Genomic DNA, 56,511 nt, shown 5'->3' with positions numbered 1-56,511 from the left:
TCCCGGCCCTACGCGGACAAGATGCTCCAGGTGATCCACCATCTGGCGCAAGCGACGCCCGAGTACCGTCATTCCTTCATGGCCACGGAACGCCCGCGCAAGCGCGTCGGTTATATCGTGGTTTCCTCCGATCGCGGCCTGTGCGGCGGCCTCAACAGCAATCTGTTCCGCCGTCTGAGTGCCGAGATCAAGGAGCAGCAGGCCGCTGGCATCGAGCCGGTCTTCTGCGCCATCGGCAGCAAGGCGCTGGGGTTCTTCAAGCGCTTCGGCGGCAAGGTGCTGGCGCAGGCGACCCATCTTGGTGACACCCCGCACATCGAGGATCTGATCGGCACCGTCAAGGTGATGCTCGACGCCTTCGAGGCTGGCGAGATCGACGCGATCCATGTCGCCAGCAACGAGTTCGTCAACACCATGACGCAGCGCCCGGAGATCCGCCAGCTGGTGCCCATCGCCCCCGCCGAGAAGCAGGAGGAGGCGTTGCCCTACCACTGGGACTATATCTACGAGCCGGATGCGCACACCGTCCTCGACGCCCTGCTCACCCGCTACATCGAGTCGCTGGTCTATCAGAGCGTGGTCGAGAACGTCGCCTGCGAGCAGGCCGCGCGAATGGTCGCGATGAAGGCCGCCTCGGACAACGCCGGCAACCTGATCGACGAACTCCAGCTCGTCTACAACAAGGCGCGCCAGGCCGCTATCACCCAGGAAATCTCCGAGATCGTGAGCGGCGCCGCGGCGGTTTGACCCACCGCCGGCTGACCCCGGCGACCCCGGCGACCCCGGCCAGGATCAGACCCAGACAGAATCGCTAGACGCCGCAAGGCAGAAGAGGAAAAGACTATGAGTTCCGGTAACGTGGTGGAAATCATCGGCGCGGTGGTGGACGTACAGTTCCCGCGCGGCGAGATGCCCAAGGTCTATGAAGCACTGAAGATCGAGTCCGTCGGCCTCACCCTCGAGGTGCAGCAGCAGCTCGGCGACGGCGTCGTCCGCACCATCGCCATGGGCTCGACCGACGGCCTGCAGCGTGGCCTCGAGGTCGCCGCCACCGGCGCCCCGATCCAGGTCCCGGTGGGCCAGAAGACCCTCGGTCGCATCATGGACGTGCTCGGCAACGCCATCGACGAGCAGGGCGACATCGGCGCCGAGGAAAGCTGGTCGATCCACCGTCCCGCGCCCAAGCTCGAGGACCAGTCGACCACCACCGAGATCCTCGAGACCGGCATCAAGGTCGTCGACCTGATCATGCCGATCGCCAAGGGCGGCAAGGTCGGCCTGTTCGGCGGCGCCGGCGTCGGCAAGACCGTCACCCTGATGGAGCTCATCCGTAACATCGCCGCCGAGCACTCCGGCTTCTCGGTGTTCGCTGGTGTCGGCGAGCGTACCCGTGAGGGTAACGACTTCTATCACGAGATGAAGGAGTCGAACGTCCTCGACAAGGTGGCCCTGGTCTACGGCCAGATGAACGAGCCGCCCGGCAACCGTCTGCGCGTCGCCCTGACCGGCCTGACCATGGCCGAGTACTTCCGCGACGAAGGCCGTGACGTGCTGCTGTTCGTCGACAACATCTACCGTTACACCCTCGCCGGTACCGAGGTCTCGGCACTGCTCGGGCGCATGCCCTCGGCGGTGGGTTATCAGCCGACCCTGGCCTCGGAGATGGGCGCCCTGCAGGAGCGCATCACCTCCACCAAGACCGGCTCGATCACCTCCTTCCAGGCCGTCTACGTCCCCGCCGACGACCTCACCGACCCGTCGCCGGCGACCACCTTCGCGCACCTCGACGCCACCCTGGTGCTGTCGCGTCAGATCGCCGAGCTGGGCATCTACCCCGCCGTCGACCCGCTCGACTCGACCAGCCGTATCCTCGACCCCAACGTCGTCGGCCAGGAGCACTACGAGACCGCGCGTGCGGTGCAGGGCACCCTGCAGCGCTACAAGGAGCTCAAGGACATCATCGCCATCCTCGGCATGGACGAGCTCTCCGACGAGGACAAGCTGACCGTGGCCCGCGCCCGTAAGATCCAGCGCTTCCTGTCGCAGCCGTTCTTCGTCGCCGAGGTCTTCACCGGCGCGCCCGGCAAGTTCGTCTCGGTCAAGGACACCATCGCCGGCTTCAAGGCCATCGTCAACGGCGAGTACGACCACCTGCCCGAGCAGGCCTTCTACATGGTCGGCAGCATCGAGGAAGCGGTGGCCAAGGCCGAAAAGATGGCCAACTAACGGAGACCACCCATGGCAATGACGATCCACGTCGATATCGTGAGCGCAGAGGGCGCCATCCACTCCGGGCAGGCGACCATGGTGTACGCCAGCGCGGAAGTGGGTGAGGTGGGCATCGCGCCCCGCCACACCGCCTTCATCAGCCGTCTCAAGCCCGGCGACGTCCGAGTGGAGAACGAGCAGGGCGAGCAGGAGCACTTCTACGTCTCCGGCGGCATGCTCGAGGTCCAGCCGAACGTGGTCACGGTCCTTGCCGACACCGCGGTCCGGGCCGCGAACCTCGACGAGGCGGCGGCCCAGGACGCCAAGCGTCGCGCCGAGGAGGCACTGGCCGGACAACAGGCCGGGTTCGAGTACGCCAAGGCCCAGGCCGAGCTGGCCGAGGCGATCGCCCAGCTGCGTGCGATCGAGAAGCTGCGCAAGACCAAGCGCGGCTGATTCGCTCGCGCCACGTCCGGCGCGCTGCACGAGGAAAACGCCCCGTCCGCAAGGTCGGGGCGTTTTTTTATCGGCCAAGGGGCCTTATTCTCGCCAACGGTGCGCTTGACGCTGACGAAACGCCCGGCGCATGCTCCCTGCGAGCCATATGGCGATGACACCCAAAGACGACGCGCACACAGCAGTGCTCGCGACACGTGCCCCAGACGGCTAGGATAGCCACCGAGCGCGATGCCCGTGACCGCTCCCGGCGGAGCATCCTCTCCAGGGATGATGGGCGTCTCTCCCTATCGACAACTCCAGCAAGGATCACTCAGGCATGAAGTTAGGCGTCGTGATACTGGCCGCCGGGCTCGGCAAGCGGATGCGTTCGAGACTCCCCAAGGTCCTCCATCCACTGGCCGGCAAGCCACTGCTCGCGCACGTCCTCGAGGCGGCGGAGACGATCGAGCCGACACGAATCGTGGTCGTTCACGGCCATGCCGGCGATCAGGTGCGTGCGGCCCTCGATGGCCATTCCTGCACCTGGGTCGAGCAGACCGAGCAGCGCGGCACCGCGCACGCAGTGATGCAGGCGATGCCCGCACTCGCCGATCTCGACCGCGTGCTGGTGCTCTATGGCGATGTGCCGCTGATCTCGCCGGCCACCCTCGAGCGACTGATCGCTGCGGCCGACGGCAGCCCGCTGGCGCTGCTCACCGCCGAACTCCCCGACCCCACCGGCTATGGCCGAATCCTGCGCGATGCCGAGGGACGCATCGAGCGCATCGTCGAGGAGCGCGACGCCGACGAACAGCAGCGCCGCATCCGCGAGTCGAACACCGGCTTCCTGATCGCCGATCGCGCCCGTCTCGACGACTGGCTCTCGCGCATCGACGACGACAACGCCCAGGGCGAGTACTACCTCACCGACGTCACCGCACTGGCCGCGGCCGACGGCGTGGACGTGGCCAGTGCCCGTCCCGACAGCCTCACCGAGGTCTCCGGGGTCAACGACCGCGTCCAGCTCGCCGCACTCGAACGCGCCTGGCAGCGCCAGCAGGCCGAGCGACTGATGCGCGCCGGCGTCACCCTGCAGGACCCGGCGCGCTTCGACCTGCGCGGCCGGCTCACCGCCGCGAGCGACTGCACCATCGACGTCAATGTCGTCATCGAGGGTGAGGTCGAGATCGCCGCGGGGGTCCACATCGGCCCCAACTGCGTGCTGCGCGACTGCACCATCGGCGCCAACACCGAGATCCTCGCCAACTGCGTGATCGAGGGCGCCCGGGTCGGCGCCGACGCCCGCATCGGTCCCTTCGCGCGGCTGCGTCCGGGCAGCGAACTGGGCGATGCCACCCATGTCGGCAACTTCGTCGAGACCAAGAACACCCGCCTCGGCGCCGGCAGCAAGGCCAATCATCTGACCTATCTGGGGGACGCCACCATCGGCGCCGGGGTCAACATCGGCGCCGGCACCATCACCTGCAATTACGACGGCGCCAACAAGTCGCGTACCGAGATCGGTGACCGCGCCTTCATCGGCTCGAACAGCGCGCTGGTGGCGCCGGTGAGCATCGGCGAGGGGGCCACCATCGGCGCCGGATCGGTGATCACCCGTACCGCGCCGGCCGAGCAGCTCACCCTCTCGCGTGCCCGCCAGCACAGCGTCAACGGCTGGCAGCGCCCCCAGAAACAGCCGAAACCCTAAGGAGTTCCAGTCTATGTGCGGCATCGTCGGCGCCATCGCCCAACGCCCGGTCGCGGCCATCCTGCTCGAGGGGCTGAAGCGACTCGAATACCGCGGCTACGACTCCGCGGGTATCGCCATCCTCGAGGGCCCGGGGCAGCTCAACCGCTCCCGCACCCTCGGCAAGGTCGCGCGTCTCGCCGAGGAGGTCGACGCACACCCACTGCCCGGGCTGCTCGGCATCGCCCACACCCGCTGGGCGACCCACGGCGAACCGGCCGCCCACAACGCCCACCCGCACGTCTGTCGCGACCGCTGCGCGATCGTGCACAACGGCATCATCGAGAACCACGAGCAGCTGCGCGCCGCCCAGCGCGAGGCCGGTCACCGCTTCACCTCCGAGACCGACACCGAGGTGGTGGTGCATGCGATCTATGACCAGCTCGCCGCCGGTCACGGACTGCTCGAAGCGGTGCGCAACACCACCGCCGAGCTGCAGGGCGCCTATGCCCTGGGGGTGATCGACACCCAGGACCCCGAGCGCCTGATCGCCGCGCGCGAGGGCAGCCCGCTGGTGATCGGGATCGGCTTCGGCGAGCACTTCATCGCCTCGGACGTGTTCGCCCTGCTGCCGGTCACCCACCGCTTCATCTTCCTCGAGGAAGGGGATATCGCCGAGCTCACCCGCGAGCGGGTGCGCATCTGGGACCGCGACGGGCGCGAGGTCGAGCGTCCGATCAAGACCTCCAGCCTGGCGCTCGACGCCGCCGAGCGCGGCGAGTACCGCCACTACATGCTCAAGGAGATCTTCGAACAACCACAGGCGATCGCCGATACCCTCGACGACCGTCTCAGCGGCAACCGACTGCGCCCCGAGTGCTTCGGCAACGAGGCCGAGGCGCTGTTCACCGAGGTCAAGGCGGTCACCATCGTCGCCTGCGGCACCAGCTATCATGCCGCACAGGTCGCCCGCTACTGGATCGAGGCCCTCGCCGGGCTGCCGTGCAGCGTCGAGGTCGCCAGCGAGTACCGCTACCGCCAGCATGTGGTCCCCGAACAGGCGCTGTTCGTCACCCTCTCGCAGTCGGGCGAGACCGCCGATACCCTGGCCGCGCTGCGCCAGGCCAGGCAGAGCGGCTATCGCGCCACCCTGGCGATCTGCAACGTCCCCGAGAGTTCGCTGGTGCGCGAGTCCGATCTGGTGCTGCTCACCCATGCCGGTCCAGAGATCGGGGTGGCCTCGACCAAGGCCTTCACCACCCAGCTCGTCGCCCTGCTGTTGCTGACCCTGGCGCTCGGGCGCGGACGTGGCATCGACGAGGCCGAGGAGGCACGGCTGGTCGGGCTGTTGCGCTCGCTGCCGCTCAAGATCGAGGAGGTGCTGCGACTCGACGAGCAGATCGCGATGCTCGCCGAGTCCTTCGTCGACAAGCACCACACCCTCTTCCTCGGGCGCGGCGAACAGTACCCGATCGCCATGGAGGGCGCGCTCAAGCTCAAGGAGATCTCCTATATCCATGCCGAGGCCTACCCCGCCGGCGAACTCAAGCACGGCCCACTGGCGCTGATCGACGAGCAGATGCCGGTGGTCGCGGTGGCGCCCAACAACGCCCTGCTCGAGAAGCTCAAGTCCAACCTCGAGGAGGTCCGGGCGCGCGGCGGCCAGCTCTATGTCTTCGCCGACTTCCAGGTCCCGCTCGACGAGACCGATGGGGTTAATGTCATCCGTCTGCCCGAGACCGACGACCTGCTCGACCCGCTGGTCTTCACCATCCCGCTGCAGTTGCTCGCCTATCATGTCGCCGTGCTCAAGGGCACCGACGTCGATCAACCGCGCAACCTGGCCAAGTCGGTGACCGTCGAGTAGACATGTCCCCTTCGCCGCTGTGATCGAGTTGACAGCGGCAAGATCACGTCGGCATATACTCTGCGTAAGAAGGAACAGACCCGGGAGGAGGGGACCGGGTCTGCAGGCCGCGAACTTGAGCCACAGCCGACCGCCTTATCGTCCCCGTCGCTCGGGCGCGCGCGACCGGACGCGCTGCGCCGTCCCTGCCTTCTGGAACCAACCATGGCCGACAGATCCTCATCGAACGTCGTCCCGCTCGCCGGTCGCGGCCTCCCGCCAGAGGCCCCGGCATCGGCCGATCCAGCCACCCTGCTCGCGGCCTGTCGCGACCGCCTCGCGCACGGTCTCGCCACCGTCTTCGCCCAGCATCTCGACAGCGCCAACGACGACTTCCTCGGCATGGCCGATCGCGCCACCAGCCTCGAGCAGCAACAACTCTATTTCGCCGCCATGGACTTCCTCACCGGCCATGGCCAGCTGCTGCTGCAACAGTTCCGCAGCACCTATGTCGCGCAGTTCGAAGCGGCGGTCGCGGCCCTGCGCGGCACCACCGTGGAAGGCGGGCGCGCGAACCAGGAGCCGCGCGAGCTGAGCCTGATCGACACCGACGACTTCGAGCGCGACCTGGCAATCGCCAAGCTCTCGGCCCGCGCCGCGTGCAACTGCGCGCAGCAGCTCACCGCGCTCGATCGACGCTTTGCCGCACTGCTGCAACTCTCGCGTATCGCTCAGGACGACAACCCGCTGCACCCGCGCGCGCTCTTCACCACGATGCTCGACGCGCTCGGCGCACTCGACGTCGGCGAACAGCTCGGACTGATCCTGCTGCAGGAGTTCGAGCGCCAGACCTCGGCCGAGCTGCCGGGCATCTATGCCGACCTCAACCGCTTTCTCGCCGAGGCCGGCATCCTCCCCAACATCCCGCTCGCCGGCCCCCAGCGCGCACTACGCAGCCAACCACTCGACGCCGCTGACGCTCACCCACCGCTCGATGAGCACCGGCAGACTGCCGCATCGGCGCCGCACCAGGGCGAGCACGGCAACAGCGACGTCTTCGAACAGCTCGCCCAGGCGCTGCAGGCAGCCGCCACCCAGCGCCCAGCGGCCACCGGCCAGTTCCACCAGGGCATGCCACCGACGCCCCGGGCGGCACCATCACAACCGCGCCAGCAGACGCTCGACATCGCCGAGCTGATCCAGGCCCTCACCGGGCTGCAACGCGGCGGCGGCGACGTCCGTCAGCTGCCGGGACTCGGCGCATCCCCCATCGACCCGGCGCAGAACGACGCACTGCAACGAATCCGCGCCACCCCAATGGCCGACTGGTCGCACCCGGTCGACGCGCTCACCATCGACATCGTCTCGATGCTGTTCGACGCCATGTTCAAGGACCCCGAACTCTCGGCGGCGATCCGCGCCGAGCTGGCCAAGCTGCAGATCCCGGTGCTCAAGGTCGCGCTGATCGACAAGCACTTCTTCTCCGAGCGACGCCACCCCGCACGCCGACTGCTCGATCTCATCGCCAGCTCCGGCCTCGGCCGCAGCGAGGAAGACGAACCGCGTCTGATCGAGCGGATCCGTACCATCGTCGATGGCGTGGTCGATGGCTTCGATGACGACGTCGAGGTCTTCGCCCGCCAGCTCCAGGCGTTCGAGCAGTTCCTCGACGAGGAAGAGACGCGGGCCCGTGGCAAGGCGAGCAAGGTGCTCGGCGAGCTGGCCCGACGCGATCGGCGCGAGGTCGCCGAGCGACGTGTCGAGGCCGTCATCACCGAGCACGCCCACCCGGAGGCCCCGGCACTGATCAGCGACTTCGTCGGCGAGCATTGGCGACAGGTGTTGGTCGACGTGTTCATCGACACCGGCGAGGACGGCGAGGACTGGCGGGAAGCGGTGCAGCTGATGGACGACCTGCTGTGGTCGGTCGAGCCCAAGCTCACCCAGGAGGAGCGCGACCGTCTGCTCACCCTGCTCCCGGACCTCATCACCCGGCTGCGCAAGGGGCTCGAGCGTATCGACCAGGAGACCTCCTGGGACAGCTTCTTCGGTCAGCTGATCCGGCTGCACATGGCGGCCCTGCATCGCGAGGGCGTGAACGACTCGCCGCCAGCGCAGGACAACGTCGAGGACACGACCACCGCCCCGGCATCGGCATCGGCATCGGCATCGGCATCGGCATCGGCATCGGCATCGGCATCGGCATCGGCATCGGCATCGGCATCGGCATCGGCATCCGATGATGCCGACGACGCAGAGACCGATCACCATCTGCGTCTCGCGCGCGCCCTCGAGGTCGGCGCCTGGGTCGAGTTCAAGAGCGTGCGCGGGACCCGCAAGACGCTGCGACTGAGTTGGGTCAGTGAGTATCGTGGCGTCTATCTGTTCACCAACCGTCAGGGTGACAACGCCCTCACGCTCGCCACCACCAGCCTCGCCAATCATCTGCGCCAGGGCAGCGCCCGACTGCTCAGCCAGGACCCGCTCACCGAGCGTGCGGTCAGTCAGGTCCTGGAGCGCCGTACCGACCCCGAAACCTGACCCGGACCACGACGCCGTCGTCGCGCCTCACCGACGACGGCACGGCCGCCGCTACCGCCAGTCGCACCCGATCAGACGACCGACGAGTCGGGGGGGCGAGGCCCCTCCCGATCCCCGCCCCGAACCATCCGCACCAACCCCTCGATCTCCTCATCGAGCCGGAGCCGGGCACGGAACCCCAGCTCGCGCTCGAGCGTGGCCGAGGAGAACCAGGCATCGCCGACGAGCTTGTCGAGCCCTTCCAGGGTCAGGGGCATGCGCCGACCGAGCAGACGCTCGCCGAGCGTGCCGACCCCGGCGGCGGCGCGCAGCGCCCACAGCGGCACCGTCCAGCGCGGCACCGGACGGTCGAGCGCGCGACAGATGCGCTCGTAGATCCAGCGCGTGGAATAGGCGCCGCCATCGGTCACGCAATAGGTGCGCCCGGCGCTCGCCGGGTGGGCGACGGCGAGCAGCACCGCAGCCACCGCATCCTCGACGTGCACCGCCGAGCGGTGGTTGTCGATCCGTGGCCAGGGCGGGAAGCGATGGGCGGCGACGGCGGCGATCATCCGCGCCAGATTGCCCTCCCCCGCCAACCCGTAGACCATCGGCAGGCGCAACACGCAGCCGGGGATGCCGAGCGCCGCGGCGCTCGCCAGCAACTCGCCCTCGGCGACCAGCTTGGCGCGACCATAGCCGGTCTCGGGCGCGGGTTCGACCTCGTCGGGGCCGGCCGGATGGCCGCGCGCCCCGGTCGCATCCCCCATCGCCTTGACCGTGCTGAGATAGAGCATCCGCCGCAGCGACCCGGCGCTGCGCGCCTCGGCCATCAGTGCGCGCGTGCCCTCGGCGGTCACCGTCCAGTGTCCCGGGGCCTCGTAGATGTCGGGCTCGTCGGCGGCCGGGGCATAGCTGGCGAGATGGATCAGGGTCTCGACCCCGGCACAGACCCCGGCGAGGGTCTCGGGACGGGCGAGATCGGCGCGACGCGTCTCCACCCCCCGCCCCGGCCACAGCCGCTCGACCACCGCCGGTGCGCGGCTGACCACCGCCACCCGCTGACCGTGCGCGAGCAGCGCCTCGACCAGCACCCGACCGACCCGGCCGGTAGCGCCGGTGACCAGCACCAGTCCGAGTGCATCCGCGCGCAGACTCATGTCGCCCGCCCCCGTCGCAGCCACTGACGCGCGACCAGCAGCCCCAGGTGCAGACGGATACCGAGGATCACCAGCCAGCTGAACGGACGCGGATAGCGCCGGTACTGGAACTTGCGATAGAAGCGCTCCATGCCGCGATGCTTGTGGCGCTCGACGGCCAGCGGATCACCACCGCTGCAGGCGCCCTTGTGATGCACCACCTCGACCCCGGGCACCAGCAGCACCCGCCAGCCGGCCTCAGCAAAGCGCACGAACCAGTCGAGGTCCTCGCAGTGCAGGAAATAACCCTCGTCGAGCGGGCCGACCTGTGCGAGCGCGGCGCGGCGCACGAACATGAACGAGCCCGAGGTCGCCTCGACCGTCACCGGCTCGCGCGGCGGCGGCAGATGACGCTGATCGAGTCCGGCGCCACCGAGCCGCTCCAGTCCGAGCAGACGGCGCAGCGCGATCCAGGGATCGGGGATGGCGCGCCGACAGGCGACCTGCTCGGCGCCGTCCGGATCGCGCACCATGCACCCGGCGATCCCCGCCTCGGGATGGGCCTCGAGCGCCTCGACCATACGCCCGAGGGTATCGGGGGCGACGATGCAGTCGGGGTTGAGGAACAGCAGCCAGGGCGCGCCGGCCAGCGGCAGCGCGCGGTTGTTGCCCGCAGCGAAGCCGAGGTTGGCGCCGTTCTCGACGATCCGCAGCCGCGCATCGGCACCGACCCGCGCGCGCAACCGGGTGAGGCTGTCGTCGACCGAGCCGTTGTCGCTGACGATCACCTCGACGGCGAGCGTCGAGCCGAGCACCGCCGTCACGCACTCGGCGAGCAACGCCCCGGCGTTGTAGTTGACGACGATGACGCTGACCAGCGGCATGGCGCTCATCGGCTCACCTCCTCGTCGAGCGCGACCCGCACCGCGCGCTCGGCGGCGGCGAAACCGAAGTGGCGCTCCATCACCGCCAGCCCGCCGTCGGAAAGGCGCTGCCAGAGCGCGTCGTCGACACAGACCCGGGCGATGGCGTCAGCCAGCGCGCGGGCGTCCTCGCCGAGCAGCACCGACTCGCCGTCGACCAGATGCATGCCCTCGGCGGCCACCGCGGTGGCCACCACCGGCAGCCCGTGGGCGAGGCTCTGATTGATCTTGCCCTTGACCCCGGCGCCGTAGCGCAGCGGCGCCACCGACGCCCGCGAGCTGGCGAACAGTGGCGCGACATCGGGGACATAGCCGAGGATCTCGATGTCCGGCGCGGCGAGTGCGCGCACCTCCGGCGGCGGCTCGGCGCCGACCACCCGCAGCACCACCCCGGGCAGGCGCTCGCGCAGCAGCGGCATCAGCTCGCGACCGAGGAAGAGCACCGCATCGGTGTTCGGCGGATGGGCGAAGGCGCCGATGAACAGCAGGCCGTGACGCTCGGCGGCGGGACGCGCCGAGCCGAAGATGCGATGGATGTTGGAGACCAAATGCACCTCGACATCGGGCGCCTCGGTGGCAAGCAGCGCGCGCTCGGCCTCGCTCACCACCCAGGTCTGGTCGGCGCGACGCATCAGCGCCAGCTCCTGATCGCGACGCCGCGCGGCGATCCGGCGGGTGGCCGCGTCGCCGCGCAACTCGGCGAGCCGGCTCTCGCGCAGGAAGTGCAGATCGACGGTGTCGAAGACGATCCGCGCCCGCGCGCAGTGACGCCGCGCGGCCTCCATCAGCGCCGCGGCGGCATCGGCGCGGCTGAGCACCACCAGATCGTAGCGCGCGCCTTGGGTGGCCAGATGACGCGCGACCGAGGGCACGTGCGGACGATAGAGCACCTCCACCCCGCGCTGCTGGAGCGCGCCGACATAGGGCTCGGGCGCCTCCAGGTTGGCCGCGGCAAAGGTCACCTGATAGCCGAGCCCGCGCAGGATGGCGAACAGGTTGACCATGCGCAGCGAGCCCGACTCGCGATCCGGCGTCACCATGTAGTTGTCGACCACCAGGGCACGGCGCGCCAGGGCGCGGTCCTTGACCCGGTCGAGCGCCGCGTCGCGCGCGCCGAACCCGGCGAGCGTCTCGCCCCAGCGCGCGCGGAAGGTCTCGGCGTGGATGCGCTGATAGCGCTTGAGCCCGGTGCTCGCCTCGGGGTCGCGCCCGGCGCTCACCCCCTCGAAGTGCACCACCCAGGCCGCCGGCTGGTAGTAGACCCGGAGCCCGGCGGCGCGCACCCGCATCGCCAGATCGGTGTCCTCGTAATAGGCCGGGGCGAAGGTGCGGTCGAAACCGTCGAGACGCTCGAACAGCGCGCGCGGGATCGCCAGCGCCGCGCCCGAGCAGTAGTCGACGGGGCGCACATAGCCGTACTCGGGACGATGCGGATCGTCGAGATGACCATGGTTCCACGCCGAGCCGTCGGCGAAGAGGATGCCGCCGGCCTCCTGCTGACGACCGTCGGGATAGACCAGCCGGGCACCGACCATGCCCGCGTCCGGATATTCATCGAAGGTCGCCAGCAGGGCGTCGAGCCAGCCCGGCTGCACCTGGGTGTCGTTGTTGAGGAACACCAGCAGCTCGCCGCGCGCAGCCTCGGCGCCACGGTTGCAGGTACCGACGAAACCGAGGTTCTCGGGGTTGCGGATCAGCCGCACCCCGGGATAGGCGGCGAGCCGCGCGGCGCTGTCGTCGGGCGAGCAATCGTCGACCACCACCACCTCGAAGCGCGCCGTGTCGCCGCAGCGCGCGAGCGCGGCCAGACAATGATGGGTGTAGCCGAACTGACCGTGGATCGGGATCACCACCGACACCCGTGGGTGCTCGGGCGCGGGCAGCGCGATCGGCTCGAAAGGTTCGTCGAAGGCGAGCAGGACGGGTGGATCGGGGATGCGCAACGGCGTGGTGCGCAGCCGCCGCGCGAGCTTGCGCGCGAGCACCCGGGGGCCTTCGGTACGCAGCACGTGCAGCGCGCGCGGACCGTAGCGACGAACCAGATCGAGCAGGCGGATAAGCCCCTGCGGCATCGCCATGGTCGCCATCACCAGGCCAGCGCCGCGCGGGCGAGCGCGTCGAGCAACTCGGCGACCTCGCGCATCACCGGGCTTGCGGCCTGCAGCTCGGCGGGGACCGCGCGATAGGCGGCATGGACGGTGGCGGGGTCGCCCGGCAGGGTATAGAGACTGACCACGAAGGGGCAGTTGACGATCCGCGTCGGGTCCTCGCGCATCATCTCGCGCGAGAGCACGGCGCTGCAGAACTCGACCGAGCGCGCCTCACCGTAGACCGGCTCGGTGAAACCGAGGTCCGCGCCAGTGCGGGCGAACATCTCGCCCAGATCGAGGACGTTGTTGATATAGAGACCGCGTTCGAGGATCGCCGCCTGCAGCCCGTCGAGCGCGGCCTCGAGGCTGGTCTCGGCCTGGTGGACGACGGCGCCGCCCGCGGCCAGCGGCGAAGACAGTGGGGCGCAGAGCAGCGCCAGCGCGCAGAGCGCGCGAGTGATCCGTGACATCGGACGCGACCTCCGGTCGATGAAGCCCAGTTGACGAGCCGCATCTTAGCAGCCGCGCCCACCGGGCACAGCGCCGGCCCCGCGGCGACGGGGCCGGTCGCGTCCGACGACCGGGATCAGTACTGGTTCATCGGGCGGAAGCCGGGCGGCGAGGGCCAGTCACCAGGGGACGGGGTCTGCCGCGGCGGCTGGGCGCCGCGCTGACGCGCCTCGAGCTCCTCGACCCGACGCTTGAGCGCCTCGATCTCCTCGGCGGTGGCATCGGGCGCACCAGCCGCCGCAGGCGCGACCGGTGACGCCGGCGTGGTCCCCGGCACGCCGGGATAGGCCGGGGGCGGCGCATAGGGCATGCCGTAACCACCATAGGGCGCGCCATATCCCGGACCGCCATAGGGACCATAGGGCGGCGCATAGGGGCCGTAGGGACCGTCGTAATAGTCATCGTCGTAGCGGTCACCGCCCATCCAGCGGCTGGGGTTCATCATGTCGCCGAAGTTGAACGCCGACACCGCCGGCACCTGCGCCAGCAGGGCGAGCAACGCGATCGCGCGCGCGGAACGTCTGGTGAACATTGGGACTGACACGGAGGTTCCTCCTCGTGGCTTGACGGGGTCCGGGACCGGGCAAGGTGTCGACGGGATCAGCCGTGACTCTGCGCGGCTTGATGGAAGTGACCGTGGCCGTGATGCTCGCCCTCCTGGGCATCGCCGTGCAACAAGGCGCCGTCGGGCTGGATCAGCGGGTGGATGGTGCGCCCGAGCGCACGTCTGGTGTCCTGCGCCTGCAGCTCGTCGCGCAGCCAGAGCAGCCAGGGTTCGAGCTCGCCGGGTCGACGGGTCGAGACCACGTCGAAGGGCGCCACGCTTGCCAGCGCGCGCAGATGACGCTCGGCGCGCTCGGGGTCGAAGTCCTCGAGCACCGGCAGCAGATCGCCCTTGGTGCAGAGCACCAGATCGGCGGCGCGGAAGATCACCGGGTACTTGGCCGGCTTGTCGTCGCCCTCGGGCACCGACAGCAGGGTGACGTTGCGGTGCTGGCCGAGGTCGAAGCTCGCCGGGCAGACCAGGTTGCCGACGTTCTCGATGAACAGCAGGTCGATGCCGTCGAGATCGATCTGATGCAGCGCCTGATGGACCATGTGGGCATCGAGATGACAGGCGCTGCCGGTGGCGATCTGTACCGCCTGCACGCCCTTGGCGCGGATGCGCTCGGCATCGTTCTCGGTCTCGAGATCGCCCTCGATCACCGCGATCCGGCAACTCGGCCCGAGCACCTCGATGGTCGCCTCGAGCAGGCGGGTCTTGCCCGCGCCCGGCGAGGACATCAGGTTGATCGCCAGCACGCCGTGACGGTCGAAGTGCTCACGGTTGTGACGGGCCTGATGATCGTTCTCCGTGAGCAGGTTGCGCAGCACGCTGACCGCCGCGCGACCGTCCTCGGTCCGGGCGTGACGTCCGCCATCGCGCACCAGGTGCTCGTTGCCGGGGGTGATGTTGCAGCCACAGGTATCGCACATGACGAGATCTCCGCTAGGGATGCGCTGTTGGGACGATGGCGCGACGTCTTGGCAGCGGTCGCGCGAACCCTGTCCGGGTCATCCATCCACCGGATGCTGGCGCCAACGTCTCCTGAATCCAAGCCTTGGCGTGAGTGTATGTCATCGCGACCGTCACCGGTTAGTCAGAATCCGGTCATGACGCCGGGGCGTCGGGGATCGACAGTTCCAGGTTGGCCAGCAACATCTCGTCGCCGCTGATCAGACGGGTGCGATAACCGTCGCACGCCGCACACAGCAACCGGTTGGGCTCGACCGTGCTCTCCGCGCCACAGTCGAGACAGCGCACCCGCACCGGCGCGGACTCGATCGCCAGGGTCGCGCACTCGGCGCGGGTCCCGGCGGCGGCCAGCGGATAGGCGCGCTCGAGCAAGTCGGGCTCGACCCCGGAGAGCGGCCCGATACGCAACAGGATGCGCTCGACCCGGGTGGCGCCGTGCTCGTCGGCGATCCGCTCGACCTGATCGAGCAGCGCCTGACAGATGGAGAGTTCATGCATCCCGCAACCTCCGCGCGTCGCGGCGGGATCAGCCCCCGCCCTCGAAATAGGTGTAGCCGTAGAGCCCGGCCTTGAGCTCGACGAACAGCCGCTCGCGGGTATCGCGATCGAGTCCGGCGGCATCGAGCTTGCGCCGGTAGTGGGCGAGCAGGGTCCGCGGCTCGAAGTGCACGTAGCTCAACAGCTCGTCGGTGGAGTCGCCACGCTCGGCCTCGCACAGCCGATAGCCAGACGGGGCCTCGGGGTCGAGCTCGACGTTGACCGCATCGGTGTCGCCGAACAGGTTGTGGATGTCGCCGAGGATCTCCTGATAGGCGCCGACCATGAAGAACCCGAGCAGATAGGGCGCGCCCTCGGCGGCGTCGGCATGGATCGGCAGACTGGTCTCCACCCCGCCCTCGTCGACATAGTGCTCGATACAGCCGTCGGAGTCGCAGGTGAGATCGTGGACCAGGGCGCGCGCCTCGGGCAACTCGTCGAGACGCTGGATCGGGGCGATGGGGAAGAGCTGATCGAGCGCCCAGACGTCGGGCATCGACTGGAACAGCGAGAAGTTGCAGAACAGCTTGTCGGCGAGCAGCGCGTTGACGGTATCGGCCAACTCGCGGTGACGCCGCACCGCCGGATCGAGCCGCGCCGCCAGGCGTCGACAGACGGCGAAGAACAGCTCCTCGGCACGGGCACGGGTGGCGAGATCGACGGCATCGTCGGCAAAGCCCGCGCGCAGCGCCTCGAGCAGCTCGCGCGACTCGGCATAGATCTCCTGGGGGGCACCGCGCCCGGCCTCGCGCAGCTGCTCGGCGAGCGCATCGAGCAGCGGCTGGCCCTCCTCGGCGCGCGGCTCGACGCCGAGCCCGGCGGCGCGCTCGCGATCGATGACGTTGGTGATCAGCACCGCATGGTGGGCGGTCAGCGCCCGTCCCGACTCGCTCAGCAGGTCGGGCTCGGGCTGGGAGGCGCGACGACACTCGGCGGCCACTGTCTCGACCACCGCGCGGGCATAGCCGGCAAAGCCGTAGTTGACCGAGCAGTAGTTGCGGGTGCGGGTGCCCTCGTAGTCGACCCCCAGCCCGCCGCCGACATCGAGACAGCCGACCGGCGCGCCCAATCGACGCAGCTCGACATAGAAGCGCGTCAGCTCGGCGACGCCGGCGCGGATGTCCTGGACGCTGGGGATCTGCGAGCCGAGATGGGCATGCAGCAGCCGCAGCCAGTCGAGCCGACCGGCCTCGCGCAACGCCTCGACCAGCGCCAGCACCTGATTGGCCGAGAGCCCGAACTTGGCCTTCTCGCCACCGCTGCTCTGCCAGTTGCCGGCGGCCGCCGCGGCCAACCGCACCCGCACCCCGAGCAGCGGTTCGACGCCGAGGCGCTCGGCCTCGTCGAGGATCAGCGCCAGCTCCGAGGGCTTCTCGATCACCAGGTGCACGCGCAGCCCGAGCCGCTGCCCGATCAACGCCAGACGGATGTACTCGCGATCCTTGTAGCCGTTGCAGACCACCAGCCCGCCGGGGGGCGAGAGCGCCAGCACCGCCATCAGCTCGGGCTTGCTGCCGGCCTCAAGCCCTGCCTGGCCGGAGCGCAGGATCTCGCGCACCACCCCGGCCTGCTGATTGACCTTGATCGGATAGACCGGCTGGTAGCCGCCCCGGTAACCGCAGGCGGCACCGGCCGCGGCGAAGGCCGCGGCGAGCGCGGCGACACGATGGCGGAGGATATCGGTGAAGCGCACCAGCACCGGCAGCGACAGCCCCTCGGCGTCGAGCTGCGCGGCGAGCGCGGCGAGATCGATCTCGACCGCGCCCTCGGGATCGGGACGGGCACACAGGTGCCCCGCCCCGTTGATGGTGAAATAGCCCTCGCCCCAACGGTCGATGGCATAGATCTCGTTGCAGCGTCGGGCCGCTTGATCCACCGCGCCTGTCTCCTCGCTCCAGAATGATGATGGCCGACCGCCGGGCCGGAGCCCGGCGGTCGCGGCCCCGATCAGGGCCAGATGCCGCGCTGCAGGGTCGCCCTGGCGAGTCGATCGAGCGCCTCGACCAGGGCGGCGGTGCGCAGATCGCCGCACAGCCCCTGCTCGGCGCAATCCTGGGGGAAGCCGCGCCAGCGCGCAACCACCCGGTCGGTGGCATCGAACATGCGGGTACGCAGCCGGTTGTTGACCTCCTCGAGCGACCAGCTGTGATGCTCGATGTTCTGCACCCACTCGTAATAGCTCACGGTCACGCCACCGGCGTTGGCGAGGATGTCGGGCAGCACCACGATGCCGCGCGCGGCGAGCACGTCATCGGCCTCCGGGGTGATCGGGCGATTGGCGCCCTCGACCACCAGCCGCGCCGCCACTCGCTCGGCGTTGCCGCTGTGGATCTGACCGCCGAGCGCCGCCGGCACCAGGATGTCGCACTCGAGCGCGAGCAGATCGTCGTTGGTGATGGTGCGACTACCGGGCAGACCGACCACGGTGCCGTGGGTATCCTTGTGGGTGTCGAGCAGATCGAGGTCGAGCGCGGCACCGTTCTCGGCGAGGATCGCGCCGCCGGAGTCGCTCACCGCGCAGACCTGCGCGCCCATCTCCTGGAACAACCGTGCGGCGATGCGACCGACGTTACCGAAGCCCTGGATCACCACCCGCGCGCCCTGCAGGCTGTCGAGCCCGGGCACACCGCCGAGCGCGATCAGCCGCTCGGCGGTGTAGACGCAGCCGCGGCTGGTCGCCTCGGTGCGACCGGCCGAGCCGCCGAGCTCACGCGGCTTGCCGGTGACCACCGGCAGGTTGTTCTCGCCGGGGTGGAGCTGGTCGTAGGTGTCGTAGATCCAGGCCATGGTCTGGGCGTCGGTATAGACGTCCGGGGCCGGGACATCGGTATAGGGGCCGATGTTGTCGCCGAGCTCGGAGATGAAGCGTCGGGTGATGCGTCGGAGTTCACCCTCGCTGAGTTCCTTGGGATCGCAGGCCACACCGCCCTTGGCACCACCGAAGGGCAGGTGCAGCAGCGCGCACTTCCAGCTCATCAGCGCCGCGAGCACCTTCACCTCGCCCGGACTCACCGCCGGGTGATAGCGGATGCCCCCCTTGCCGGGGCCGAACATGCGGCTGTGCAGCACCCGGTAGCCCTCGAAGTGGCGGATGTGTCCGTCGTCCATCTCCACCGGGACGCTGACGTTGATGGTGCGCCGCGGCAGGCGCAGATAGTCCACCAGCCCCGGCGGCACCTCACTGAGGTGGGTGCGGGCACGATGAAACTGCTCGGTGAGGATGCGCTCGGGATCGAGTTCATCGGCGAGCGGGGTGGACTGCGAGGATTGGGTGTCGGTCATGACGGCTCCAGCGATAACCGCCGAGCCCTACCACAGGGGCGTGCTCGGCACGGGGACAGGACCGCCCCGGACACCCGACCAGCCCCCCGAGGGGGCTGGTCGACGGTGGCCGTGGGGTCGGCCACCGACAAGGTTCCTCGGAAATATCCCCGCTTGCAACACGGAAAACGGCCAGGCCGCTCAGTCGCGCGGCGTGATCGTCTGCAGTCGCCAGATGTCGTGATTGTAATCGCCGATGGTGCGATCGGAAGAAAAGCGGCCACTGTGTGCACTGTTGAGGATACTCATCCGCCACCACCGCTCGGGATCGCGATAGGCCGCCGCGGCCTGCTCCTGGGTGTCGACATAGCTGCGGAAGTCAGCCGCGGTCATCCAGGGGTCGTGCGGGTTGCGGATCGACAGGGTGATGGCGTCGAAGATCCCCGGTTCGAAGCGGTTGAAGTAACCCGATTCGATCAGCGCCATCACCTCGCGCAGCGCCGGATCGGCGGCGATGATGCCGTTGGGATCGTAATGGGCGCGGGCCGCGACGACCTCCTCGGCGGTGAGTCCGAAGAGGAAGAAGTTGTCGGCACCGACCTGCTCGCGGATCTCGATGTTGGCGCCATCGAGGGTGCCGATGGTCACCGCGCCGTTCATCATGAACTTCATGTTGCCGGTGCCCGAGGCCTCCTTGCCCGCCGTCGAGATCTGCTCGGAGAGATCGGTGCCCGGGGCGATCACCTCCATCAGCGAGACCCGGTAGTCGGGCACGAAGGCCACCCGCAACAGGCCGGCGGTATCGGGATCGGCGTTGACCACGGCGGCGACGTTGTTGATGAACTTGATGATCTGCTTGGCCATCACGTAGCCGGGCGCGGCCTTGCCGCCGAGCAGCACGCAGCGCGGGGTCCAGTCCTGGGTGTCGCCCTGCTTGATGCGGTTGTAGAGATGGACGACGTGCAGCACGTTGAGCAACTGGCGCTTGTACTCGTGGATGCGCTTGACCTGGACGTCGAACATCGCCTCGAGCGGGAAGTCGACGTGACAGATCTGCGCCACCACCTCGGCCAGACGACGCTTGTTCTCCTGCTTGATCTCGCGCCAGCGCGCGCGGAAGGCGGCATCCTCGGCCAGCGGTGCGAGCCCCTCGAGACGCTCCAGATCGCACATCCAGTCACCGCCGAGCTCGGCGTCGAGCAACCGTGCCAGCCCCGGGTTGCACATCGCCAGCCAGCGGCGCGGCGTGACGCCGTTGGTCTTGTTGTTGAACTTGTCCGGCCAGAGCTCGTAGAAGTCGTGGAACAGCCCCTGTCTGAGCAGTTCGGAGTGCAGCGCCGCCACCCCGTTGACCGAGAAGCTGCCGACGATCGCCAGATAGGCCATGCGCACCTGCGGCTCGTGCCCCTCCTCGATCAGCGACATCCGCCGCAGCCGCTCGTTGTCGCCCGGCCAGTGCCGCTCGACCTCCATCAGGAAACGGGCGTTGATCTCGTAGATGATCTCGAGGATGCGCGGCAGCAGCTGCTCGAACAGTCGTACCGGCCAGCGCTCCAGCGCCTCCGGTAGCAGGGTGTGGTTGGTGTAGGCCATGGTCTCGCGGGTGATGCCCCAGGCGGTGTCCCAGGAGAGCTGGTGCTCGTCGACCAGCTGGCGCATCAGCTCGGCGACCGAGACCGCCGGATGGGTGTCGTTGAGCTGGAAGCAATTGAACTCGGCAAAGCGCGAGAAGTCCTCGCCGTGCAGCCGCACCCAGTCGCGCAACACGTCCTTGATGCTGGCGCTGGCGAGGAAGAACTGCTGGCGCAGGCGCAGTTCCTTGCCGTTCTCGCTGGCATCGTTGGGATAGAGCACCATGGTGATGTGCTCGGCCTGGTTCTTCTGCGCCACCGCCTCGGTGTAGCTGCCGGCGTTGAACTCGTCGAGATTGAAGTCGTCGGTGGCCGCCGCCTTCCACAGCCGCAGGGTGTTGACCGTATCGTTGCGATAACCGGGCACCGGGAGGTCATAGGGCACGGCGAGCACGTCGCAGGTATCGACCCAGCGCACCGCCTCGCGACCTTGATGATCGAGATAGCGCTCGGTGCGCCCGCCGAACTGTACCCGCTGGGTGAACTCGGGGCGCTCCAGCTCCCAGGGGTTGCCGTCGCGCAGCCAGTGATCGGGCTCCTCGACCTGGGCGCCGTGCTCGATCACCTGACGGAACATGCCGTATTCGTAGCGCAGCCCGTAGCCGCGCACCGGCAGCTGCAGAGTGGCGCAGGAGTCGAGGAAGCAGGCCGCCAACCGCCCCAGACCACCGTTGCCGAGCCCGGGGTCGGGCTCGTTCTCGGCCAGCTCCTCGAGCTGGACGCCGAGATCGTGCAGTCCCTTGGTGAGCGCATCCTCGAGCCCGAGGTTGAGCATGGCGTTGGACAGCGCCCGCCCCATCAGGAACTCCAGCGAGAGATAGTAGACGCGGCGGCACTTGTCGCCGTCATAGGCCTGGCGGGTACGCTTCCAGCGCTCCATCAGCCGGTCGCGCAAGGTGATGGCGAGCGCCGCGTAGGGGTAGTAGGCCGCCAGCGAGTCACTGTCGCGTCCCAGGGTATAGCCGTAATAGCGTTGGAAGTCCCGGGCGAGCCCTGCGGCATCCATCGGCAGAGAGGGCAGGTCGAAGAGGTGCTCGCTGAGCGGGTTCTGCAAGAGTGTCTTGTAGGGGGACATGGCGCACATGGGTCCTCAGTCGTGTTTGAAGATCGGCCGTCGGGCAGACCGCGACGCGGCGGCTACCGAACACGACCCGGATCGCGATCGGATCCTCTGAGCAATAGCGTCAGCAAGGCGCGGGCCAGAATGCACGGTCCCACACGCGACTCACCGCAGATCATCATAGCCGCCGGTCGGGTCTGGTTGATGAAGTCGCGACCCGCAGCGCGGCGACCGGCACTCAGTAATACAGTGTGACCAGCCGCCAGCCCGGGCGCTGCAGGCGCAGTCGGAGGTACACCGTCTCGGCGCCGGCGGACACGAGACGCGCGCCGAACTCACGGGGCGCGACGAACCAGGCCCCGGCGAGCTGATCGGTCAGCGCCTCGCCCGGCGGTGTCGCGGCCTGCAACCGCTCGCACACCCAGTCGCGGGTCACCAGCTCGTCGAGCGCGCCGGGACCGTTGCGCCGAATCCCCGCCTCCAGCCACTGGATGAAGGCGTCGGAGAGCTCGCCGATCACGCTCTCGTGCTCCTTGTTGAGCCGGTGGGCGATCTCGGCGCGGATCGCCGGCAGATCGACCAATCCGTCGAGTGCCGAGCAATCGCCTTCGGCCAGGGCGCGATCGATCCGCCACAGGGTCGCATAGGGCCAGACGCAATAGAGCGACAGCAAGGCCAGCAGCGCCAGCAGCAGCGGTCTCAGGGCCGCCCCCAGGCGGCGCCAGCGGGCGGCCGACCAGTGGGCGCGAAAACGGAAGGGATCGGGAAACAGCGGCATCATCGCGCGAGTCCGGCGCTCAACAGGTCTCCTGGAACTGCTCGAGTGCCTCGCAGACATCGAGCCACTCACTCTCGGTCGCCACCAGCTCGGCCTCGAGCCGGCGGTGTTCCTCCATCAGCTCGAGCAACCGCGGCTTGGCCGACTCCTCGTAGAGCGCGGGGTCGGCGAGCGTCTGGTCGAGCGTCTCGCGCCGCGTCGCCAGCTGCTCGAGCGCGGCCTCGAGACGCCGCTCGCGCTGGCGCAGCGGCGCCATCGCCTTGCGCTGCTCGGCGGCCTGACGGCGCTGCTCGCGCCGCTCGTTGCCGGCACGCGCCTGGGCCGACTCATCGGCGCCGGTGCCAGCGGCCACCCGTCCGGCGAGCCAGGCGGGATAGTCGTCGAGATCGCCGGCGAAGGGCGCAACCTGGCCGTCGTCGACCAGCAGCAGGGTATCGGTGGTCACCCGCAGCAGGTGACGATCGTGCGAGACCACCACCAGCGCGCCCTCGAAGCCCTGCAGCGCCTCGCTCAGGGCGTGGCGCATCTCCAGGTCGAGATGGTTGGTCGGCTCGTCGAGCAGCAACAGATTGGGACGCTGGTAGATGATCAGCGCCAGCGCCAGGCGCGCCTTCTCGCCGCCGGAGAAGGGCGCCACCGGATCGAGCGCGCGATCGCCCGAAAAACCGAAGCCGCCGAGAAAATCGCGCAACTGCTGCTCGGTGGCCTCGGGGTCGAGTCGGCGCAGGTGCGCGAGCGGGCTGTCCTCGGCCTGCAGCGCCTCGAGCTGGTGCTGGGCGAAATAGCCGACACGCAGCTCCTGGGCGCACTCGCAACGCCCGGCGAGCGGCGCCAGCTCGCCGGCGAGCACCTTGATCAGGGTCGACTTGCCGGCGCCGTTGCGCCCGAGCAGGCCGATGCGGTCGCCCGGCTCGAACCCCAGCCCGACCCCGTCGAGGATCACCCGATCGGCATAACCCGCGCGCAGCGCATCGAGCCGCAACAGCGGGCGCGGCAGGTGTTCCGGGACGGCGAAGGCGAAGCGGAAGGGCGAGTCGACATGGGCCGGGGCGATCAGCTCCATGCGCTCGAGCGCCTTCAGCCGACTCTGCGCCTGACGTGCCTTGGTGGCCTTGGCGCGGAAGCGATCGACGAAGCCGCGCATGTGCGCGATCTCGCGCTGCTGGCGCTCGTGGGCGGCCTGCTGCTGGGCGAGACGCTCGGCGCGCTGACGCTCGTAGGCCGAGTAGTTGCCGGTATAGAGGGTCAGGCGGCGCTGTTCGAGGGCGAGCACCTGACCGACCACCGCATCGAGGAAATCGCGATCGTGCGAGATCAGCACCAGGGTGCCGGGATAGGCCCGCAGCCAGCCCTCCAGCCAGATCACCGCATCGAGGTCGAGATGGTTGGTCGGCTCGTCGAGCAGCAGCAGGTCGGAGCGACACATCAGGGTGCGCGCCAACGCCAGGCGCATGCGCCAGCCGCCGGAGTAGCTGTTGACCGGGCGGCGCTCGTCGCCGGGGGCGAAGCCCAGACCGTGGAGCAACCGCGCCGCGCGGCTCTCGGCGCCATAGCCGTCGATCGCCTCCAGCCGCCCCAGCCACTCGGCGTGGCGCAGCCCGTCGCCGTCGGCCTCGGCGCGGGCCAGCTCGCGCTCGATCTCGCGCAGCTCGCGGTCGCCGTCGAGGACGAATTCGATCGCCGCGCGCTCGGTGTCCGGGGTGTGCTGGGCGACATGGGCGATCACCCAGTCGGGCGGCAGCGAGACGGCGCCGGCGTCGGCGCCGAGTTCGCCGAGCAACAGCGCGAACAGGCTCGACTTGCCACAGCCGTTGGCGCCGACCAGCCCCACCCGCTGACCGGGATAGACGGTGACGTCGGCGCCCTCCAGCAACAGGTTGGGGCCACGGCGCAGGCTGAGCTCTTGAAGTTGCAGCATGATGATCCGGTATCGGTTGCGAACACTGTGGTGCGCGGGCGAGAGACCCGCGCGATGCGTCTTCAGGGCCGCTCGGCGGCGCGATCGAGACGGCGATAGCCGATCGCCTCGCCGAGATGGGCCGGGGCGATCCGCGTCGCGCCCTCCAGGTCGGCGATGGTGCGCGCCACCTTGAGCACCCGGTGATAGGCGCGCGCCGAGAGCCCCAGCCTGGCCATCGCCTGCTCCATCATCCGTACCCCCGCGGCCTCGAGCGCGCAGTCGCGCTCGAGGCCAGCGGTGTCGAGCGCGGCGTTGGCGCACCCGGCGCGGTGCTGCTGGCGCTCACGCGCCGCGCACACCCGCGCGCGCACCGTCGCCGAGTCCTCGGCCTGCGGGGCCGAGGGCGCGAGCAACGCGCCGAGTTCGACCCGCGGCACCTCGAGCTGCAGGTCGATGCGATCGATCAGCGGTCCCGAGATCCGCGCGCGATAGCGCGCGACCTGCTCGCGACTGCAGTGACAGCGCCCGCCCGGGTCGCCGAGATAACCGCAGGGGCAGGGGTTCATCGCCGCCACCAGCTGGAAACGCGCCGGGAAGCGCGCCTGACGCGCCGCCCGCGAGATGTCGATATGACCCGACTCCAGCGGCTCGCGCAGCACCTCCAGCACCCGCCGGTCGAACTCCGGCAGCTCGTCGAGGAACAGCACCCCGTGGTGCGCCAGCGAGATCTCGCCCGGACGCGGATTGCCCCCGCCGCCGACCAGGGCCACCGCCGAGGCGGTGTGGTGGGGGGCGCGGAACGGTCGCTCGCGCCAGCGTGCCGGATCGAACGGCGTACTGGCACTCACCGAGCGGATCGCCGCGCTCTCCAGCGCCTCGTCCTCGCTCAACGGCGGCAACAGCCCCGGCAGCCGGCTCGCCAGCATCGACTTGCCGCTGCCCGGCGGGCCGATCAGCAGCAGGCTGTGGCCGCCGGCGGCGGCGACCTCGAGCGCCCGCTTGGCCTGCGCCTGACCGCGCACCTCGCGGAGGTCGGCGACAGTCGGCGCGGTGACGACCTCGCTCCCCTGCGGGTGCGGCCTCAGCGCACGCACCCCGGCGAGGTGCTCACAGACCTCGCCGAGATGCTCGGCCGGCAGCAGCTCGAGCCCGCCGACCAGCGCCGCCTCCTCGGCATTGGCGCGCGGCAGGATCAGGGTGCGCCCGGCCGCGCGCGCAGCCAGCGCCGCGGGGATCACCCCGCTGACCGGACGCAGCGCGCCGGAGAGCGCCAGCTCGCCGAGACACTCGCAGTCATCGAGTTCGGCGGCACCGAGCTGTCCCGAGGCGCCGAGGATGCCGAGCGCGATCGGCAGGTCGAAGCGCCCGCCCTCCTTGGGCAGGTCGGCGGGGGCGAGGTTGATGGTCAGACGACCGTCGGGAAAGCGGAAGCGGGCATTGAGCAGCGCCCCGCGCACCCGCTCCTTGCTCTCACGCACCGCCGCCTCGGGGAGCCCCACCAACGACAGCGCCGGCAGCCCGGAGGAGAGATGGACCTCGACGGCCACCGCCGGGGCCGAGATGCCCACGCAGGCGCGGCTGTGCAGGGTGCAGAGCGCCAACGCCGGGTCGCGACCGGGGTCAGTCGGCGTTCGACTGACGCGCGCCGAGCGCCTGCTCGAGCGCCGCGACCTGGGCCTCGAGCGCCACGACCTTCTCGCGGGTGCGGGCGAGCACCGCCGACTGCACGTCGAACTCCTCGCGGGTCACCAGATCGAGCCGCGAGAGGCCGGACTCGAGCGAGGCCTTGACGTTGCGATTGATGTCTTCCTGCAACACCTGCAGCCCCTTGGGCATGTTCGCGGCGAACCGCTGGACCAGATCGTCGAGTTGCTTGGGATCTAACATGATCGATTCCTTCGGCGCGAACCCACCGGCCCGCGCGCTGTGGATGAGGTTGGACGAGGCCGTCGCCCGCTTCCGCGGGACGGCGACAAGAACCGCGCTGAGGCGCCCTTGGGCCCACATTATAGGTGTGTCGCACGGTGCCGTCTGCGCCGATCGACGGTGCTGTGCCGCCTTCTTTTGGTGCGCTAATCTGACCGCCGACACCCTACCGGCACCAATCCGGTGCACTCTTCTGTTGCCACTTTGGCACATGATGCCGAAAAGCGTCTCCAACACGCCCCAAACGGCAACTGGCACGCGATGTGCTGATGTCCACTGAACGTTTTCGCGTCCCGGCTCAACCCACACAGCCGACTGCGGCGCACATGGACGACAACCGCCACGACCCAACGCAAGCAAACAGAGGTATCAGTCAATGCAGCAAGCACGCATCGGCGCCATCCTGACCGCCACCGCACTGAGCGCGGCATTCATGCCCTGGCAGGGCGCGAGCGCCGAGGGCCCGCACTCGGTGAGCGCCAACATCGGCGTGGTCAGCAACTACATCTGGCGCGGCCAGAGCCAGACCGATGATCAGGCCGCCGTCCAGGGCGGACTCGACTACGCCCACGAGAGCGGCTTCTACGCCGGCACCTGGGCCTCCAACGTCGACTTCGGCGACAACACCAGCTACGAGCTCGACGCCTATCTCGGCTTCGCCGGCAACATCACCGACGAGCTCGGCTACGACCTCGGCGCCATCTACTACGCCTATCCCGACGGTCGCGACAGCGACTTCGCCGAACTCGCCGCCAGCCTCAGCTACCGCTGGCTCACCGCCGGCATCGCCTACACCGTCTACGGCCAGGCCGACGGCGCCCCGGGGGTCAACAACGACGAGGCGCTCTACATCCAGGGCGATCTCTACTACCACGCCAGCCTCGACTTCACCCTGCCCTTCGACCTCGGTCTGACCGTCTACGGCGGCTACACCGATTTCGAGTACAACGACGGCGGCAACGACTACGCCCACTGGGGCGCCTCGATCAGCCGCGAGGCCGGCGACTTCGGCACCTTCAGCCTGAACTACGACCAGGTCGGTCGCGACACCTACGACGACGACCCCAAGGTCTGGGTGGGCTGGAACAAGGAGTTCTGAGCGACATCACGCGCGCCCGCCCCCAACCCCGGACCGGAGCAGGGATTCCGGTCCTCACAGGAGTTCATTCGCGATGAAACTTGTTGCAGCCGTCATCAAACCCTTCAAGCTCGACGACGTGCGCGAGGCGCTCGGCGACATCGGGGTCTCCGGCATCACCGTGATCGAGGTCAAGGGCTTCGGTCGTCAGAAGGGCCACACCGAGCTCTACCGCGGCGCCGAATACGTGGTCGACTTCCTCCCCAAGATCAAGCTCGAGATCGCCGTCGACGACGGCATGGTCGACAAGGTGGTCGAGGCGATCAGCACCGCCGCCCGCACCGGCAAGATCGGCGACGGCAAGATCTTCGTGTTCAACCTCGACCAGGTCACCCGTATCCGTACCGGCGAGACCGGTCCGGACGCGCTTTGAGCCAGGCAGTGCTAGGAGATGTAACGGTGAATCCGATGCGACATTCGACGACCCTGCGCGCGCCCCTGCTGGTCGCGCTGCTGCTCTCGCCCCTGCTCGTCTGGGGCCAGGACGACGCCGCGCTGAGCGCCGGCGACACCGCCTGGATGCTGACCGCCACCGCGCTGGTGCTGTTCATGACCCTGCCCGGCCTGTCGCTGTTCTACGCCGGTCTGGTGCGCGCCAAGAACGTGCTCTCGGTGCTGATGCAGTGCTTCGCCATCGCCTGTCTGATGAGCCTCTTGTGGGCGGTCTACGGCTACAGCCTGGCGTTCACCGACGGCGGTGCCAACAACGCCTGGATCGGCGGCTTCGAGCGGCTGTTTCTCGCCGGTCTGCAGGTCGACACCCTCTCCGGGAGCATCCCCGAGTCGCTGTTCATGACCTTCCAGATGACCTTCGCCATCATCACCCCGGCGCTGATGGTCGGCGCCTTCGCCGAACGGATGAAGTTCTCGGCGATGCTGATCTTCATGGCGCTGTGGCTGACCCTGGTCTACATCCCCATCGCCCACTGGGTGTGGGGCGGCGGCTGGATCGGCGAGATGGGCGCGCTCGACTTCGCCGGCGGCACCGTGGTGCACATCAATGCCGGTATCGCCGCGCTGGTCGCCGCCATCGTGCTCGGCAAGCGCAAGGGCTACCCGACCACGGCGATGCCGCCGCACAATCTCGGGCTGACGGTGATGGGCGCGGCGATGCTGTGGGTCGGCTGGTTCGGCTTCAACGCCGGCTCCGAACTCGCCGCCGACTCCACCGCGGCGATGGCGCTCACCGTCACCCAGCTGGCCACCGCCACCGCGGCGCTGACCTGGATGTTCGCCGAGTGGATCAGTCACGGCAAACCCTCGGTGCTCGGCATCGCCACCGGCGCGGTCGCCGGTCTGGTGGCCATCACCCCGGCCTCGGGCACCGCCGGCCCGATGGGCGCGATCGTCATCGGCTTCGCCGGCGCGATCTTCGCCTTCATCGCCTCGACCAAGGTCAAGCACTGGCTCGGCTATGACGACTCGCTCGACGTCTGGGGCGTGCACGGCGTCGCCGGTATCGTCGGCGCCCTGCTCACCGGCGTGTTCGCCGCCCCGGCGCTCGGCGGCGCGGGCCTGGCCGACGGCGTCGACGGCATCGGCGCCCAGGTGTGGATCCAGTTCGTCTCGGTGATCGCCACCCTGGTCTACGGCGGCATCGTCAGCCTGCTGCTGCTGCTCGGACTCAAGGCCACCATCGGGCTGCGCGTCGACGAGGAGCAGGAGACCGAGGGGCTCGACCTCTCGCTGCACGACGAGCGCGGCTATATCCTCTGACCCCGCCACCACGGCGAGCGGCTCCGGCCGCTCGCCCCGCTCCCCGCGCGGCGCCCGAGCGCCGCGCCCAGTCCGATTCGGAGGTCCCACCCGTGGAATCCACCACGCAGCTCGTCTATGCCCTGGACACCTTCTACTTCCTCGTCACCGGCGCCCTGGTGATGTGGATGGCCGCCGGCTTCGCCATGCTCGAGGCCGGGCTGGTCCGCGCCAAGAACACCGCCGAGATCCTCACCAAGAACATCGCCCTGTTCGCCATCGCCAGCACCACCTACATGCTGATCGGCTACGACCTCATGTACCCGACGGCGGGCAACGGCTTCGTCCCCGGTCTCGACTGGGGCTTTCTCTTCGGCGGTGACCACGACGCCGCGACCATCACCGCCGAGGGCCTCAACCACGCCCGCATGTCCGACTTCTTCTTCCAGGTGGTGTTCGTCGCCACCGCCATGTCGATCGTCTCGGGCGCGGTGGCCGAGCGCATGAAGCTGTGGTCCTTCCTGCTCTTTGCCACCGTGATGACCGCCGTGATCTATCCCATCCAGGGCTACTGGAAGTGGGGCGGCGGCTGGCTCGAGGCGGTCGGCTTCAACGACTTCGCCGGCTCCGGCCTAGTGCACCTGTGCGGCGCCGCGGCCGCGCTCGCCGGGGTGCTGCTGCTCGGCGCGCGCCGCGGCAAGTACGGCAAGGACGGCTCGATCAACGCCATCCCCGGCGCCAACCTGCCGCTGGCCACCCTCGGCACCTTCGTGCTCTGGCTCGGCTGGTTCGGCTTCAACGGCGGCTCCCAACTCGCCCTCACCGGGTTCGACAACACCAACGCGGTGGCGGCGATCTTCGTCAACACCAACATGGCCGCCGCCGGCGGCACCCTGCTCGGTCTGATCACCGCCCGGCTGCTGTTCGGCAAGGCCGATCTCACCATGGCGCTCAACGGCGCGCTGGCCGGGCTGGTGGCGATCACCGCCGAGCCGCTCACCCCCTCGCCGCTGTTCGCCACCCTGATCGGTGGTGTCGGCGGCGTGCTGGTGGTGTTCTCCATCGTCACCCTCGACCGACTGCGCATCGACGACCCGGTCGGCGCCATCTCGGTGCACGGCGTGGTCGGCATGTGGGGGCTGATGGCGGTGCCGATCACCAACCCCGGCGCGAGCTTCGCCGCCCAGGCGATCGGGCTCGGCGCCATCCTCGGCTGGGTGTTCACCACCTCGCTGCTGGTGTGGCTGCTGATCCGTCTGGTGATGGGGCTGCGCGTCAGCGAGGAGGAGGAGTATGCCGGCGTCGACCTCGGCGAGTGCGGTCTCGAGGCCTATCCCGAGTTCACCGCCACGCGTCGCGCCAGCTGACCCTCACCGTCTCTCCCTGTTGTTCCCGCGCTGCTCACTCCTCTGTTGTTGAGCCACTCAGGGCCCCTCACCGGGGCCCTTTTTTTATCACCCGCCCGCGAAACGCACCCGGGTGATCCCGGGCAGCATCCGCCGCACCAGCGGCAGCCGCGCCACCAGCCACGACAGCGGACGCGCCGCCCCGCGCGGGGCGACGAAGTCGAGCGCGCGGATCTCGGCGAGATCCGGCACCCAGCCGCGCAGCGTCGGCGCGACCCGGTGACGGGCGATCCCCCAGGGCATCTCCGGGGTGCGGTAGTGCGGCGTCTTCCACCAGCCGCGCAGGGTGCGCCGCGACAGCCACCCGGGGATGTGATCGAAGGCGAACCAGGCACCGGGCAGACGGGCGGCCATCTCGCGCAACAGCCCGGCCACCGCCTCGGGGTCGAAGTACATCAGCAGGCCCTGGGCGGTGACATAGACGGCTCGACCGGGCGGCACCCGGTCGATCCAGCGGGTGTCGAGCGCGCTCATCGCCAGGTGCAGATGACGCGCGTCCGCGGTGATGAAGCGCTCGCGGATGGCGATCGCCTCGGGCAGATCGACGCTCAGCCACAGCGAGCGCTCCGAGTCGAGACGGAAGCGCTGGGTCTCGAGCCCCTCGCCGAGATTGACGATGATCCCGTCGGGGTGGGCGGCGAGGAAGGCGCGCAGCTCGGCATCGAAGATCGCCGAGCGCACGCCGTGGGAGTAGTCGGCGGGCCCGAAGGCACGCTCGTAGTCGTAGTCGAGGGTGCGATGGATCCGCAGCGCCAGGGGGTCGCGGATCACCCCGTCGGCGCGGGCGGCCTCGCTGGCGCGGTTGTGCAGCGTCCACAGCATGGTCTCGGGGACGCCGGTGAGGTTGGGGACATGTGAGGTCGTCATCGTGGAGGACTCGCTGGAGCGGCGGCAGGACGCGGATCCCGCCGCCGGGAACGGACGAATGGAGACGGGCGTGCGCCCGCGAGGCGACAGCGGCGCGCCGGATCAGACCGACAACGCCTCCTTCAGGTGCCAGTCCTTGGTCGCCTGCTGGGCGTCCCACATCGCGCGATAGCGCCCGTCGGCGGCGAGCAGCTGCTGATGACGTCCCTGCTCGACCAGCTCCCCATCGTCGATCACCAGGATGCGGTCGGCGCCGGCGATGGTGGAGAGCCGGTGGGCGATCACGATCACCGTCTTGTCGCGCACCAGGGCGTCGATGGCACGCTGCACCGCCACCTCGCTCTCGGTGTCGAGCGCGGCGGTGGGCTCGTCGAGGATCACGATCGGCGCATCCTTGAGCAGCGCCCGGGCGATCGAGATGCGCTGACGCTCGCCGCCGGAGAGCCGCCCGCCGATCTCACCGAGCCGGGTGTCCCAGCCCTGCGGCAGCCGCTCGATGAACGACAGGCACTGGGCGGCGCGCGCCGCGGCCTCGACCTCGGCGTCGCTGGCCGTGGGGCGGGCCATGCGGATATTGGCGCGCACCGTGTCGTCGAACAGATAGACGTCCTGGAACACCGCCGAGATCAGTCCGTTGAGGGTCTTCGGCGGGATCGCGCGCACATCCACCCCGCCGATGGTGATGCGTCCGGCCTGGACGTCGGCATGACGCATCAACAGCCGGGTGAGCGTGGTCTTGCCCGAACCGGAGGGACCGACCAGGGCGGTGAGACTGCACGGCGCCAGCTCGGCATCGATGCCGTCGATCACCGGCGTATCGCTCTGGGCATAGCGAAACGAGACGCCCTCGAAGCGGATGTCGTAGCGATCGGGGGTGCGTTGCGGCTCCTGCTGCGCCAGCGGCGCGATCGCCAGCAGCGCCTCGATGCGCGCGAGCGCCGCCTCGATGATGCCGAGCACCGTGGTGAAGTTGATGAAGTTGGCCAGCGGCTCGGCGAAGCGCACCACCATCACCATCACCGCCGCCAACACCGCCAGGTCGAGCGATCCCAGCACCACCCAGGTGGTACCGGCAGCGACCACCAGCAGCAGCCCCAGCTCGACCACGCTGGCGATCAGGATCGCCGGTCTGGCCGCGGCGCGCTCGGCCTGCTCCTGGACCTCGCGCAGCTGCGCGAAGCCCTGCTGCAGCCGCTCGGCCTTCTCGCCCTCGCAGCAGGCCGCGCGCAGTACCGGCAGCCCCTGGGTGTATTCGAGGATATCGGCATAGGTGCGGCTGTGGGCGGCGGCGACACGGCGCTTGTCGCGATCCTGCAACGGCCGGCGCCAGCGATAGAGCGGTACGATCGCCGGGAACACCAGCAGCAGGATCAGCCCCACCCGCCAGTCCAGCCACAGGGTGACCAGCGCCGCCACCAGGGGGGCGACCACCGCCGCGGCGATCATGTTGAACACCGTCAGCGCATAGTTGAGGTTCTCGTCGACGTTGCCGAGCAGCATCGCGCTGAGCTCACCGGTGCGCTTGTCCTGCAACCGCTCGAGCGGCATCCGCCGCAGCTGCTCGCCGAGTTGTACCCGCAGCGCGTGGGTGGCGCGACACATCCGACCGTCGAAGTCGAAGCCCATGGCACGCCAGCGCGCCACGGTGGCGAGCAGCGCCAGCAGGGTCATCGTCGCCAGCCACACGAACACTGCCGACCACTCCGGCTGCGGACGCAGCAGCGCGATGAACAGCGGCAGGATGCAGGCCAGCGCCAACCCCTGCAGGGCCGCGGCGACCACCAGCCCGAGCAGGCTCGCGCGCAGCCCGCGGGCATGCTCGCCGGCGGTGGTGAGCAACCGTCGATAGGTCTCGCGCCAGGGCACCAGGGTGAGGCGCTCGGTCTGGTCCGGGTTCAGGGTCTCGGCGTTCATGCGGGGGTCTCCTCGCTGGCGGTGGGGGCCTGCTCCTCGACGGCGTGCGCGCCCAGCGCCCACTGCTGGGCCTGGGTGTAGCTGCGCCACAGCCGGGCATAGCGACCGTCGTGCTCGAGCAGCTCGTGGTGACGGCCACGCTCGACCAGCCGACCGCGGTCGAGCACCAGGATCTGGTCGGCGTCGCGGATGGTGGAGAGACGATGGGCGACCAGGATCACCGTCTTGCCGCGCATCAGGTGCGAGAGCGCGCGCACCAGCGCCGCCTCGTTCTCCGGGTCGGCGAAGGCGGTGGCCTCATCGAGCACCAGGATCGGCCGGTCCTGGAGGATGGCGCGGGCGATGGTGATGCGCTGGCGCTGCCCGCCGGAGAGGAAGATGCCGCGCTCGCCGACCTGGGTGTCGTAGCCGTGCGGCAGCGCCATGATGAAGTCATGGGCCTGGGCGGCGCGGGCGGCGGCGATCACCGCCGCCATGTCCGTCCCGGGCATGCCGAGGCGGATGTTGTCGGCGATCGAGGTGGCGAACAGGAAGGTGTCCTGGAAGACGAAGGCGACCTGCTGCATCAGCGTCTCGGGACGCATCTCGCGGACATCGACCCCGCCGACGCGGATACGCCCGGCGGTGACGTCCCAGAAGCGCGGGATCAGTCGCGCCACCGTGGTCTTGCCCGCGCCCGAGGGCCCGACCAGGGCGGTGACGGTGCCCGGCTCGACGCGGAAGTCGAGCCCGGCGAGCGCCGCCGACTCGCTGCCCTCGTAGCGGAACTCGACCTCCTCGAAGACCACGCTGGTGTCGCCCGGGAGTGGCTCCTTGCCGCGCTGCGCCACCGCCAGTGCCGGCAACCGCTCGATCTGCTCGATGCGGCCGATGCTGAGCTTGGCCTTGTCGATCAGGTGCAGCAGCGACATCAGCGGCATCAGCGCCTCGGCCATGCCGGTGCCGACCAGCAGCACCGCCAGCCAGGTGGAGAAGGCGAGCGCGTCCTGCCAGATCAGCAGGGCGCCGCACCACAGCAGCACCACCAGGGTCGGCAGCGGGTTGAGCACCGCCAGCCCGAGCCGCGCCGACAGCCCGGCCTCGCGATACCAGCGGGTGACGATCTCCAGATACTGCTCCAACGCGCGATGGTAGCGCCCGAAGGTGGCATGACCGCTGTCGAAGGTCCGCACCACCGGCATCGCCTGGACGAACTCGACCACCGCCGCGCCGACCTGCTCGCGCGCCAGGTGATAGCGCCGGCTGATCTCGGCGCGGTCACGCATCGCCAGGTTCATCGCCACGAAACCGAGCGCCAACACCGCGAGCGCGCCGAGCGCCAGACGCCAGTCGAGCCACAGCAGCGCCACCAGGGTGAGCAGCGGCGCGACATAGGCGCGGGCATAGAGCGGCGTGCTGTCGGCGACGAACACGTGCAGCTCCTTGACGTCGTCCTGCATCACCTTGGCCAGGGCGCCGGCGCCGAGGCGCTGGGCCTCGCCGAGCGAGATCCGCGCCAGGTGCTGACTGAGCCGGGTACGCAGCACCTGCTCGAGCCGGAAGGCCGCCGCGTGCGACTGGGAGAAGGACTGCACCCTGAGCACATAGGCGAGCGCGGTACAGCCGGCGGCGCCGAGCAGCGCCGCCCAGGGCATGGTGCCGGGGTCCTGGATCAGACCGTGCACCAGCCAGGCAAGCAGTCCGAGCGCGGCCAGGGTGGAGAGTGTGGACGCGGCCGACAGCGCCATGGCGACGCCGATCTGGCCACGGACCGGGCGCATCACCGCCCACGGGCTGATATCGGTGGGCGCGGCGCGCGCGGGCTGGTCCGGGTCGGTGTTCATCGATGACCTCCGCAGATGGATGGCTGGACTGGCCGTCCGCGACGCGCATCGCCGGGGACGACCGCTGGGTTCAGAACAGATGGCTCACCCCGAGCCCGAGGACGCGTCCCTGCGCCGGCAGACCGACGGAGATATCGGGCGGGAACCAGTAGGCGTAGTGCTCGTAGTCGGCATCGAGCAGGTTGTCGCCCCAGACATAGAACTCGGTGGCGCCGAACATCAGCCCGAGCCGTAGATCGAGCTTGTGATAGGCATCGAGGTCGATGCGGTTCTGGGGATCGGCCGGGCGCTCGCCGACATAGCGATGGGTGAGCCGGGCATTGAGCAACGGCGCCGCGCCACCGGGGAAGGACTCGAGCGCGTGCTGCCAGGACAGCGACACCAGCCCGCTCCAGCGCGCCACGTCGGGCACCCGGTTGCCGGCGTCGACCCGTCCGCCCTGGACCCCGACGACATCCTCGGTGATGGTCGCGTCGGTATAGCTCAGCCCCGCCGTCAGGCTCAGCCCGGCGCCGATGCGCCAGTTGCCCTCGAGCTCGGCGCCCTGGCTCTCGGTGTCGGCGTTGACCGCCTGGGTGGCCATGGTCAGGTAGTCGAAACCGAGCAGATGGTCATCCGCGACGCGGTTGTAGAAGAGCGCGCCGCTGAGATCGAAGCGCCCGTCGAGCGCATGGTGCTTGAAGCCGATCTCGAGGCTGTCGACGGTGGCCGCGCGATAGGGCTCGCTGTCGGCGATCTGGGTGGCGAAGTCGTTGAAGCCGCCCGACTTGTAGCCGCGCGCGGCGACGGCATAGAGGTTGGTCGACTCGCTGAGCCTGTGCGAGAGCGCCAGGCGACCGGTGTCGTAGCTGTCGCTGAGACGCCGCCGCTCGCTGACCGTCGAGGTCGGACGGTGATAGGTGGCGCCGTAGCGCTTCTCCTCCCAGGTGTGACGCCAGCCGGCGGTGAGCTTCCAGGCGTCGGCGAGCGGATAGGTCAGCTCGCCGTAGATCGCCTCGCCATGGGTATCGAAACGACGCTCGTAGCGCGTCTGCTCCAGGGCGCTCGCCGAGTCCCAGGTCCGCCGCGAGCGCGACAGGTTGAGCCCGGCCACCCAGAACACCTCGGCACCGGGCAGCGAGGACAGTCGCAGATCCTGGTTGAACACCCGCTCATCGCCGTCATCCGTGGCGACGTACTCGATCGGCATGCCGAAGACCTGCTCGCTGACCCGGGTGCCGTAGGCCTTGGCGACCTCGATGTCGGCGCTGGTCAACGAGCTGATCGCGGTGAGTTGGCCCCAGCCGAGTCGCTGTCCGAACTCCAGCGAGTGACGCTCGACCACCTTGCGGTTGTCGTCGACCGCGCCGGGCGAGAGATCGACCACCGGCGGATCGCCATAGGGTCTGAGCAGGATGCTGGAGACATAGCCGTCCTGCTGCTGGCGCTCGGAGATCAACAGCAGCGAGGTCGCCGCGCTCGGCTCCCAGAGCAGGCTCGCGCGCGCGGCGAGACCGCGCCGATAGGTCAGCGGATCGCCGGTGCGCTGGTTCTCGATCCAGTTGTCGGCGCCCTCGTGACGGATCGCCACCCGCGCCATCCACTGCTCGGAGAGCGCGCCGCCGAAGGCCGCTTCCTGGAGCTGCTGGCCGTCCTCGCCACCTTCGATGCGCACATAGCCCTCGGCCTCTTGGGTCGGGCGACGGCTGCGGACGTTGAGCGCGCCGGCCTCGCTGTTGCGACCGAACAGGGTGCCCTGCGGCCCCTTGAGCACCTCGATGCGCTCGACGTCCAGGGTCGCCATCGCGGCATGGCGGCTCGACATCGGCACGCCGTCGAGATTGACCACCACCGAGGTGTCCTCGGCGCTGACCTGGTAGAGCGAGCCGACACCGCGGATACGGATGTTGGCGTCGTTCGCCCCGCCCCAGGAGTTGACATCAACCCCGGGGGTCTGGCGCAACACCTCCTCGAGATCGAGCAGACGCTGCTCCTCGAGCGTGCCGGCGTCGATCACGTCGACGCTGAAGGGGATCTCGGCGAGCGACTCCTCGCTCAGGCGCGAGGTCACCGTCAGGGTGTCGAGCTGCACCGCGTCACTGTCGGCGGCCAGCCCCTGCAGAGGCAGCGAGACACCGAGGATCGCGCCCGCGATCCGTCGGCGCCGGTTCGAGTACCGCATACGAGTCATCTCCATTGGTCGCCGCGAGCAGCCGGCGGGTCGAGGACCCGGCGCATGACGACCTCGGGCGACCGGCGAGGGACATCGGCAGAGAGATTCAGGGGGTCATGAGCACACGGACCTTGCGGTCTAGATCCCATGGCGCGGAACCGAGATCATCCGGATGGATGCGCATCCGGCGGACCTCGGCCCCTGTCCCGTGCCGATCCTGGCGAGGTGAGATGGACGATCAGCGCCTTATTTCGCGTACATGACAATTATTCTCATTAACGCGCGCGCACGCTGCCCCGATCGGGAGCGCAGCCCCCGAATCGGGACGCGACATGGCACACCCCACAGGGCCCTGTATCGAGAGACGACGGACGAGACGGACGCGCGCCGGGCAACCGGCGCATGGCCCGGGCGGACGCCCGGGCGGCGGGAGGATCAGTCGGTCGCGGCGAGGGCGCGACGCAGGAACTCGGGCTGGGCGAGCGCGCCCTGGTGGATCTCGGCGTTGTAGTAGCGGGTCTCGAAGGGCTTGGCGCGCGCGTCCTCGAGGCGGAAGCGATCGAGCGCGACCCCCTTGCCGGCCATGGTCGCGCTCCACCAGCCGGAGGGATAGATCGGCTGCGGGAAGCACAGCGTCTGGGTGGAGTCGAAGCCGCCCTCGCGCAGCGCCTGGTGCATGTCGCGCAGCAACTGGGTGTGATAGAGCGGCGATTCGCTCTGCTGGATGAGGATGCCGCCGGGGGCGAGCACGCGCTCGCAGTCGGCGAAGAAATCGCGGGTGAACAGCCCCTCGGCCGGACCCACCGGATCGGTGCTGTCGACGATGATCAGATCGAGGCTCGCGGGCGCGGCCTCGCGGATCCAGCGCACCCCGTCCTCGAACAGCAGCTGCGCACGCGGATCGGCGTTGGCCTCGGTGAGCTCGGGGAAATAGCGCTCGGCGAGCCGGGTGACGCGCTCGTCGATATCGATCTGCACCGCCGACTCGACGCCGTCGTGACGCAGCACCTCACGCAGGGTACCGCAGTCGCCGCCACCGATGATGCACACCCGCCGCGGCGCGGCATGGGTGAACAGTGCCGGGTGCGACATCATCTCGTGATAGAGGAAGTTGTCCCGGGTCGAGAGCATGGTGCAGCCATCGATCACCATCAGATGGCCGAAGCCCTCGGTGTCGTAGATCTCGATGCGCTGATAGGGGGTCTGCTCCTCGTGCACCCGGGCGCGCATCTTCAACGAGAAGGCGGAACCGTCGGTCGCGACGACCTCGGAGAACCACTGATTGGGATCGAGCATGGACATTCCTCTGCGATATGGGGTCGGGGGTCAGGCCCCCGCGACGGTGGACGTCGACGCGCGGGGCTAGGGCCGGTCGTCGAGGTTGGCCGGACACAACACCTCGCGCATGATGCCGATCAGCTCGAGCAGCTGGGTGTTGCGGATCCGGTAATAGATCCGGTTGGCCTCCTTGCGGGCGACCACGATGTTCTTGTTGCGCAGCTGTTCGAGATGCTGCGAGATGTTGCTCTGCGAGGTGCCGACGCGCTCGACGATCTCGCCGACCGAGAGCTCGCGCCCGCCGAGCGAGCAGAGGATCTTCCAGCGCAACGGATGGGCCATCGCCTTGAGGGCGTTGGCGGTGAGGGTGGCGTCTTCCTCGTCACCGGGGCCCGCGGGCAGAACCGGATCGGTCATCGTGCATCCTCCTCAGGACGGTTCCCGCGCCTGCCCCGGCGCGGGCGCGGCATCGTCCGGATCGACCCGGACATAGCCGCTCATGTTCTTGGCAATACAGATGATATCGCTGATCTCGCCCCGGGTATCCCTCACCGCGGTGCGCGAGAACAGGATCGGCACCCGGCGTCCGTCGCTGGCGATGAACCGCGCCTCGATCTTGCTGAGCGCGCCGGTGCGGATCAGCGCCTCGAGCCAGGTCCCCATGAAGGCCCCGGCCTGCTCGTCGGCCTCCTCCTCGAAGACGTCCCCGATCGCCATCCCGCGCAGCGCCGTCTCCTCGTAACCGAGCATGTGGCGCGCCGCCGGGTTGGTGAACTTGATGGTGCCGTCGGGGGCGAGCACCAGCAGCGCCTCGCCCATGTAGGTGAGGATGTTCTCGAGGTACTGGCGCGCCTCGGCCAGCTCGCGGGTACGCTCGGCGACCTGCTGCTCGAGCTGGCGGTTGAGCCCGCGCTCCTTCTCGATCAGGCGGAAATAGGTGCCGATCTTGTTGATCAGCAGGTCGTCGTCGATCGGCTTGAGCAGATAGTCGACCGCACCGACGGCGAAGCCCCGCTGCTGGAAGGCCTCGGACTTGAAGGCGGCGGTGAGGAAGATGATCGGGATGTCGCGGGTGCGCTTGCGCAGCTTGAGCATCGAGGCGGTCTCGAAGCCGTCCATCTCCGGCATCTGCACGTCGAGGATGATCAGGTCGATGTCGGCGTGCTCGTGGGTGAGATCGAGCGCCTGCTGCCCGGAGCTGGCCTCGAGCACCGCACAGTCGAGATGACGCTCGATCAGGGTGCGCAGGGTGAAGAGGTTGTGCGCGTGATCGTCGACGATCAGCAGCTTGAATCCGGCATGATGGCTCATCATCGCTCTCCTCGCGCCGCGTCGCCCGATCCGGTGGCGGCACGACCGGCCTGGTGTGCATCCCGCGTCGATGGGGCCCGTGCGCCGCGCACCTCGGCGAGCAGGCGATCGAGCCGATCGTCATCGACGGACTTGGCGAGCAGCGCGAGCACACCGGCCTCGCGACAGGGCCCGGGCGGCGACGCCTCGGCCTCGCCCAGCAGCACCACCGCGGGCGCGGCGCCCCGGCACTGCGCGATCAGGCCGTGGATGCTATCACAGCTCTCACCGGGCGCCCCGGTGAGCGCCAGCAGCACCAGCATGCAGCCCTCGCCCTCCTCGTCCAGGGTCTCGCCCGCCTCCTCGAGATCGGCGGCGGTCTGTACCCGCAACCCGCGCCGCCCCAGCGCCGCGGCCAGTCGCACCAGCAGCGGCACCTCGCGCGCGATCACCAGCACCCACTCGTCTCCGTCCTCGGGCGAGGCGGTCTCCGTCACGGCGACCGGGGCGGCGGTGTCTGGCGTGGTGGCGGGGGGGACCGCGGTCGCCGGCGACGCATCGGGCGCCCCACCCGGCGCCGTGAGCGGCAGCAGCAGGGTGAAGCGCGCCCCGGCCCCGGGCGCGCTCTCGACACTGATGCGCCCGCCGAGCAGCGCGGCCAGCTCGCGGCTGATCGACAGCCCCAGCCCGGTGCCGCCATAACGGCGCCGGGTCGAGCCATCGGCCTGCTGGAAAGCCTCGAAGATCAGTCCCTGCTTGTCCTCGGCGATCCCGATCCCGGTGTCGGCGACGCTCAGCGCCAGCGGCAGCTCGGGGTCGTCGCTCGGCGCGCAACCGAGCAGGATATGACCGCGCTCGGTGAACTTGAGCGCGTTGCTGAGGAAGTTCTTGAGGATCTGGCGCAGCTTGTCGCCGTCGCAGTGGATCTGGCGCGGCGCGCGCGGGTCGATCTCCAGGCTCAAGCGCACCGGCTTGTCGGCGAGCTGCGGCTCGATCAGCGCCACCAGCGACTCGAGCAGCGGGGGCAGCTCGACCCTGTCGAGATCGAGATCGACCTGGCCGGCCTCGATCCGCGAGATGTCGAGGATGTTGTCGATCATCGCCCGCAGGTCGCGCCCGGCGGCATGGATCACCTGGGCCTGTCGGCGCTGCGCCGGATCGAGCCCGCCACTCTCGGCGGCGAGCATCTTCGACAGCAGCAGGATCGAGTTGAGCGGGGTGCGCAGCTCGTGACTGACGTTGGCGAGAAACTCCGACTTGTAGCGATTGGAGCGCTCCAGCTCGCGGGTCTGGGCCTGCTCGGCGCGCAGGTGCTCGGCATGGGTCTGGGCCAGCGCGGTGAGCTGGGCGCCGAGCGCGCGGATCTCGCGCGGCCCGCGCCAGTGAAAGCGCAGCGCCCGCCCCTCGCGCAGCACCTGGGTCAGCCCGCGGGTGAGCGACTGGCCGAAGCGCTCGAGCCGTCTGGCGATCAGCCGCGCCACCACCATCACCACCACCACCAGCGCGAGCATGATCGAGAGCACCCGCACCATCAGCGCGTCGCGGAAGGCATCGATCGGCGAGGGGTCGACCGCGCGCCCGACCCACAGCGGCGCACCGTCCTCGGTGAGGAACATCGGCACCCACAGCAACTGGCGCCCGGCGCGATCCTTCCACAGCGCCAGGTTGCCTGCGGTGAAGATGGCCTCCAGCCCGGAGAAGTCGACGAAGGCCTCGCCCGAGGCGCCGCCCGGCTGGCCGGGGCGCAGATAGCTGCCGTCGTGGTTGACCCACAGGGTGTCGCGATAGAACTGCGCCAGCCCGCCGACATCGATCGCCATCACCACCGCCCCGCCCTCGTCACCGAGCCGACTGATCAGGCTCAGGGTCATCAGCTGGCGCTGATCGCGCGCGCCGGCCTCCTGGTCGATACGGATGCGACTGACCAGCACCGCCCCCGGCTGCAACGACAACCCGGTGTCGAGGAAACGCGGCTCGGGCAGCAGCGGTGGGCGCTCGGTGGCACGCCATTCATGATCCTGTCGGTCACGCGCGAGCTGGAAGCGCAGCGCCCCGCTGCCGTCGACGAAGAGGATCTGGATGATGTCGCGCTGGTCGACGAGGATCTGGTTGACCCAGCGGGTATAGCGCTCACGCGCCAGCGCCACCTGCCCGGGCTCGCCCTGGAGCCCGAGGATCAGCTCCGGCTCGGGCAACCGCGCGAGCAACCGGATCATCTCGTGTCGACTGGCCAGGTGCTGGTCGAGATCGCGGAAGTCGGCGCGCAGGTTCTGCAGATAGGCGCGCTGATAGAACAGCGCCGTGCGATCGAGCACCAGCGGCAGATTGATCGCCACCGCCAACATCAGCGGGATGACCCCGAAGGCCAGCAGGAACAGCAGGATATAGAGCCTGAGCTTCATCTCACCGACACCGCCGGACCGCCCGTCGAAACCAATCAAGGGATTGAACCGCAAAGACGCCGAAGAGTCACCAGCGGCCAGCCATCAGCCCCCGGCAAGGGGGCCTCGATGGCTGGCCGCCGCCGTGATCGACCGATACCTCCACTGGCCGCTGGTAGCTGACGACTGGCGACTGGCGACTGGCGACTGGCGGCTGGTAGCTGGTAGCTGGTAGCTGGTAGCTGGTAGCTGGTAGCTGGAGATCGTTTGACAGCCCCCGCGCCCCTTCCTAGGATCGGGCGTTCATCCATCTTGCCGACCCCAGATCATGCCCCGACTCTCCGCCCTGCAGTGGCTGCTGCTCGTCGTCTTCCTCGTCTTCTACGGCTTCGCGGTGTTCGCGATCACCCGCGACTACTATCTGCGCAACCCGATCCAGGTCGCCCAGGCCCCGGTGGCGGCGCCGGATCAGGGCGTGCCCGAGCCGGTCACCGGGAACGACCCCGAGCAGCTCCACCAGCGCGCCGACAGCCTGTTCATGTCGCAGCGCTATGGCGAGGCCGCGCGCTACTACCAGCGCATCCTCGAGCTCCGCCCCGACGACCCCGAGGCCTACAACGACCTCGGCCTGTCGCTGTTCTACACCGGCGACACCGCCGGCGCCCTCAAGGCGCTGCGCGCCGGGCTGGAGATCGCCCCCGAGCTGCAGCGGATGTGGCTGACCTACGGCTTCATCAACCTCCAGATCAGCGACACCGCCACCGCCCGCGCCGCGCTCGAGCGTGCCCGCGACATCGCCCCCGACAACGACATCGGCGGCGAGGCGGTCCGTCTGCTCGGGCTGCTCGAGCAGGCCGGCGGCTGAGGCTCAGCGCTCGGCCATCGCCACGGTATAGTGCGCGCCCTGCTTGAGCTTGTCGTAGTTGCCGAAGACCTCACCGAGGTTGCGCTTCATGTACTGGCGCAACCCGTTGATGGTGACCACATAGAGCCGTCCGCCGGGACGCAGCCGGGCACGGGCGTCGTGCAGCAGGAGCGCGAGCAGCTCCTTGCCGACCTTGGCGGGGATGTTGCTCACCACCAGATCGAAACGCGCGGCCGGGTCGATCTGCGCCAGCCCGTTGCTCAGCTGGGCGCGGGCGTTGCCGAGCCCGTTGCGCGCGGCGTTGGCGTTGGCGTAGTCGACGGCGACGAAGTCCTTGTCGACCATCAGCGTCTGGCCCTGGGGTGCGCGCGCGGCCAGCGACAGGCCGAGCGGGCCGTAGCCGCAACCGATGTCGAGACAATCGGCGTCGGGCGCGACCTCGACGTACTGCAGCAGCAGCCGGGTGCCCTCATCGATCTCGCGCGGCGAGAACAGTCCCCAGGTGGTATGAAAGGTGAGCGGGACACCGCCGGGCTCGGCGGTAAAGACGATGTCGCGGCGCAGGCCGGCGAGCTGTTCGGGAGTGAGCATGGTGCGTGGGTCGTGAGCTGAACGGATGCGACCGGTCACCGCGCGGGGCGCGGCGCCGTCCCGGCGGGGATCGCCGGTGGTCGGCGCATTGTCCGATCCCGGCGCACGTTTGACCAGCAGACAGACGAGCGTGGACGGAGGCTGAGCATGCAGGAACCAGGCGGCAGACTCGGGATCCGGCTGCGGATCGCCCCCGAGACGCGATGCTGCGAGATCCACTCGACCCGGCCGGTGACCGCCAGCCAGGTGTTCATCGGGCGCACGCCGGCGGAGACGGCGCGGGTCCTGCCGCGTCTCTACAGCATCTGCGGCCAGGCCCAGGCGTGTGCCTGCGCCACCGCGCTCGAACACGCCCAGGGACAGGCCGCGCCCACCGCGGTCCGCGCTGATCGCGCCGCGGCGGTGGCGAGCGAGACCCGGCGCGAACACCTCTGGCGCATCCTCATCGACTGGCCGGCGGCGCTCGACGAGCCGGCCGATCACCTGACGCTCGCCCGGGTCCACGGTCTGACCCGCACGCTGCTCGCCGCGCTCGACCCGGAGGCGGACCTCTTCATCCCCCGCGCCCGCCCCGCAACGACCGACCAGCGGGTGCTCGCCGAGACCCGCGACGCCCTCGACACCCTGCTCGAGGAGCGCGTCTTCGGTATGTCCCCGGCGCACTGGCACGCCCGCATCGACACCCCGGAGCGGCTCGCCGACTGGGCGGCGAGCGGCGTCAGTCAGGCGGCGCGACTGCTCCAGCGGGTGATCGTCGACGACCTCGCCGGGCTCGGCGCCACCACCATCGCACCGCTGCCGGCGCTCGACGAGCGGGCGCTCGCCGACCTGCTGCCCCGGCTCGCCGACCCCGGGTTTATCGCCGCCCCGACCTGGGACGGTGCGCCGCGCGAGACCACGCCCCTCACCCGCCAGCACCATCACCCGCTGATCGGCGCGCTCGGCGCCGGGCTGCTGGCGCGGCTCGCCGCGCAGCTCGTCGAGGTCGCCGCCCCACCGCTGATCGAGCCGCCACCGACCACCGCGCTCGACGGCGGTCTCGGCGTCGGTCGCGCCGCCGCCGCGCGCGGCGAGCTGATCCATCTGGTCCGGCTCGACGCGCGAGGCCACATCGCCGACTATCGCATCCTCGCCCCCACCGAGTGGAACTTCCACCCGCGCGGGGCGCTCGCGCTGGCGCTCGAGGCGCTCGAACCGGTCCCCGAGACCGAACTGCGCCGGCGCGCCGGGCTGCTGATCGCCGCCCTCGACCCCTGTGTCGCCTTCGACCTGACCCTCACCGGCCCCAGCGAGGTCCCGCCATGTGCCTAGCCATCCCCGCCCGGATCACCGCCATCGACCACGCCAGCGACACCGCCGAGGTCGCACTCGACGGGGTCGCGCGCAGCGTCTCGCTCGCCCTGCTCGACAACGCCGAGGTCGGCGACTACGTGCTGATCCACGTCGGCTACGCGCTCAACCGCATCGACCCCGAGGAGGCCGAACGCACCCTGGAGACGATGCGCGAGGCCGGGCTGCTCGCCCCGGGGGATGCGCCATGAGATATGTCGACGAGTTCCGCGACCACGCCCTCGCCAAGCGGCTCGCCGCGACCATCGCCGCCGAGGTCGACCCCGGGCGCGACTACCGGCTGATGGAGTTCTGCGGCGGTCACACCCACGCCATCTTCCGCTACGGGGTGCAGCAGCTGATGCCGCCGCGGCTGCGCTTCGTCCACGGCCCCGGCTGTCCGGTGTGCGTGCTGCCGATGGCGCGGATCGATCAGGCGATCGCGCTGACCGAACGCCACGGGGTGACGCTGTGCACCTACGGCGACCTGATGCGGGTTCCAGGCGGCGACCGTCGCACCCTGTTCCAGGCCCGTGCCGAGGGCGCCGACGTGCGCATGGTCTACTCCACCCAGGATGCGCTGCGCATCGCCCGCGAGCAGCCGGGGCGCGAGGTGGTGTTCTTCGCCATCGGCTTCGAGACCACCACCCCGCCGACCGCGGTGGCGTTGGAGCAGGCGCGCGCCGAGGGACTCGCCAACTTCTCGGTGTTCTGCAACCACGTGCTCACCCCGCCGGCGCTCGCCGCCATCCTCGCCGACGGCGCACGCATCGACGCCATCCTCGGGCCCTCGCACGTCAGCACCCTGATCGGCACCGCCCCCTATGCCTTCGTCCCCGAGCAGCACCGGCTGCCGCTGGTGATCGCCGGCTTCGAGCCGCTCGACGTGATGCAGTCGACGCTGATGCTGGTGCGCCAGATCAACGCCGGCACGGCGCGGGTCGAGAACCAGTACCGTCGCGCGGTCAGCGAGAGCGGCAACCGCAAGGCGCAGGCGCTGATGGCGCGGGTCTTCCGGGTGCGCGAGCGCTTTGCCTGGCGCGGGCTCGGCGAGATCGCGGAGAGCGCGCTGGAGCTCGCCCCCGAGTTTGCCGCGTTCGACGCCGAGCGCCGCTTCCCGGTCGAGTGCGCGCCGGCGCGCGAGCCCCGTGGCTGCGAGTGCCCGGCGATCCTGCGCGGCGAGAAGCGCCCCACCGAGTGCCGTCTGTTCGGCACCGGCTGTACCCCGGCGCACCCGCTCGGCGCCTGCATGGTCTCCTCCGAAGGCGCCTGTGCCGCCTACTGGAGCTATGGCCGGACCCGCGACCGGGCGGCCGCCGGCTGACCCGCATGCACCCCGGGCGCCGCGCCCGCGATCACCGACGAGAACCGACCCGATGACCAGCCAATCCAGCCCCCACACCCCGCTCGACCTCGACCACGGCCGGGTGGAGATGACCCACGGCGCCGGCGGTCGCGCCATGGACCAGCTCATCGACGGGATCTTCCGCCGTCATCTCGACAACCCGCTGCTCGCCCAGGGCAACGACCAGGCCCGCTTCGCCGTCCCGCCCGGCCGGCTGGCGATGAGCACCGACGGCCACGTGGTCTCGCCGCTGTTCTTCCCCGGCGGCGACATCGGCGCGCTGGCGGTGCACGGCACCGTCAACGACCTGGCCATGGGCGGCGCGCGACCGCTGCACCTCAGCGCCGGGTTCATCATCGAGGAGGGCTTCGCCCTCGCCGCGCTCGATCGCATCGTCGCCAGCATGGCGCGGGCGGCGCGCGAGGCCGGGGTGACCGTAGTCACCGGCGACACCAAGGTGGTCGAACGCGGCAAGGGCGACGGGGTGTTCATCACCACCACCGGGCTCGGGGTGGTGCCCGACGGGATCGAGCTCTCCGGCGAGCGTGCCCGCCCGGGCGATGCCATCGTGCTCAGCGGCGGCATCGGCGAGCACGGGGTGGCCATCCTCGCCCAGCGCGAGCACCTCGGCTTCGCCACCGGGGTGCGCTCGGACAGCGCCGCGTTGCACGGGCTGGTCGCCGCGATGCTCGCGGCGGTGCCGGGGCTGCGCTGTCTGCGCGACCCCACCCGCGGCGGGCTGGCGGCCTGTCTCAACGAGCTGGCGCGACAGTCCGGGGTGGGGATGCAGATCCGCGAGGCGGCGATCCCCGTCCACCCCGAGGTCGCCGCCGCCTGCGAACTGCTCGGACTCGACCCGCTGCACATCGCCAACGAGGGCAAGCTGGTGGCGATCTGTCCGCCCGAGCGGGTCGACGACCTGCTCGCGGCGATGCGCGCCCACCCGCTCGGCGCCGCCGCCAGCCACATCGGCGAGGTGGTCGAGGACACGCTGCGGCTGGTGCAGATGGAGACCGGGTTCGGCGGCTCGCGGGTGGTCGACTGGCTCACCGGCGAGCAGCTGCCGCGGATCTGCTAGCGGGTCCCGGGCGCGCCCTCGACCACCCGCCCGTGGGCGCTCTCGAGGCGTAGCTCGGGCAGCGTGACCGAGGGCGGTGCGGGATAGCGGCGGATGTCGCCCTCACCGGTGATCACCTCGACCCGCCGCCATTCGTCGGCGACCACGCCGAGCGCGAGCTTGGTGTCGCGCTCGGTGAACAGCCCGCGATGGACGACGTCGTAGCTCAGCACCCCGTCGCGCGCGACCAGCCGGCTCTCCACCCGGCTCCAGGGCAGGCCGAAGCCGCGCGCCTCGAGCCTCAGCTGGGCGCGCCGGTCACGCTCGCCGATCCAGAACAGGACGACGTCCAGGTCGTCGGCCTCGATACGCAACACCTCGGGCGCGGGCAGGAACTCGTCGTGGGCGATGCGCTCGTACTCGATCCGCTTGAGCGGGGTCGCGACCAGCACCACCGCGATCATCACCGGCACGGCCAGGGCGTAGCCGAGCGCGGTCAGGCGCGGATGACGCAGCCGACTCGACGACGGCGGCGCGAGCGCGGCGGCACGCTCGCGCCGCGGCACCCGCAGCACGCCGTGATAGAGCAGCAGCGCGGTGCCATAGACGAACACCCAGGCCCAGATCACGTCCGAGGGGAAGTGATCGCCCGCGGCCATGCGACCGATCCCGAGCAGCACGCCGAAGGCCACCGAGCCGGCGAGCGCCATCCAGGCCAGCAGCGGTCGACGCCGACGCCAGATCAGGAAGAAGACGCCGAGCACGAAGCCGACCGAGGCGTGACCACTGGGGAAGGACTTGCCCTCGCCATAATCCCCGATCTGCAACGGCGGCAGATACGGCTGGGTGCCACCGAAGGCCTCGGTCTGGTGTGGCCGGGGACGGTCCCACTGCTCCTTGAACACGCCGTTGACGATCAACCCGGGACCGAGCAGCGCAGTGGCGATCACGAACACCGCATGGATACGCAGCCGCCTGAAGCGCGGCCACAACGCGGCGGCGATCAGCACCAGCAACCCGCCGAGCATCATCAGCCCGGTGAGCAGCGGCGCGGCGACATAGAGCGCCGACCACAGCGGCGCCTGGGCCTCGTACCAGGGATCGTCGGCCCCGGGATGGTAGAACAGCGACACCAGACGGGTGTCGAGGTCGCTGAGCCAGAACGGCAGGGTGCCGAGCAGCGCCACCACGGCCAGGGCGATGAGCTGGCCTCGCAGGTCGCGCGCGATCATCAGCGAGTCCGCTGGTGGCTGGACGGAACGACGCGGACTCGATGCATGACGGACTCCTGGTGTGATTTCGGCAATGGGTCGGCGGGGCATTGTCCGGTGCCCGAGGCGCTTTGACCAGCGCGCGCCGGACTGGATCGCACCGCCGGGCTCGGGTATGGTCGGTCCCGCTCGTACACGAAAAAACCACAGACGAGAAAGAGGACCAACCCATGACCCGCACACTGTTCGCAGGCTCGCTCGCACTCGCGCTGCTCACCCCGCAGGTATTCGCCGCGACCCCCGACATGGCCACGCCGGAGGAGGCCAAGGCACTCTCCGAGCAGGCGCACGAGGCGGTCGAGAGCCAGGGCGCCGAGGCCGCCTTCGCCGCCTTCGCAGCCGAGGACGGGGGCTTCCGCGATCGCGATCTCTATGTGTTCTGCATGGATCTCGAGGGCGAGATGCTCGCGCACCCGCTCAAGCCCGAGCTGGTCGGCAAGAACCTGATCGACTTCGACAAGTATGGCGACACCCTGTTCAGGGACATGATCGAGACGGTGAAGGATTCGGGCGAGGGCTGGGTGGACTATCGCTGGCCCTATCCGGGCAGTGACGAGATCCGCGACAAGGCCACCTATGTGATCGGCAACGACGGCGGCTTCTTCTGCGGGGTCGGCGCCTACAAGTAGCGCACCAAGCGGGAAACGCTGAGCAAATCAGCGTTTCCCCATTCGACGCCGACGGTGGCGAGACGTAGCGGTCGGGGATACGGGCCAGGACCTGATGCCGACGGGGCGTGTCTCCTGGATCCGGGGAGCCGGGACACGGGGACCGTCAGATGACGGTCTCAGGCGGTGGAGAGCTCGTCCTCGACGAGCGGCGCCTGCTCCTGCTCCTCGGCCGCGGCGGCCTTGGCGGCGACCCCGAACTCCGATTGACGCTCGGCGACCTCGAGGACGGTGGCGCGGCCACGCTCGTCGCTGAGCCGGAAGAACTCCACCAGACGCATCTCTTCGGCGTCGAGCGGCCCCTTGTCGTCGAGACAGAGGAGATAGGTGGGGGTCACGGTGCGCAGCGCCATCGAGAGCTCGTGGGCCTCTTCGAGTCCCATCCGACGGATCCCCTGCTCATAGTTGCTGATGCGCGACTTCGACAGCGAATTGGTCCGGCTGGACAGGTCGGAAAGACTCAGCTTCTGCTCTTGCCGGGCGGCGCGAAGGCGTTGGCCGATACGTTTGGTCAGGTCCATAGTGATAATGATTCTTTTAACCAGTTTGGTGGTACGAAAAAATGATCGAAGGCCGGCGGTCAAGTTCATCCTTGAGCCGGTTCCGACACACGTCCAAGGTGCATGAGGAACTGAACCGCCGCCGCCCCGGCCCACCGTCCGAGGACGATGGATCAGGGGGCGATCGCGTCTCTTCGAGGGTCGATCAACCCAGGAAGGCGTCTTCCCATTCTGCTTCTCCGACGGTCTGGGGCTGGGGCTCCACGACACGGTCGGCGAAGGCGGAATCGAGGGTCTTGATGAAGCACTTGGTCTGCGGCGAGAGGAACTTGCCGCGTCGCTGCACGATGCCGTAGCTGCGCTTCGGGAAGTAGTGATCGAGCGGGATGGTGCTGAGCTTCTCCTCCCCGGTCAGACAGACATCGGTGACGATGGAGATGCCGAGTCCGAGCTCGACATATTTCTTGATCACCTCCCAGCCACCGGCCTCCAGGGTCACCCGATATCCGAGATTGTGCTGCTTGAACACCAGGTCAACCATGCGCCATGTACTGAGATGGCGCGGCGGCAGGATCAGGCCGTAGGGGGCGATGTCCTCCAGGGTGACCGTCTCGCGACCGGCCAGCGGGTGATCGGCCGGGGTGATCAGCGTCGGGCGGTAGGTGACGAAGGGACGATAGGTGATGTCGTCCGGCACCTCGAGCATCGAGCCCACGGCGAGATCGACCTCGTCGGCGCGCAGCATCGCCAGGCCGTCGCGGCCGGTGACGTTGTGCATCTTGAGCTCGATGCCGGGGTACTGGTCGACGAACTCGCGCACCGGGTCCGGGAGGATGTAGAGGATGGTCGACTCGCCCGCGGCGATGTTGAGCACACCCTGATCGACCCGACCGCACTGGGTGGCGAAGGTCTCGTGGAGCTTGTCCATGCCCTCGACCAGCGGCTCGGCCATCTGGAACAGCAGATCGCCCTCGGGGGTGAGCTTGATCTTGGGGCCCCGGCGCTCGAACAGCACGGTGCCGAACTCGCGCTCGAGGGCCTGGATCTGCAGCGAGACCGTCGGCTGGCTGAGGAAGATCTTCTCCGCCGCGGCGCTGACGCTACCGGTCCGGGCAGCGTGACAGAAGGCGCGCAGCTGCTTGAGCCGGTTCTGCTTGTAATGGATCTGGGATCCGGAACCCATGGCGAACATCCTTCAGTCGACAACAAGCGTCGATATTAGCCGATGAACGCCATTGATAAAAGCAATACCCCTGTTATCCACCAGAAAAGTCTCACGTTTTGACGATCGGCGCACAGCATGTGCACGGCTCAGTCGTCGAGTTGGGCGAGGATATTGCGAGCCACGCGACGCGCATCCTCGTCCCCTTCCTCGAGCACCTCGTACAAAACGTGTCTGGCAGCAATCAGGCTGTCGAGTTCCCGCAGCCGGTTGGCGCGCTTGAGCTTCTCCTCGACCGAGTTGATCCCGCCGCTCACCGGCGCGGAGGCCGGCATCTCGCGCGCGGCCTCCTCGGCGTCGATACGGTCGAGTTCGGCCTCCATCTCGGTCTCGCTCAGCGGCTGCCAGCGCGACGCCTCGTCGAGCGCCGGATCGAGCTCGCCGCCGACCGAGGTCCCCGGGCGCGGATCGCTGCCGGGCGCCGGCGAGCCGCCGGGGCCGTCGGGATCGGTGCCGTCGTCGTCCTCATCCTCGTCGAGCCGGCCCTTGAGCAGGATCCGGGCGAACAGGATACCGAGCTCGAACAGCAACCACATCGGGATCGCCAGCAGGGTCTGGGAGATCACGTCCGGCGGGGTGAGAAACATGCCGACGATGAACACACCGACGATCACATAGGGACGCTTGGCGGCGAGCGCAGCCGGCGTGGTCAGGCGCAGCGCCACCAGCAGGATGGTGGCGATCGGGATCTCGAAGGCCAGACCGAAGGCGAAGAACAGGGTCAGCACGAAGTCGAGATAGGCCGAGATGTCGGTCATCATCGCCACGCCCTCGGGCGTCGAGCCGGCGAGGAAGGCGAACACCAGCGGGAACACCACGTAGTAGGCGAACAGCATGCCGAGATAGAACAGCAGCACGCTGGAGAGCAGCAGCGGCACCGCCAGGCGCCGCTCGTGCTGATAGAGCCCGGGGGCGACGAAGGCCCACAGCTGATAGAACAGGAAGGGCATCGACAGGAACACCGCCGCCACCAGCGCCAACTTGAAGGGCGTGAGGAAGGGCGCGGCCACCTGGGTGGCGATCATGGTGTTGCCGTCGGGCAGCTGCGCCATCAGCGGCGCGGCGATATAGACGTAGAGCTCGTTGGCGAAGGGGAACAGCGCCAGGAACACCACCAGGATGGCGATCACCATCCGGATCAGGCGATCGCGCAGCTCGATCAGGTGGGAGACGAAGGGCTGTTCGGCGCCCGGATCATCGGGTTGCATCGCAGGTGACATGACTGGACTCTATCCGGACGAGAGGGGCCGGGGCCCCGGATGGCGTCGGATCAGGGGTGGATGACGGGGACTAGCCGCGCGGCGGGGTCCGCTCGGCGCCGTCCCGGGTGTCGGAGGCTGCGGCTGGACGCTCGGACTCCTCGAGAATGGTCTCGAGCGGACGCGAGTGGCGCTGCTCGTCGAGCACGCGATTGAGCTCCTCGGTATGGAGTTCGCGATCGATCTCGTGCTTGACCGAGGCCAGGGTGCGGCGGGCCTTGCCCACCCACATCCCGGCCATGCGCGCCACCCGCGGCAATCGCTCCGGGCCGATCACGACCAGCGCGACCACCGCGATCAGGATGAACTCCCAGAATCCCCAGTCGACCATCTGGTCTCCCCGATCCGGCGCTCAGCTCAGGGCTGACGCTTGTGGCTCTCTGCCGAGGCGTTGGCGGCCTTGGCGTCGGTGCGCTCGACCTCGCTCAGCTGCTCGGGCGCTGCGTCCTTGCGCTCCTGCTCCTTGTCGGCATCGGACATCGCGCTGCGGAAGCCCTTGATCGCGGTGCCGAGATCGGAGCCGAGGTTCTTCAGCCGTTTGGTGCCGAACAGCAGCAGCACGATCACCAGGATGATCAGAAGCTGCCAGATACTGATACCGCCTGCGCCCATCTTTTCCTCCGGACCACCCCTGTGCGGCGGTCGACTCTAGCCTCAGTGGAAACGCGCCCGACCAGCGGGTGGTCGGCGCGCATCGGGAATTCGTGCCCCGGGTGCGACGCGTGTGCGGGGGCGTCGTTCGACCGCCGCCTTTACCGCCCCCCGGAAAGAACGGGGCCGGTGACTGCCGGACAGGCCGCGCCGAGCGCGCGCTCGGGACACCCAGGGTCGCCGGCAACGCGCAATCATACCGCAATCGTCGCGGCCCCGGCAGCCCCCGGCGCAGCGGCTCAGCCCTTGCGTGCGGCCTTCTCCTCGAGTCCCGAGAGACCGAAGCGGCGCTCGAGCTCGGCGAGCACCTGGTTCGGACCCAGCCCCTGGTGCGAGAGCAGCACCAGGGTGTGGAACCACAGATCGGCGACCTCGTAGACGACCTTCTCGGGCACCCCGTCCTTGGCCGCCATCACCGTCTCGGTGGCCTCCTCGCCGACCTTCTTGAGGATGGCGTCGAGCCCCTTGGCGTGGAGCTTGGCGACATAGGAACTGTCGGGGTCGGCGGCCTTGCGCGCCTCGAGGACCTCGGACAGGCGATCGAGTACATCGTTCATGGAGCGTGAAAAACCCTCTGCAAGTGTGGGGATCAACCCTTGGAATAGATGGCGTCCGGGTCCTTGAGCACCGGCTCGACCGCGCGCCAGCCGCCGTCCTCGTCGAGCGCGCGATAGAAACAGCTGTGGCGCCCGGTGTGACAGGCGATGCCGCCGCGCTGCTCGACCTCGAGCAGCACCACGTCGCCGTCGCAGTCGAGACGGATGTCGTGCACCACCTGCTGATGGCCCGAGGACTCGCCCTTGTGCCACAGCCGCTCGCGCGAGCGCGACCAGTAGACCGCATGCCCGCTCTCGCTGGTCAGGCGCAGCGCCTCGCGGTTCATCCACGCCATCATCAACACCTTGCCGGTACCGCGCTCCTGGGCGATCGCCGCCACCAGACCCTTGGCGTCCCAGGCGACGGCATCGAGCCAGTCGTCGGCGCGCGTCGCTGATTCGCTCATGCCCGCTGCGCCTCCAGCGCGTCGGCCAGCTGCTGACCGGCGGCGAAGTCGAGCGTGCCCTCGTAGATGGCCCGCCCGGTGATCGCGCCGCTGATGCCGCTGGCGGCGGCCTCGGCCAGCACCCGTACGTCATCGAGGGTGGTGATACCGCCGGAGGCGATCACCGGGATACGGATCGCCTCGGCCAGGGCGCGGGTGGCCTCGACGTTGGGACCGCTGAGCATGCCGTCGCGACCGATGTCGGTGTAGACGATCGCCGAGACGCCATCGTCCTCGAAGCGTCGCGCCAGGTCCTCGACACGGTGCTCGGTGACCTCGGCCCAGCCGTTGATCGCCACCTGACCGTCCTTGGCATCGAGCCCGACCATGACGTGCCCGGGGAAGGCGCGACAGGCGCGAGCGACGAACTCGGGCTCCTTCACCGCCTGGGTGCCGATGATGCAGTAGCTCACCCCGGCGTCGAGATAGGCGGCGATGGTGCGCTCGTCGCGGATACCGCCGCCGACCTGGATCGACAGCTCGGGGTAGCGCGCGGCGATCGCGCGGATCGCCTCGCCGTTGACCGGCTCGCCGGCGAAGGCGCCATTGAGGTCGACCAGATGCAGGCGACGGGTGCCGGCCTCCACCCAGCGGGCGGCGACCTCGACCGGGTCGTCGGAGAACACGGTCTCGTCGTCCATCCGGCCTTGACGCAGCCGCACGCAGCGGCCGTCCTTGAGATCGATTGCGGGGATCAGCAACACGGGGATTGGGTCTCTTGCTGGGGTTCGGAAAACGGTGATCGGGGCGCGAGCGCGCTCACAGCGCACCCTTGGTCGAGGGCGTGATCCCGGCCATCCGCGGATCGGGCTCGACGGCCATGCGCAGCGCCCGCCCGAAGGCCTTGAACACGGTCTCGGCCTGGTGGTGGGCGTTGATGCCGCGCAGATTGTCGATGTGCAGGGTCAGCGCGGCATGGTTGACCAGCCCCTGGAAGAACTCCTGGAACAGATCGACCTCGAAGGCGCCGACCTGGGCGCGGGTGAAGGGCACGGCATAGGTCAGCCCGGGGCGTCCCGAGAGGTCCACCACCACCCGCGACAGCGCCTCGTCGAGCGGCACATAGGCATGACCGTAGCGGCGGATGCCGCGCTTGTCGCCGAGCGCCTGGGCCAGCGCCTGACCGAAGGTGATGCCGATGTCCTCGACGGTGTGATGCGCGTCGATATGGAGATCGCCCTCGGCCTCGACCTGCAGGTCGATCAGACCGTGACGCGCGATCTGGTCGAGCATGTGCTCGAGGAAGGGGACGCCGGTGCGGAAACTGCCCTGGCCAGTCCCGTCGAGATCGAGCGTGACGCGGATCTGGGTCTCCAGGGTATCGCGCGCGACCTGCGCGCGGCGGTGTGTGGTCTCAGCAGACATGGGATGATCGCTCGGTGACGCCTGGTATACGGATCAATTCACTAGGATAACAGCCTGCGCCGGGTTCGTGGCTCCTACCAGCGACCAGCGACCAGCGACCAGCGACCAGCGACCAGCGACCAGCGACCAGCGACCAGCGACCAGCGACCAGCGACCAGCGACCAGCGACCAGACGATTGAACCGCGAAGGCGCGAAGGGCGCAAAGGGGAATAAGCCGCCAGCGATCAGTCGCCAGTGGGTGCGGACCGCCTGTGGCCTCACGCCGACATCACACATCAACTCACTTTGCGTGAACTCACTTTGCGTGCTTCGCGGCTTTGCGGTCCAATCCTGGCGGCGGCTGGCGGCTGGCGGCTGGAAAACCACCCGCCTCATGTCTCCAGCCAGAAGGTCACCGGGCCGTCGTTGACCAACTCGACCTGCATGTCGGCGCCGAAGCGCCCGCACTGCACGGCGGGGTGCGCGGCGCGGGCGCGCTCGAGCAGCAGCTCGAACAGGCGTCGGCCCTCCTCAGGGGGCGCGGCGCTGCTGAAGCCGGGGCGGGTACCCTTGCGGGTGTCGGCGGCGAGGGTGAACTGGGGCACCAGCAGCAATCCGCCGTCGATGTCGCGCAGGCTGAGGTTCATCCGCTCCTCGGCGTCGGGAAAGACGCGATAGCCGAGCAGACGTTCGAGCAACCGCTCGGCACGCGCCTCGGTGTCGCCACGCTGTACCCCGACCAGCACCAGCAGACCGCGATCGATGGCGCCGACCACCTCGTCGCCGACCGTCACCCGCGCCCGGCTCACCCGTTGCAGCAACCCGATCACGCCGCCCCCCCGCCGAGTTCGACGGCGAAGCGATCGGTGGCGGCCACCAGGGCGCGCTGGATCCCCGGCTCGAAGGCCGAGTGACCGGCATCGGGCACCACCTCGAAGCGCGCCCCGGGCCAGGCCTGATGCAACTCCCAGGCCGAGCGCATCGGACAGATGAGATCGTAGCGCCCCTGCACGATCACCCCGGGGATCCCGGCCAGCCGTCCGGCGTCGCGCAACAACTGTTCGGGGGCGAGAAAGGCGTGATTGACGAAGTAGTGACACTCGATCCGCGCCAGACTCAGCGCCAGATGCGGATCGGCGAAGTGATCGCTGACGGTGCGATTGGGATGCAGGGTCGAGCAGCGGCCCTCCCAGATCGACCAGGCCTTGGCCGCAGCCATGCGCGCGACCTCGTCCTCGCCGGTGAGACGACGGTGATAGGCATGCAGCAGATCACCACGCTCGGTCTCGGGGATGGGGTCGAGGAAGCCTGCCCAATGATCGGGAAAGACCCAGTTCGCGCCCTCCTGGTAGAACCACTCGATCTCGGCGTCGCGACAGAGAAAGATGCCGCGCACCACCAGCGCCGCGACCCGCTCGGGATGGGTCTCGGCATAGGCCAGCGCCAGGAGAT

Annotated in this window: 51 protein-coding genes (1 of these 51 only partly in view); 16 read left to right on the top strand and 35 right to left on the bottom strand. The window is 69.3% G+C overall.

Annotated elements, in window-relative coordinates; all coding sequences use genetic code 11:
- The 6 genes from atpG to EBL85_RS08795 form a co-directional block, all read left to right on the top strand.
- Positions 1 to 747 carry the 3' portion of a F0F1 ATP synthase subunit gamma gene (atpG, locus tag EBL85_RS08820; RefSeq protein WP_123139190.1) on the top strand. 123 nt of this gene lie to the left of the window's left edge, so only the last 747 of its 870 coding nucleotides appear in the window; the start codon falls outside the window, past its left edge; it ends in the stop codon at positions 745 to 747.
- Positions 748 to 843: 96 nt separating this feature from the next.
- Positions 844 to 2,226, top strand: coding sequence for a F0F1 ATP synthase subunit beta (gene atpD / locus EBL85_RS08815; RefSeq protein ID WP_062272116.1), 1,383 nt, complete (start codon positions 844 to 846; stop codon positions 2,224 to 2,226).
- 12 nt (positions 2,227 to 2,238) lie between these two features.
- Positions 2,239 to 2,664, top strand: coding sequence for a F0F1 ATP synthase subunit epsilon (locus tag EBL85_RS08810; RefSeq protein WP_123139189.1), 426 nt, complete (start codon positions 2,239 to 2,241; stop codon positions 2,662 to 2,664).
- A gap of 319 nt (positions 2,665 to 2,983) precedes the next feature.
- Positions 2,984 to 4,354: a bifunctional UDP-N-acetylglucosamine diphosphorylase/glucosamine-1-phosphate N-acetyltransferase GlmU gene (glmU, locus tag EBL85_RS08805; protein ID WP_123139188.1), complete on the top strand. Its 1,371-nt coding sequence runs from the start codon at positions 2,984 to 2,986 to the stop codon at positions 4,352 to 4,354.
- 13 nt (positions 4,355 to 4,367) lie between these two features.
- Entirely contained in the window at positions 4,368 to 6,200 is a 1,833-nt protein-coding gene (gene glmS, locus EBL85_RS08800) for a glutamine--fructose-6-phosphate transaminase (isomerizing) (protein ID WP_123142715.1), read from the top strand.
- Positions 6,201 to 6,404: 204 nt separating this feature from the next.
- Complete coding sequence (locus EBL85_RS08795) at positions 6,405 to 8,720, top strand: DUF1631 domain-containing protein (protein ID WP_123142714.1); 2,316 nt, start codon at positions 6,405 to 6,407, stop codon at positions 8,718 to 8,720.
- A 71-nt stretch (positions 8,721 to 8,791) separates the two neighbouring features.
- Here EBL85_RS08795 and EBL85_RS08790 read toward each other — a convergent pair whose 3' ends face one another.
- The 14 genes from EBL85_RS08790 to EBL85_RS08725 form a co-directional block, all read right to left on the bottom strand.
- Positions 8,792 to 9,859, bottom strand: coding sequence for an NAD-dependent epimerase/dehydratase family protein (locus EBL85_RS08790; protein WP_123142713.1), 1,068 nt, complete (start codon positions 9,857 to 9,859; stop codon positions 8,792 to 8,794).
- Positions 9,856 to 10,731: a glycosyltransferase family 2 protein gene (locus tag EBL85_RS08785; RefSeq protein WP_123142712.1), complete on the bottom strand. Its 876-nt coding sequence runs from the start codon at positions 10,729 to 10,731 to the stop codon at positions 9,856 to 9,858. The genes EBL85_RS08790 and EBL85_RS08785 overlap by 4 nt, the downstream gene beginning before the upstream one ends.
- Positions 10,728 to 12,833: a glycosyltransferase gene (locus EBL85_RS08780; RefSeq protein WP_223806103.1), complete on the bottom strand. Its 2,106-nt coding sequence runs from the start codon at positions 12,831 to 12,833 to the stop codon at positions 10,728 to 10,730. Before EBL85_RS08780 ends, EBL85_RS08785 begins: the two co-directional genes overlap by 4 nt.
- Positions 12,834 to 12,847: 14 nt before the next feature.
- The gene (locus tag EBL85_RS08775; RefSeq protein WP_123142710.1) at positions 12,848 to 13,321 is read right to left on the bottom strand and encodes a DUF302 domain-containing protein; all 474 of its coding nucleotides are present in this window, start codon (positions 13,319 to 13,321) and stop codon (positions 12,848 to 12,850) included.
- 116 nt (positions 13,322 to 13,437) lie between these two features.
- Positions 13,438 to 13,905 (bottom strand): hypothetical protein, encoded by a 468-nt coding sequence (locus EBL85_RS08770; RefSeq protein WP_123142709.1) that lies wholly within the window; start codon positions 13,903 to 13,905, stop codon positions 13,438 to 13,440.
- A gap of 56 nt (positions 13,906 to 13,961) precedes the next feature.
- Positions 13,962 to 14,837: a hydrogenase nickel incorporation protein HypB gene (hypB, locus tag EBL85_RS08765; protein ID WP_123139179.1), complete on the bottom strand. Its 876-nt coding sequence runs from the start codon at positions 14,835 to 14,837 to the stop codon at positions 13,962 to 13,964.
- A gap of 175 nt (positions 14,838 to 15,012) precedes the next feature.
- Positions 15,013 to 15,375, bottom strand: a complete 363-nt coding sequence (locus EBL85_RS08760) for a hydrogenase maturation nickel metallochaperone HypA (RefSeq protein WP_123139178.1) — start codon at positions 15,373 to 15,375, stop codon at positions 15,013 to 15,015.
- Between the two features lie 28 nt (positions 15,376 to 15,403).
- Positions 15,404 to 17,290 carry a biosynthetic arginine decarboxylase gene (gene speA / locus EBL85_RS08755; protein ID WP_123142708.1) on the bottom strand — a complete coding sequence of 629 codons (1,887 nt, stop codon included), beginning with the start codon at positions 17,288 to 17,290 and terminating at the stop codon, positions 15,404 to 15,406.
- A gap of 71 nt (positions 17,291 to 17,361) precedes the next feature.
- The gene (locus EBL85_RS08750; protein WP_123139176.1) at positions 17,362 to 18,696 is read right to left on the bottom strand and encodes a Glu/Leu/Phe/Val dehydrogenase; all 1,335 of its coding nucleotides are present in this window, start codon (positions 18,694 to 18,696) and stop codon (positions 17,362 to 17,364) included.
- A gap of 180 nt (positions 18,697 to 18,876) precedes the next feature.
- On the bottom strand, positions 18,877 to 21,381 hold the full coding sequence (locus EBL85_RS08745) for a glycogen/starch/alpha-glucan phosphorylase (protein ID WP_123142707.1): 2,505 nt from the start codon (positions 21,379 to 21,381) through the stop codon (positions 18,877 to 18,879).
- 223 nt (positions 21,382 to 21,604) lie between these two features.
- Complete coding sequence (locus tag EBL85_RS08740; protein WP_165913403.1) at positions 21,605 to 22,147, bottom strand: DUF2939 domain-containing protein; 543 nt, start codon at positions 22,145 to 22,147, stop codon at positions 21,605 to 21,607.
- Between the two features lie 16 nt (positions 22,148 to 22,163).
- On the bottom strand, positions 22,164 to 24,062 hold the full coding sequence (locus EBL85_RS08735) for an ATP-binding cassette domain-containing protein (RefSeq protein WP_123139174.1): 1,899 nt from the start codon (positions 24,060 to 24,062) through the stop codon (positions 22,164 to 22,166).
- Positions 24,063 to 24,124: 62 nt separating this feature from the next.
- A complete protein-coding gene (locus EBL85_RS08730) occupies positions 24,125 to 25,645 on the bottom strand; it encodes a YifB family Mg chelatase-like AAA ATPase (RefSeq protein ID WP_123142706.1) in 1,521 nt (506 codons plus the stop codon).
- Positions 25,646 to 25,664: 19 nt separating this feature from the next.
- On the bottom strand, positions 25,665 to 25,931 hold the full coding sequence (locus EBL85_RS08725; RefSeq protein ID WP_062272149.1) for an accessory factor UbiK family protein: 267 nt from the start codon (positions 25,929 to 25,931) through the stop codon (positions 25,665 to 25,667).
- Between the two features lie 415 nt (positions 25,932 to 26,346).
- Here EBL85_RS08725 and EBL85_RS08720 point away from each other — a divergent pair, with 415 nt between their 5' ends.
- The 4 genes from EBL85_RS08720 (at position 26,347) to EBL85_RS08705 (ending at position 30,170) form a co-directional block, all read left to right on the top strand.
- On the top strand, positions 26,347 to 27,069 hold the full coding sequence (locus EBL85_RS08720) for a TorF family putative porin (protein ID WP_123139172.1): 723 nt from the start codon (positions 26,347 to 26,349) through the stop codon (positions 27,067 to 27,069).
- A gap of 73 nt (positions 27,070 to 27,142) precedes the next feature.
- On the top strand, positions 27,143 to 27,481 hold the full coding sequence (locus EBL85_RS08715; RefSeq protein ID WP_123139171.1) for a P-II family nitrogen regulator: 339 nt from the start codon (positions 27,143 to 27,145) through the stop codon (positions 27,479 to 27,481).
- 35 nt (positions 27,482 to 27,516) lie between these two features.
- On the top strand, positions 27,517 to 28,824 hold the full coding sequence (locus tag EBL85_RS08710) for an ammonium transporter (RefSeq protein ID WP_123142705.1): 1,308 nt from the start codon (positions 27,517 to 27,519) through the stop codon (positions 28,822 to 28,824).
- 92 nt (positions 28,825 to 28,916) lie between these two features.
- Positions 28,917 to 30,170, top strand: a complete 1,254-nt coding sequence (locus EBL85_RS08705; RefSeq protein ID WP_123142704.1) for an ammonium transporter — start codon at positions 28,917 to 28,919, stop codon at positions 30,168 to 30,170.
- A gap of 87 nt (positions 30,171 to 30,257) precedes the next feature.
- Here EBL85_RS08705 and EBL85_RS08700 read toward each other — a convergent pair whose 3' ends face one another.
- The 8 genes from EBL85_RS08700 to EBL85_RS08665 form a co-directional block, all read right to left on the bottom strand.
- The gene (locus EBL85_RS08700) at positions 30,258 to 31,076 is read right to left on the bottom strand and encodes a class I SAM-dependent methyltransferase (RefSeq protein WP_123142703.1); all 819 of its coding nucleotides are present in this window, start codon (positions 31,074 to 31,076) and stop codon (positions 30,258 to 30,260) included.
- A gap of 102 nt (positions 31,077 to 31,178) precedes the next feature.
- A complete protein-coding gene (locus EBL85_RS08695; protein WP_123142702.1) occupies positions 31,179 to 32,990 on the bottom strand; it encodes an ABC transporter ATP-binding protein in 1,812 nt (603 codons plus the stop codon).
- Complete coding sequence (locus EBL85_RS08690; protein WP_123142701.1) at positions 32,987 to 34,813, bottom strand: ABC transporter ATP-binding protein; 1,827 nt, start codon at positions 34,811 to 34,813, stop codon at positions 32,987 to 32,989. Before EBL85_RS08690 ends, EBL85_RS08695 begins: the two co-directional genes overlap by 4 nt.
- Positions 34,814 to 34,883: 70 nt before the next feature.
- On the bottom strand, positions 34,884 to 36,974 hold the full coding sequence (locus EBL85_RS08685; RefSeq protein WP_123142700.1) for a TonB-dependent receptor: 2,091 nt from the start codon (positions 36,972 to 36,974) through the stop codon (positions 34,884 to 34,886).
- 426 nt (positions 36,975 to 37,400) lie between these two features.
- Positions 37,401 to 38,261: a polyamine aminopropyltransferase gene (speE, locus tag EBL85_RS08680; RefSeq protein ID WP_123139335.1), complete on the bottom strand. Its 861-nt coding sequence runs from the start codon at positions 38,259 to 38,261 to the stop codon at positions 37,401 to 37,403.
- A 66-nt stretch (positions 38,262 to 38,327) separates the two neighbouring features.
- Positions 38,328 to 38,660 carry a metalloregulator ArsR/SmtB family transcription factor gene (locus EBL85_RS08675; protein ID WP_123139164.1) on the bottom strand — a complete coding sequence of 111 codons (333 nt, stop codon included), beginning with the start codon at positions 38,658 to 38,660 and terminating at the stop codon, positions 38,328 to 38,330.
- 12 nt (positions 38,661 to 38,672) lie between these two features.
- Positions 38,673 to 39,554 (bottom strand): response regulator, encoded by an 882-nt coding sequence (locus tag EBL85_RS08670; RefSeq protein ID WP_123139163.1) that lies wholly within the window; start codon positions 39,552 to 39,554, stop codon positions 38,673 to 38,675.
- Positions 39,554 to 41,935 carry an ATP-binding protein gene (locus EBL85_RS08665; protein WP_123142699.1) on the bottom strand — a complete coding sequence of 794 codons (2,382 nt, stop codon included), beginning with the start codon at positions 41,933 to 41,935 and terminating at the stop codon, positions 39,554 to 39,556. Before EBL85_RS08665 ends, EBL85_RS08670 begins: the two co-directional genes overlap by 1 nt.
- Positions 41,936 to 42,242: 307 nt before the next feature.
- Between EBL85_RS08665 and EBL85_RS08655 the strand changes: the two genes are divergently transcribed.
- Entirely contained in the window at positions 42,243 to 42,779 is a 537-nt protein-coding gene (locus tag EBL85_RS08655) for a tetratricopeptide repeat protein (RefSeq protein ID WP_062276974.1), read from the top strand.
- Positions 42,780 to 42,782: 3 nt separating this feature from the next.
- Here EBL85_RS08655 and EBL85_RS08650 read toward each other — a convergent pair whose 3' ends face one another.
- Positions 42,783 to 43,370: a class I SAM-dependent methyltransferase gene (locus EBL85_RS08650; RefSeq protein ID WP_062276976.1), complete on the bottom strand. Its 588-nt coding sequence runs from the start codon at positions 43,368 to 43,370 to the stop codon at positions 42,783 to 42,785.
- A 147-nt stretch (positions 43,371 to 43,517) separates the two neighbouring features.
- On the opposite strand from EBL85_RS08650, the gene EBL85_RS08645 reads away from it, so the two are divergent.
- From EBL85_RS08645 to hypE, 4 genes are read left to right on the top strand one after another with little or no spacing between them, the layout of a single operon-like run.
- Entirely contained in the window at positions 43,518 to 44,681 is a 1,164-nt protein-coding gene (locus tag EBL85_RS08645; protein ID WP_123142697.1) for a Ni,Fe-hydrogenase I large subunit, read from the top strand.
- Entirely contained in the window at positions 44,672 to 44,911 is a 240-nt protein-coding gene (locus EBL85_RS08640; RefSeq protein WP_123139160.1) for a HypC/HybG/HupF family hydrogenase formation chaperone, read from the top strand. The genes EBL85_RS08645 and EBL85_RS08640 overlap by 10 nt, the downstream gene beginning before the upstream one ends.
- On the top strand, positions 44,908 to 46,023 hold the full coding sequence (gene hypD / locus EBL85_RS08635; protein WP_123142696.1) for a hydrogenase formation protein HypD: 1,116 nt from the start codon (positions 44,908 to 44,910) through the stop codon (positions 46,021 to 46,023). Before EBL85_RS08640 ends, hypD begins: the two co-directional genes overlap by 4 nt.
- A 52-nt stretch (positions 46,024 to 46,075) precedes the next feature.
- The gene (gene hypE / locus EBL85_RS08630; RefSeq protein WP_123142695.1) at positions 46,076 to 47,122 is read left to right on the top strand and encodes a hydrogenase expression/formation protein HypE; all 1,047 of its coding nucleotides are present in this window, start codon (positions 46,076 to 46,078) and stop codon (positions 47,120 to 47,122) included.
- Here the strand turns inward: hypE and EBL85_RS08625 are convergent.
- Positions 47,119 to 48,333, bottom strand: a complete 1,215-nt coding sequence (locus EBL85_RS08625; RefSeq protein ID WP_123142694.1) for a phosphatase PAP2 family protein — start codon at positions 48,331 to 48,333, stop codon at positions 47,119 to 47,121. The genes hypE and EBL85_RS08625 overlap by 4 nt on opposite strands.
- 209 nt (positions 48,334 to 48,542) lie before the next feature.
- On the opposite strand from EBL85_RS08625, the gene EBL85_RS08620 reads away from it, so the two are divergent.
- Positions 48,543 to 49,001: a cache domain-containing protein gene (locus EBL85_RS08620; protein WP_062276993.1), complete on the top strand. Its 459-nt coding sequence runs from the start codon at positions 48,543 to 48,545 to the stop codon at positions 48,999 to 49,001.
- A 158-nt stretch (positions 49,002 to 49,159) separates the two neighbouring features.
- Here EBL85_RS08620 and EBL85_RS08615 read toward each other — a convergent pair whose 3' ends face one another.
- From EBL85_RS08615 to EBL85_RS08560, 11 genes are all read right to left on the bottom strand, one after another.
- The gene (locus EBL85_RS08615; RefSeq protein WP_062276996.1) at positions 49,160 to 49,561 is read right to left on the bottom strand and encodes a helix-turn-helix domain-containing protein; all 402 of its coding nucleotides are present in this window, start codon (positions 49,559 to 49,561) and stop codon (positions 49,160 to 49,162) included.
- A 184-nt stretch (positions 49,562 to 49,745) separates the two neighbouring features.
- The gene (locus EBL85_RS08610; RefSeq protein WP_062276999.1) at positions 49,746 to 50,723 is read right to left on the bottom strand and encodes a LysR family transcriptional regulator; all 978 of its coding nucleotides are present in this window, start codon (positions 50,721 to 50,723) and stop codon (positions 49,746 to 49,748) included.
- 128 nt (positions 50,724 to 50,851) lie between these two features.
- Entirely contained in the window at positions 50,852 to 51,982 is a 1,131-nt protein-coding gene (gene tatC / locus EBL85_RS08605) for a twin-arginine translocase subunit TatC (protein ID WP_190287859.1), read from the bottom strand.
- 70 nt (positions 51,983 to 52,052) lie between these two features.
- Complete coding sequence (gene tatB, locus EBL85_RS08600) at positions 52,053 to 52,352, bottom strand: Sec-independent protein translocase protein TatB (protein ID WP_123139155.1); 300 nt, start codon at positions 52,350 to 52,352, stop codon at positions 52,053 to 52,055.
- 26 nt (positions 52,353 to 52,378) lie between these two features.
- The gene (tatA, locus tag EBL85_RS08595; RefSeq protein WP_123142693.1) at positions 52,379 to 52,633 is read right to left on the bottom strand and encodes a twin-arginine translocase TatA/TatE family subunit; all 255 of its coding nucleotides are present in this window, start codon (positions 52,631 to 52,633) and stop codon (positions 52,379 to 52,381) included.
- Between the two features lie 278 nt (positions 52,634 to 52,911).
- Positions 52,912 to 53,229, bottom strand: coding sequence for a phosphoribosyl-ATP diphosphatase (locus EBL85_RS08590; RefSeq protein ID WP_005222120.1), 318 nt, complete (start codon positions 53,227 to 53,229; stop codon positions 52,912 to 52,914).
- 32 nt (positions 53,230 to 53,261) lie between these two features.
- Complete coding sequence (gene hisI, locus EBL85_RS08585) at positions 53,262 to 53,675, bottom strand: phosphoribosyl-AMP cyclohydrolase (RefSeq protein WP_123142692.1); 414 nt, start codon at positions 53,673 to 53,675, stop codon at positions 53,262 to 53,264.
- Positions 53,672 to 54,418 (bottom strand): 1-(5-phosphoribosyl)-5-[(5-phosphoribosylamino)methylideneamino]imidazole-4-carboxamide isomerase, encoded by a 747-nt coding sequence (gene hisA / locus EBL85_RS08580; protein WP_005222124.1) that lies wholly within the window; start codon positions 54,416 to 54,418, stop codon positions 53,672 to 53,674. Before hisA ends, hisI begins: the two co-directional genes overlap by 4 nt.
- Positions 54,419 to 54,473: 55 nt before the next feature.
- Positions 54,474 to 55,079, bottom strand: a complete 606-nt coding sequence (gene hisB, locus EBL85_RS08575; protein ID WP_123139152.1) for an imidazoleglycerol-phosphate dehydratase HisB — start codon at positions 55,077 to 55,079, stop codon at positions 54,474 to 54,476.
- A 372-nt stretch (positions 55,080 to 55,451) separates the two neighbouring features.
- A complete protein-coding gene (dtd, locus tag EBL85_RS08565) occupies positions 55,452 to 55,889 on the bottom strand; it encodes a D-aminoacyl-tRNA deacylase (protein ID WP_005222128.1) in 438 nt (145 codons plus the stop codon).
- Positions 55,886 to 56,511 (bottom strand): alpha/beta fold hydrolase (locus tag EBL85_RS08560; RefSeq protein ID WP_123142691.1); only part of this gene is annotated, 626 nt, incomplete at its 5' end. The genes EBL85_RS08560 and dtd, both read right to left, overlap by 4 nt.

It is taken from the genome of Marichromatium sp. AB32, from assembly GCF_003718675.1.
In the GTDB taxonomy this organism is placed as follows: domain Bacteria; phylum Pseudomonadota; class Gammaproteobacteria; order Chromatiales; family Chromatiaceae; genus Marichromatium; species Marichromatium gracile.
Note: the sequence above shows the minus strand (reverse complement) of the source record. Positions and strands in the feature narration are given on the sequence as shown.

What these genes read in the sequence shown, in the direction of transcription:
- atpD (WP_062272116.1), top strand. Translation starts at nt 844, where the DNA reads ATGAGTTCCGGTAACGTGGTGGAAATCATCGGCGCGGTGGTGGACGTA.
- EBL85_RS08810 (WP_123139189.1), top strand. Translation starts at nt 2,239, where the DNA reads ATGGCAATGACGATCCACGTCGATATCGTGAGCGCAGAGGGCGCCATC.
- glmU (WP_123139188.1), top strand. Translation starts at nt 2,984, where the DNA reads ATGAAGTTAGGCGTCGTGATACTGGCCGCCGGGCTCGGCAAGCGGATG.
- glmS (WP_123142715.1), top strand. Translation starts at nt 4,368, where the DNA reads ATGTGCGGCATCGTCGGCGCCATCGCCCAACGCCCGGTCGCGGCCATC.
- EBL85_RS08795 (WP_123142714.1), top strand. Translation starts at nt 6,405, where the DNA reads ATGGCCGACAGATCCTCATCGAACGTCGTCCCGCTCGCCGGTCGCGGC.
- EBL85_RS08790 (WP_123142713.1), bottom strand. Translation starts at nt 9,859, where the DNA reads ATGAGTCTGCGCGCGGATGCACTCGGACTGGTGCTGGTCACCGGCGCT.
- EBL85_RS08785 (WP_123142712.1), bottom strand. Translation starts at nt 10,731, where the DNA reads ATGAGCGCCATGCCGCTGGTCAGCGTCATCGTCGTCAACTACAACGCC.
- EBL85_RS08780 (WP_223806103.1), bottom strand. Translation starts at nt 12,833, where the DNA reads ATGCCGCAGGGGCTTATCCGCCTGCTCGATCTGGTTCGTCGCTACGGT.
- EBL85_RS08775 (WP_123142710.1), bottom strand. Translation starts at nt 13,321, where the DNA reads ATGTCACGGATCACTCGCGCGCTCTGCGCGCTGGCGCTGCTCTGCGCC.
- hypB (WP_123139179.1), bottom strand. Translation starts at nt 14,837, where the DNA reads ATGTGCGATACCTGTGGCTGCAACATCACCCCCGGCAACGAGCACCTG.
- EBL85_RS08760 (WP_123139178.1), bottom strand. Translation starts at nt 15,375, where the DNA reads ATGCATGAACTCTCCATCTGTCAGGCGCTGCTCGATCAGGTCGAGCGG.
- EBL85_RS08750 (WP_123139176.1), bottom strand. Translation starts at nt 18,696, where the DNA reads ATGACCGACACCCAATCCTCGCAGTCCACCCCGCTCGCCGATGAACTC.
- EBL85_RS08745 (WP_123142707.1), bottom strand. Translation starts at nt 21,381, where the DNA reads ATGTCCCCCTACAAGACACTCTTGCAGAACCCGCTCAGCGAGCACCTC.
- EBL85_RS08740 (WP_165913403.1), bottom strand. Translation starts at nt 22,147, where the DNA reads ATGATGCCGCTGTTTCCCGATCCCTTCCGTTTTCGCGCCCACTGGTCG.
- EBL85_RS08735 (WP_123139174.1), bottom strand. Translation starts at nt 24,062, where the DNA reads ATGCTGCAACTTCAAGAGCTCAGCCTGCGCCGTGGCCCCAACCTGTTG.
- EBL85_RS08725 (WP_062272149.1), bottom strand. Translation starts at nt 25,931, where the DNA reads ATGTTAGATCCCAAGCAACTCGACGATCTGGTCCAGCGGTTCGCCGCG.
- EBL85_RS08720 (WP_123139172.1), top strand. Translation starts at nt 26,347, where the DNA reads ATGCAGCAAGCACGCATCGGCGCCATCCTGACCGCCACCGCACTGAGC.
- EBL85_RS08715 (WP_123139171.1), top strand. Translation starts at nt 27,143, where the DNA reads ATGAAACTTGTTGCAGCCGTCATCAAACCCTTCAAGCTCGACGACGTG.
- EBL85_RS08710 (WP_123142705.1), top strand. Translation starts at nt 27,517, where the DNA reads ATGCGACATTCGACGACCCTGCGCGCGCCCCTGCTGGTCGCGCTGCTG.
- EBL85_RS08700 (WP_123142703.1), bottom strand. Translation starts at nt 31,076, where the DNA reads ATGACGACCTCACATGTCCCCAACCTCACCGGCGTCCCCGAGACCATG.
- EBL85_RS08695 (WP_123142702.1), bottom strand. Translation starts at nt 32,990, where the DNA reads ATGAACGCCGAGACCCTGAACCCGGACCAGACCGAGCGCCTCACCCTG.
- EBL85_RS08690 (WP_123142701.1), bottom strand. Translation starts at nt 34,813, where the DNA reads ATGAACACCGACCCGGACCAGCCCGCGCGCGCCGCGCCCACCGATATC.
- EBL85_RS08685 (WP_123142700.1), bottom strand. Translation starts at nt 36,974, where the DNA reads ATGCGGTACTCGAACCGGCGCCGACGGATCGCGGGCGCGATCCTCGGT.
- speE (WP_123139335.1), bottom strand. Translation starts at nt 38,261, where the DNA reads ATGCTCGATCCCAATCAGTGGTTCTCCGAGGTCGTCGCGACCGACGGT.
- EBL85_RS08675 (WP_123139164.1), bottom strand. Translation starts at nt 38,660, where the DNA reads ATGACCGATCCGGTTCTGCCCGCGGGCCCCGGTGACGAGGAAGACGCC.
- EBL85_RS08670 (WP_123139163.1), bottom strand. Translation starts at nt 39,554, where the DNA reads ATGAGCCATCATGCCGGATTCAAGCTGCTGATCGTCGACGATCACGCG.
- EBL85_RS08665 (WP_123142699.1), bottom strand. Translation starts at nt 41,935, where the DNA reads ATGAAGCTCAGGCTCTATATCCTGCTGTTCCTGCTGGCCTTCGGGGTC.
- EBL85_RS08655 (WP_062276974.1), top strand. Translation starts at nt 42,243, where the DNA reads ATGCCCCGACTCTCCGCCCTGCAGTGGCTGCTGCTCGTCGTCTTCCTC.
- EBL85_RS08650 (WP_062276976.1), bottom strand. Translation starts at nt 43,370, where the DNA reads ATGCTCACTCCCGAACAGCTCGCCGGCCTGCGCCGCGACATCGTCTTT.
- EBL85_RS08645 (WP_123142697.1), top strand. Translation starts at nt 43,518, where the DNA reads ATGCAGGAACCAGGCGGCAGACTCGGGATCCGGCTGCGGATCGCCCCC.
- EBL85_RS08640 (WP_123139160.1), top strand. Translation starts at nt 44,672, where the DNA reads ATGTGCCTAGCCATCCCCGCCCGGATCACCGCCATCGACCACGCCAGC.
- hypD (WP_123142696.1), top strand. Translation starts at nt 44,908, where the DNA reads ATGAGATATGTCGACGAGTTCCGCGACCACGCCCTCGCCAAGCGGCTC.
- hypE (WP_123142695.1), top strand. Translation starts at nt 46,076, where the DNA reads ATGACCAGCCAATCCAGCCCCCACACCCCGCTCGACCTCGACCACGGC.
- EBL85_RS08625 (WP_123142694.1), bottom strand. Translation starts at nt 48,333, where the DNA reads ATGATCGCGCGCGACCTGCGAGGCCAGCTCATCGCCCTGGCCGTGGTG.
- EBL85_RS08620 (WP_062276993.1), top strand. Translation starts at nt 48,543, where the DNA reads ATGACCCGCACACTGTTCGCAGGCTCGCTCGCACTCGCGCTGCTCACC.
- EBL85_RS08615 (WP_062276996.1), bottom strand. Translation starts at nt 49,561, where the DNA reads ATGGACCTGACCAAACGTATCGGCCAACGCCTTCGCGCCGCCCGGCAA.
- EBL85_RS08610 (WP_062276999.1), bottom strand. Translation starts at nt 50,723, where the DNA reads ATGGGTTCCGGATCCCAGATCCATTACAAGCAGAACCGGCTCAAGCAG.
- tatC (WP_190287859.1), bottom strand. Translation starts at nt 51,982, where the DNA reads ATGTCACCTGCGATGCAACCCGATGATCCGGGCGCCGAACAGCCCTTC.
- tatB (WP_123139155.1), bottom strand. Translation starts at nt 52,352, where the DNA reads ATGGTCGACTGGGGATTCTGGGAGTTCATCCTGATCGCGGTGGTCGCG.
- tatA (WP_123142693.1), bottom strand. Translation starts at nt 52,633, where the DNA reads ATGGGCGCAGGCGGTATCAGTATCTGGCAGCTTCTGATCATCCTGGTG.
- EBL85_RS08590 (WP_005222120.1), bottom strand. Translation starts at nt 53,229, where the DNA reads ATGAACGATGTACTCGATCGCCTGTCCGAGGTCCTCGAGGCGCGCAAG.
- hisI (WP_123142692.1), bottom strand. Translation starts at nt 53,675, where the DNA reads ATGAGCGAATCAGCGACGCGCGCCGACGACTGGCTCGATGCCGTCGCC.
- hisB (WP_123139152.1), bottom strand. Translation starts at nt 55,079, where the DNA reads ATGTCTGCTGAGACCACACACCGCCGCGCGCAGGTCGCGCGCGATACC.